We start from the raw sequence: 55,990 nt of genomic DNA on the forward strand, positions 1-55,990 counted from the left end.
ATGATAATTTCAGTCGCTTCACTTAAAGGTGGTGTCGGTAAAACTACTATTTCAACATTTCTAGCTCAAGCATTTGCAGCCCGCGGTTTTTCAGTTCAATTAATTGACCTTGATCATAACAATAATCTTACAGATTTTTTCCTAAGAGAAATCGATTCAAACGAATTGGAAAGCAGAAGCATTTTTAAAGTTTTACAAGGCTACTTGAGTATAGAAGCCGCAAATTTTACACTTCCTTCGGGAATCAAAATTGTTCCGGCCACTCCAACGCTTTCAAATTTAGATTCAACACTTGGAAGTGATCCTGGTTTAACTTTTAGGTTCAGAGAAGATTTAAGATCATTAGAATCTGATATTATTATTATTGATATCCACAATGCAAAACACTTGGGATTGTATTTAGCTCTCTATGCAAGCGACATTGTTCTTTCTCCATTCACTCTAAATCGATGGACATACCAAGGTTCCATCGACATCCAAACCGAAGTTGAAAAAGCTTCCAAAACAATAAAAGAAAAAATACAATTCATTGGTGTGAGATCAAATCTTACTGATAAAAAATCTCTTGAACTCGATAACGTTACAGATTTGAAAATTGCAAAAACAACAATCCATAGGTCCGAAGCCATCGAGACAGCTAGCTCTATCGCAGAATTTTTGAATCCAAATACAAAGGCTTTCAAGGAATTCCTTTCTCTGTCCGAGGAAATATTTTGAGTAAAAAAGATAAACGACTTCAAGCCTTATCCGGAATACGGCCAGGAGCTGAATCAGATATAAACAAAATTGTTGAGAAAGATATTGATCCAGATATCAGTAAGGCAATAGCTTTACATGAATCAATCGCCATCAATTTAAAAAATGCTGTGAGAACCGCGATTAGTTTAGGTGAACTTCTGGCCGGTAAAAAATCCAACTTACCTCATGGGCAATTCACAAATTGGGTTGAGACCAATCTTCCATTCACTATGCGAACAGCGCAGAGATACATGAGTCTCTATGATTTTCGTGAGAAGTTAAATACGACAGGATTGTCGCTTTTGGAAGATGCTTATAAATACATAGCTGACCAAAAAGAGCAAAAAGAGCTTCCAGGAGAAAGCCCAAAATTACTTTACCAGCGTTGGAAAATGGGTGGATCTATTTCAAAAAAGGAAAGAGAAATAGTTAAAGATTTACTTGAGACAAACTACCATAGCACGCAAAAGAAATTGGAAAAGATAAAATCCGAATTAGATTCATTGTGATTAAAAATTATTCAGAATAAATTAAAAAAGTCTTGTACTGAATTTCGAAAATCGTATATTGGAAAAAGATCATCTGATCTGACTCGTTTAGTCTTAAGCTCGAACCGTGGGGACTGCAAGCCTCACGGTTCAAATTCCCCCAAAGAGACATAATTAAAGATTGACTTTTTTTAAGCCATATTGATATGGTACGTACGTTCGTAAGGAGACATAACTCCTTAGGCCTCTTGCAGGGTTAAGAACAACGACTAAACGAGGAACAAAAATTCCTCATTAATACAAAATCTCTATCAGTAGGGTAGGGAACCTATGTTCGGACGGAAAAATTTGAGAATACTCCGCTCCCTGTTCGAACTATATCCGGAGTATGAGGGAATATGAGAACAGGAATTTGGATCCCTGAATGGGTGAACGAGTTAGGACTCACGGGAAATGCGAAGCAGCTTTATGCGGAAATTGTTTCGCTTCATTTTGCCAGTGGATGCTTTGCATCTAATGAACATTTTGCGAAAGTCCTTGGTCTCAAGGCAGATACAATATCTAGAATGATATCTTCGCTTAAGAAAAAGGGACTGGTAGTTCAGTCATCATTCGATGGGAGAAGAAGGACTTTGATGCCTCTGAGAATCGGAGCTTCATCCATTGCAGAACCGGAAGTCAATCAGACTCAGACACGGACAAACGTCCAAGAGAGGGTAGGGAAAGAACCCAAACCTGAATTGGAAATTCCGTCGTCTCCTGTACATATATTAAAGGTACAAAAAAAGGAAAACAAATTTAGACCAAGTAACTCGAATATTAGTGAATGGGAATCATTCCTTTTATTCGCCAAGAGACTTTCGAGTTCTACTGGGAGCAGGATTGGGAACTACACGAAACCTGAGGATCTTCCACCTGATCTGAGAGTCTACTACGATCGGTTCCAAATTGCAGCTTGACTAGGAAAATACAGAGGAGAATTGTCACAAGATGAAGATCGAATACAGCCCCGTTAAGAATATCCGAATTGATGACCTAGTAGTACACAAAGACAACTTTGTACGCGAAGTTGATAGAGAAAGTCAAAAGGTTTTTGAGGAAGCAATAGCAGAGCAGGGAGTCGAAGTTCCGATCCTATTGTCTAAGGAAAAAAATTCTCAAGGCAAATACGAAATTCTAAATGGATCCAGAAGATTCAGAGCCGCTAAAAAAGCAGGTCACAAAACTATAATCGCAAAGCATGTTATGTCCGAGATGGACGAAAAAACCAGAGCTCATGTGATGATCAAAGAGAACGGTTTTGCCAAGGACTACTCTCCAGAAAACAGAAAGCGAGTTATTCAAATTTGGTTTACGAAGGACGAAATTCTTTCAGTAGATAGAGGTGGAGCATACGGAAATCAATACACTTCTAGAAGAGAATTCAAGATCTCAGCCAGAAAGAAGATCATGGATCTATTCGGTTGGCCTCTTGCAACCGTGAACCGCGACCTAAAAGAACTCAGAGACGAGTTAAAAGCTCAAGACAAAAAACCGATCACCGAACTCCCTGAGCTCCTGGAAGGCGAAGTAATATACTTCAACAACAGAGTTCTCGAATGGTACGAATCAGAAAAGCAGATCGAGAAAATCAAAGCCGATGCAAGAAAAGCAATGGATGATTATAACGCGCGGATAACAAAAGTTAAATCAAAGCTAGGCACCTTTAAGCGAGATTTCACGAAGGTAGGTGGATTCGAGAATTATTTGGCTCTAGCAATCAAGAAAGATCCAGCAATCAAAGGCAACAAAGAGTTAAAGAAATATATTGAGACCAAGGTGCTAAAAGGAAAAGAGTAGAGAGGGTTCAATTAAACATTGAATCTTAGAGAAGATCGTAAATGAAGATGAATTTATTTGATAGTTTATCGGAAATAAACGATATTGGAAATAAACACTCTGATAAAATTGAAGTCCGACCAGGTCGCTATAGTCCAGCTTTTTGGATCAATCTTCTATGCATTAAAGACAAAACCAATAAAGACATTGTTTTAAATTCTTCTGCATTAAGAACTTTTGCAAATACGATCGGATTTACTGATATTGCAGATCCCTCGAAGTCAGTTAAGATTAATAGATGGAATCGGAATCGCACATATACCTTAATTCAAAAAATTGAATTCAAAATTGATAATGTTGATGAAGCCAACACAGGAATCATCTCCTGTCTGAAAAATTCAGCATCCAATTTGGATCGATTGATCAATGATATGAATGACTATAATATAAAAAAAACGATTGGTGAATTGCATGATAATGTAAAAAGCCACAGCCAATCTTTTGGATACTCAATGGCTCAGTTTTCGGAGAACCAATTTGAATTTTCAATTGCCGACACAGGTATCGGATTTCTAAATGAGCTTAAGTCAAGATCAATTGATGTAGTATCCCACAATGAAGCGATTGAATGGTGTTTGCAGAAAAACAATTCCACCAAAAAAGTCGAAGATGATTTTTCTCAGTCAATTCCAGAAGATGCAATACAAAATCCGTTCGGGAAAGTCCCGACCCATTTTAGGAGTAATGGGAATCATCATCAAGGCCTTGGTTTGCATATTTTAAAGGAATTCGCTAGAATTAATAACGGAACCCTAGAAATAAGCTCAGGTGGAGGATTTTATTGTCTTGACTCCGATGGAAAAGAGAATTATTCGAAAATTGACCAGAAAAACAGCGGTGTTTCAATAACGCTCAAGCTAAATTTGTCCGACATTCGTAGTAAAGTAAATGAATCGACAGAAAAACGAGAAATTTTAGAGTCTATAAATTGGGAGCTGGCAGACGATGAATCAGAAAATTATCAATTTTGACCATTCATATTTATCTTCTAGGAACGCTGCTTCCATTCTAAGGCGCAACGTGGAAGAAGAAATAGGTAGAGGAAATAGAGTACTTTTCGATCTATCTGGAGTTGAGTCAATTTCACCTTCTTACTGTGATGAACTGTTTGCAATTCTCGCTCAAAATATTGGAGAAAACTCTTTTGCACGTCATGTGGCTTTTGTAACTCCAAAAAGACATTTGATCGAATCTATTTCCGTAGCAATTGTAGAGCGATTGCCCGGAAAAAGTTTACAGACAGCTTAAATTTCTTTCATCTAATTTAATCCGCGGATATCGGGAAAAGAGTATCATTTGTTTTTCAGATTAACAGCCAAATGCCTTTAGACGGAACTTTTCAGAGTGTAATTAAAGACAGACTAAAACACCCATTCTTGGGACCGTTAACTGTTTCTTTTTTTACAATCAATTTTGATGTTTTCTATTTACTCTTCATGAACTCCATATCCAAAATGAATGCTTATGGAGCATTGAAATTATTTAAAGGTAGCTTGTTAATGAATTGTTACTATAGATTAACAATCCCATTGTCAATCGCTATTATATCACTTCTGCTCGCACCTGCTTTCAATGCAATTTACCTTATCTTCCTTCAGGGCGTTGACTCGTGGAAGACCAATAGGATTCACAAGGCAAAAAGAATCGATAAGGATTTTCTAATCGAGGACCTTGAAGGTGAAAACGGACAACTAAATAGCAGCAAAAAAAAGATTATTGAAAACTCAAAGAATTTGATAAATAAATTACTAGAGATAAAAAATGCTGAAATGGATTTAAAACTTGGATATTCCTCAAATTCTCTGGGAGTCGGTTCAATAGTAACAATTTCTAAAGCAGGTAAATTTGTATTAATAACTCAGGAAAATCTTACTCGCAAAGTAGCAGTCGTTTTATGGAGTCAAATGGGTTATTCACTAATAAATTTTAAAAATCTACAAGTAATTCTTCAGGAAGGCTCATCATATGATTCTTTTGATCCACACGATGGATCTAAGAGAGGTTATTTAGATCCGCAGAATGGTCAAATTTACATAATGGAAACTGGCGTACATGAATCGCTTGTGGATATAGGTTACTTTTCTTATAATCCAAATTCTGGAAAATATTTTTATAAGTCTCCGAGTTTAATAAATGAATTAGTAAAAGATCACTTATTGGAAGTTGAATTGGATAAAATGTTAAATACATAAACTTGTTTAATTGCCTCTCTAGACATTTAATTTATCCAAAGTAAAATAAGGAATTCTATATTTTACTTTGGATAGGGTAAAGTAACATAAGAATTCGGATCATCGGGGAAATGGCTCCTGTCTATCTCGATCCTCATTCGGTGGACTAAATGAACGGAAAGCGTGATTGTTGAGATCTCATAGGATAAAGCTCCCGATGACAACATCATCCAGAGACACGTCAACTTTTCCTTTTTCTATTCTCGTGAGAATTCTATGGTTATATGCCGATCGATTCTTATCGGTAATTCCTTTACGTGCTAGAATCCTTTCGAGACTCCAGACAAAGGATAGTCCTGTTGAGCCAGATAGGTTCATCTCCCACACCTGCATTGAACTTGAGTTGGATCTGGGCAACCGCAACATCCACCAGATAAATCAAATCTTAAACAACATGTTGGCTCAACAATCCAGCCTTGATCTCCGCATTCAGAGCATGTTTCCCAAAACTGTCCATCGGTTGCCATTAGATTCGAATCGAAGATTGCGTTTACTTTTGCTTTTAACGCAGGTGAATCATTTATATTTGGAGTTAGATCAATCTTTTCCATCTAATTAACTCTGGCTTCTGCTGAATGAATCCTTCTTTTTCTCAAAACCACTCTTAACTGGTATTCCTTTATCAGCTTCTCTATATAATCACTTTGAGAAAGCTCCCCTCGATCTTCTTGAAGAAAATCATAGGACTCACTATCAAGTCGAACTGTGAATTTGTGTATTTTCGTTTTGGGTCGGGACATGATTTATACTTCCAAGCCTAGATCATTAAATAATCGGCTTCTCGGTCTTTTAAGCGGACAACCCAATTCCATCCTACTTCTTCAGTGAAAGTTTCAGAAATATTATTTTCACCGATAATCTTTTTAATAGAGGGAAGGGCGTGATCATAGAACTCTTTATCTGATAGAGGATCTTTCATTCCCTGGAACCTAATCTCGAACCTCTCAAGATCCACGGTTATCTTGAAATTGGGAACGATTCTCCTGATGGATGTTATTCTTAGAACTCTTTTCATTGTCTCTATTTTGTGCATGATCTAATTTCCATACTTAAATTATTTATTCTCGCCATTCCTTTTTTCTCACGGAAAAACACTCTTCACCGAACCCCACAGATCCTATTACCACTTGCTCAAGTTCTTCAGGTTGACACCCGTACTTCGCAATGAACGCTGTCAAGATTTCCTCTCGCTGCTCTAAGACCTTTCGGAATTTTTCTTGGGCTAATTCCTGGATTGATTTTTGAATGTTTGGATTGGAGAGATCGTGAGTCATTCCAACTTCCCATTCTATTGCCTGGTGGGTCATCTTATAGATTGCATCTTGTTCTGTTTTATAGCTTGGTGACTCTAAATAGATCCCACCTTTGTTGTCGGAATGACGATAGTCCATTCTCCAATACCAAGTGCCATCGTTTGTTTCAATCAATTCAACCCCGTTCATAGAATTTCCTCGATAGAATCATAATTTAAAACTTTTATTTCTTCACCTGATTCTTTTTTAAATATCCAGCAATCGGTGGGCTGTTGTGGCTCATATTCAACCGTAAGATGATGCAATGCTCTTAAATTAAAATACACATTTACTTTAGATCCAACTTCAATCATGTCTTATTCCTTTTTCGTGAGTTTTGAATATGCGTTTTTATTAAAGGGGTCAACCCTGCCCAAATCTCGATAACATCGCCTTCAATTGGCAACATCACATAATCGCCGTCGATAATAAATCTCTTCGCTATCGCATCTTCCAACGTTTCCAGCTTGCGAGTTGTCTCTATGTGTGCGAGTCGTTCGGATTCTAGCTTTACTTTCAACCAATCAACATAAAAAGGATTATATATATCGCCTTGATTCGTTTTTTGCACTATATAAGTGTTTGGGTTTTCTTTATAGAATTCATTCATAAAGTTATTCATTCTACTAACTCCTTGAGACTTGCGGTAAAGTCGGATTGCACAATAAATGATTTATCCGATAATTCTACTGAATATAAATAGCCGTCCTCTTGCTCCCAAGCCCATCGATCCATCAACTCATCCAAAAATAATCTTTCGTTAGCTGTGCAGGTTTTTCTTTTACTTAAAATTCCACGCAATACCGCTTTAAATTCTTCTCCATTCCATACCTTAGTATCATGAATGATTGAATTAACTACTTGCAATATTTCTTCTTCAACTGAATTGTAACTCACTTCGGGAACTCCTTATGCTCTCGACCATCCACCAATGATCCAGCTGTCTTACTTTATAATTGCCTAAATCTCAGGTGAGACAAAGCCGTTTCACAATTGATACCATAACGCACCGTTTATGCAAGCAAAAAACTACTAATCCATACAAAAATCCGTAAACGGTGGATTCGCGATTGACTTGCAGATAATTCTAACCATTTCGTCCAGCTTTTGTATGGAAGATACCAAGCCAACGCAAGCTCCTAAAAAGAAAACTGCACCTAAGAAAAAGAAGGCACCGGCCAAGAAGAAGGTAAAGGTCGCAAGTGCACCTGCTTATCCACTTAATCCTCATACGAAACTATCTATTGATCAATGGCACTGCTTGTGGCTCACATTAGCCGGTCAGACTGTTAAGCAAATTGCGAGTACTTTAAATATTTCAGAACAAACGATATACAGTTGGCAAACGAGAAATGAACCTGCTGCAATAAGCTACCGAGAAGCTCTAGCAGAAGAGGTTAGGGTAAGGAACGATTTCGCACGAGAAAAAGCTCAGACTATAGTCGTAAAGTTCTACGATGTTCTTGATGCATGGGTTGATAAACTCAAGAAACAGAAGGGCTCTTTGGATCCCAAGCACGTAGCCAATATCGTAGCGATTCTCAATGCATCCAAGTGGATGTTCACAAACGAAAAGAAGACGAAGGATGATGATAAAAAGAAAGAAGCTCTGATCAGTGCATTTGAGCAATTCATAAAAGAAGAAATCACGAACCAACAAATCTCAATGGGTGAATGAGATGTTGGATATTCTTTCCAAGATCAAAGGAACACAATTCGAGAACTTAGATCCCGAGACAATAGCCCAAGTCTTGAATAAAGTCAAAGCTGAGTTATTCGACAAAGCTAAGGGTGAGAACAGAGAAAAGATAATTTGCAGGAAACGTGCAGTTGGAAGAAAAGGGCAGTTTCTCTTTTTTTGCCGTCACTATTTCCCACATTATTTCAACATTCCGTTTGGTGAGCAGCAAATGGAGCTCATTAACCTAATTCAGTCTTACCGAGCTCGTAGAAAACCCGATGGAACCAAATTTAGACCGCCTCTTAAGGCTCTGGTAGCGATTTCTAGAGGATTTGGTAAGTCAACTATACTAACACTATGCGGAGTGCTCTGGTTGCTTCTAACGGGCACCTGGAAGTTCCCGATTCTCATTTCATCAACTCTGAATCAGGCGAAAGAATTCTTGAGAAAGATTCAGGAAGAGATCGAGGACAATGCAATTCTCTATAAGGATTTTCCCGAGCTCATGCCCAAGAAAGATATCAAGGGGCAGAACGTAGCCTGGAATGACTACGACCTCGTGTTTGTCGGTGGGTTCCGGGTTATAGCAAAAGGTTGGGGAAATGCGATTCGAGGTAAGAGACACAAGAACATAAGACCCGATGCGCTTCTCTTAGATGATCCCGATGAAGAAAAGGATGTTGCTTCTGATACGACTATGACTCGTAAGTATCGGTGGTTAGAGAGAGCTGCTCTCAAGCTCGGACAAGTCTGGGGTATAGATGCTATTCTCTCTTATACAACTATTGCACCTAACTGTGTTGGAGAGTATGTTTATAATTCCGAGAGATATAGAGATTGGATAAAACATAAGTACAGGGCTATCATTACAGACGAGAATGGAGTAGAGCGTTCAGCGTGGCCTGCAGGAGCTCCTCTTGAGACTTTACAGAAGGAAAGGGAAGATGACCCGATCACATTCGCACAAGAACGTCAGAACGATCCTCTTGCCGAAATTGGACAGAAGTTTAAGGGATTCATCCAGACATGGGAATTTGAAAGACCTGTTGATTGGACTGGATGGACACTGGCTCTTGCAGTTGACTTGTCACTCGGAAAAACTGAGAGATCCGACTACTCAGCTATTGTTGGACTCGGACTTAGTCCTCAAGGAAAATTCTATGAACTGTTTTCTGATATTGAAAGAAGAAGACCAGACCAAATTCAAAAAGATCTTATCAAAGCAATCAAAGCCTTTCCATGGAATAAAGTAGGGATCGAGACCAATGGTGGACAGGAATACTTTCTCGATGGATTCAAGAAACACGTAGAAGAGCATAACGAATTGTGTGCGAACGGAGTTGATGGACTCACAAGAGCCGACATGATTTTGATTCCCATCGAAGGAATCAATAACTCAGGAGACAAGATCAAGAGAATTGAAGGTGCACTTCAAACTCTAATCGAATCTGGACTCATGTTGCTGAGAGCCGGAAAGACATTGCTCTTTGAAATGTTAAATGAATTCCCGTACAAGAAACTCGATGGACCTGATGCACTTGAGATGGCTCATAGGCTTATCACTGAAATGGCAGGGAATTTCGTTTCTGTTGGAGGAGGTAGTTCACTCTACATTCCAAAAGGTTCAGCTACTGGATCTTCTAACGAGTCTCCTCCTCAAGAAAAAGGATACACACTCCAGCAACTTCAAGCAATGAGAAGAAAGAAAAGAGGATTCTAGATTTTTATATTTTTGGTCGGTATATTAAATTGTTATTTTCTTTTGTTCTTTTCGTATATAGATTCGCATCCCTAAGAGTGCGATTCATGAGTCTCACTCCAGAGTGCGAATCACAAACTGCTAATATAGATTTGAGTCTCACTCTAGAGTGAGAATAACTTTCTTCCATAATCAGGGTTTGCTATAGCAGAGGACAAAAGTCCAAAAACACGAAATTTAAGCAATTTTCATGATTTTCATCGAAAAATCCTCGAGGGGGCAATTGTGCCCTGTCGAGCGGAACAGATATTTCATCCGTTATATTAGAATATATCTATAATTTGGAGTTAAAAAAATGCCCGAACGAATTCGGGCCAAATGATCTGATATACGATCGAACTTCTGTATTCTACATGCAAACACAGAAGGAGGGACCGATACTGAGAGTATCGGAATCACTTGACTGAGAATAAAATGTGAGAATAACTTGGATGCTTGAATGGGATTCGAAATCAAAATAAAGTATGCAATTCGATTTGGAAAAAGAACATCCAGAGTTTTTACTTTAATTAATACCCTTTTGATCGAATAATCCAAAACCTAACACAATTTTATAATTTCTCACTTGACTCATTGCTGAATTGAAGGAGAGTGTACTTGCGACAGAGACTCATGCTTCACAGCAAAGGTTTCGAGGGAGTTCTAGAGAAATCTAGGACTCCTTTCAATTCATAACCTCCTCCATAATTTCTACTCAATTCGGCTTTTCTTCTAATGCGACATAACGTGCATTATGGGAAGTTGAGTTTTTGGTAGCGACATTTATGTCGTGACCGTTTAAATTTACGGGAAAATTCCCGTATTCTTCAGTTGACGAATTCCCTGTAAAATCTTCCGCTTATTTATCAACTTAGGACAAAATCAGTGCCAAATAAAGCGCATGTTTTGTCATTGATAAGAAAATTCTTTTGTAAATCATTTGAAAACCCAAAATTGCTATTTTGCCGAGAATCGGCGTATAAAGGGGTTTGTAAACGTTTGCAAATTATTTGCAAATAATTTAAAAACTCCTTGAACAATAAATAGAGCATTGTCTTTGTCCGATTTCCATATGGGAAGACCACGCGGACCGAATTTCGAGAAAAACAATTACTACAGAATGCCTCGTCACATGAGGCAAGAGAAAGAAGTGAAAGGCAGGGTGATCGAAGAATCAAAAATCTTTGAGCCAACACCTGAGGGTATAGCTGAATTCAGAAAGTCCGCTATCTACCAACCTGCCAGAAAAGCAGTTGAGCAAGCTGTAAAGATCAATAACCAGATTCATGACATTCTCGCAAGTGCCAAAGATCGTAAGAATCCGATTTATTCAGATGAACAATTTGCGATGATTGATCGCGGTGTGAAAGTAAGACCGATTTACAGAGTTCCCACAGATGATCTGAGGAATATCTCGTACTCGAGTTCTCTCATCGGTGGTATTCACCAAATAGTCTCCGATGACGTTTCTATGTACTGCCAGTATCAAAAAGATCCAGGCTATAAATTCGAGCTCAAAGATCCGAACGAAAAGATCGATGGTAAGCTTCAGTTGGAAATGGATGAACTTGGGAAAATGCTTTTGATCATGGGAGACAAATCCTCTCACGACTGGCGTGAACGAAATAGAATGCATGAAGTATTGGAGATGGCTACTCGGGACACTCTGGCAGTCGATGAAGTGTGCTACCTTCGAACCTACAACGCGTTTGGAAAGCTGATAGACGTTCGATATCTTGATCCAGGCACCATGTTTAAAGTTGATCCACGGAAAGGCTACTCAGGGGACAAACGAATCACTCACGTTCAAATGATTCGAGGTCGTGTCATAGAGACTTTCGAAGCTGGTAGAATTGTACTCCGGAATAAGAACAATCTATCGGACGTGAGAATGAACGGTTTCGGATTTTCACCCATCGAGCAATGTTTAATAGAAATCATGTCCCTGCTCTTCACTATAAAGCACAACGCGGATCGATTCAATTCCAGGAATCCTCCTAAGGTATTGCTCACGGCCGAAAACAACATCTCGAAAGCCGACCAAGAAAGATTGGAATTGGAATGGGAAAATGCTTATTACGGAGGTCGCGATTCGTTCAAGGTTCCGATGCTCTTTGGTTCAGGAAAAATGCAGGTTCACAATCTAGATGTATCCGATGACTTCGAGTTCGATAAAGTCCTTCAGATGTCTAGCTCTTTGATCATAGCAGCTCATGGAATGGATGCTGCTCAATTAGGACTCAAACTCTATCAGTCAACAGCTCTCTCAGAACCTTCTACAGACGGAAGACAACATTTTGCTCGTGACCGTATGCACGGAGCGATCATGGGATTTCACCAAGATTGTCTCAACGAACTAATTGATCCACCGGACGACCTTCCCTTTCGTCTTGTGTTTACGGGAGTTAAAACAGAAGACCTTTCCAAGAAAGCTGATCTCTCTGACAAAGAGTTCAAGACTTTTAAGTCCTTGGATGAACTCAGAAAAGAGCGCGATCTTCCAACCATGAAGGAAGAAGCGGACGAATATCTGAGACTTGGTATTTTCTCTGAGGAAGAAGCGAAGGCTCATGCAAAACTTGGAGCACTTAGAGGAAACCAGTATTATGCTCAGGCTTTCACCAAGACAATCACTCCACCAGTTCAACAACAAATACCAGGTCAAGAAATGGGAGGTGGACAAGGACTTCCAGCTCCTGCAGGTGGTTCAATGAATAGTGACGGATTGGAGGATCTTCCATGGAATGAAGAAGACTTTGGGGAATTCGATAATGGAGCCTGAGAATAACAAATTTCACAAAGGGAATTCCACGGACGGGAAACACTATTGGAAAACACCTCCTCTGCTTATGGAATCTTTGAACAATGAATTTGCTTTTGATCACGATGCTTGTCCTTTTCCAAAACCCGATGGTTACGATGGACTTACATCCGAATGGGGAAAATCAACCTACGTGAATCCACCTTTTGGATCGATCATGCATCAAGGCAAAAAGAAAGGCCCTACAGCTTGGGCAAGAAAAGCGATAATCGAAAATAAGAAAGGTAAAAGAGTCGTAATGGTTTATCCAATTGATAAATGGGTGTTAATGTTATTGGAAGCAGGTGCAAAAGTTCGCAACCTTGGAGATGTTAAATGGCATTCCATAGAAGATGACACACCGGGTCCAGGAATTGGAAGACATGTAGCGTGTTTTATTCTTGATGCAAAAGCTGTATTAGAATAAAAACGTCTTATGGCAGAAGAAAATACAATAACCGAAACCCCGAACCAAAACGAAGTTACTCCAGAATCCAATGAATCTCAAAGTGAGACAAAGGCACCGGAGGAAAATCAAACAACCGAACCTCAAGCAGAAAGTAGTTTACCAGTAGAAGATCCAGTTCAAGGACCGATTGACGAAGTTGTGAGTGAACAGGCTTCAACATCTCCCGAAGATTCTCAAGCGGTGAACAATGTGAATTTACACGCCAATGAGAATCTAGCAAATCCTCATGATAGCACCAATGAAACAAAACCTCAAGATCCAGATCCAAATTTGGCTCTGTCTCAAAGTGAGACAAAGGCACCGGAGGAAGACAAAAGATCGTTTATCCAGTCTGTAATTGATGGACTAAGTGCACCTGAGAAAACTACTTTGCTTCAGGCAATCAAATCGCACCACTCTTCTCCGCACAAACAAGAAGTGAAGGTTAGTTTGATAATCGATTCATTGTTAAGTGCAGTAGGTAAAAGCGAAGAGTTTGGAACCGAAGAAAAGAAAACCATTTCCGAGATTCAAGCGAAGATCATCGAGAAGCAAGGTCAACAAGAGTTCATGAACCTAGCATCGGGATTTGATTCCTTTTTAGGAAATCCTTCCTATTCCGAAGAGCAACGCTTGTCCCTACTCTCTCAATCACTAGATACTTATCTAAGTGAGTTGGGATAAAGAATCTCCCTTTCTCTCTTATCGAGCAGGAAGGGAATTCCAATTACTTGTAGGAGATCGTCTCAAGTGGCTTGAGTTTTGCGTTCTGGGTTCAGAGAAACCGAAGCTCAAGGCCTCTAAAGTCTATTTCAGAAAAGGAATATTCTCTTGGGGAAAAAAGAATCTCTCTAAATACTTTCCTCAGATATTCGGAAAAAAGAAATTTTCGGGTGATCGACCGGTCATTGCCGTGGGTGTCGAAGATCCCGAAGACTTGGACGAAGACCAATATCGGGAGTTCGATGATTGGTTATTCGAGTTCTTAGAAACCGACTGGAATCCAACGTACAAAGAAATTGGCGAAACCGGTACCTTACTTGGATATCTTGCAGGGTACCTCACTGGAGAGCTTAAACTCCCGTCTGAGACCGTGAGAGAAATGAGCATCGAAGACTATGACCGAGCTCTTAAACATAAGCTTGGTTTTGGAATCGAGAATCGAGAGGAAATGGATAGAGTCTTTACTAAGAAACGAGAACAAGAACTGGCTGCTGAATATGCAAGGAATCACGGAGCTGAGTGGCTTGCCATCTACAAGCGAGACGACAAGGGTGCCATGATCTTGGACGAAAATGGAAAACCTGTTCGGGGTGGAAAGCCCTATGAATATCTAACGACTATGTGGCGAGATATGATAGTTCAGTCCATCTCTGAAGGTCGAACCATGGAAGAGCTGCAATCGGACATGGCTTATCCCGACCTAATGGACTTGGTTGAGAAAGGAACGATATCCATGGACGAATATCTCCAAGTTCTCAATGGAGATGAGTCTGGGTTGCTCACACTGAGATTGAATAGGAATTTTAGACGATTTGCTTGGACAGAAGCGAGTATGGCATTCAACAACGCACGTCTCGCTGCCTATGCAGAACAAGGACAAGAATACGCGGTTTTCCGCAAAGGACAGAGGATGATGTGATAATGGACTAGCAAAGCTTACATTGTAAAGGCAGCTCCAAATTGGGGCTCCCCTATGTCATTTTAAATGAGAGTATTGGAGTTACTTGATATGAAATTAGAGAAAATAGATCAAACCAAAACAATGTCCAGCTTCGAAATTGCTGAACTTACGAATAAGCGTCACGATAATGTGATGACAGATGTTCGTACAATGTTGGAAAAGTTAAGTTTGCACGCTCCTGATTTTTCAGGAACGCAAAAATATGGGAATAATAATACCAGGGAGGTGTTTAATCTTCCTTACCGTGAAACGATGATTCTTGTCTCAGGCTACTCGGTCGAACTAAGAGCCAAGGTTGTAGATCGATGGATTGAACTCGAAAGGCAAGTTAAGAGATCCAAAAAACAACTTTCTCCTGAAAGAGTAGAATCAATACGAACTCGAAACAGTTTCACTAAAACCTTGGAAGAGCACGGTTGTAATAAGCCAGCTCACTTTATAAACATAACATACATTCAAAAAGATGGATTAAATATCCCGAGAAAAAAGAAAAAAGCAGAGTATTCAAATACAGAACTTCTTCTCACTACAGCGACAGAAGCCCTATCAACTTTCCATTTAATTGCGCAAGATGTACATGGATATCATAACATAAAACCAATCGCGTCACATGTTGCGGATGTTGTCTATGATGGAAGTTACGGAATTATCGAAGAAAGAAAGAAACTAATCGGTAAGTTGGAGTCAACATCACTGATGGTATCCAAGAATGATTGAGACTCTCTTAATATATTCTTTCTATGCTTCAATGGGAATAGCAGTTGCGCTCATTATTGGATGGTTCAAGGGAATTGCTATTACAGCTGAAGACATATTCTGTCTTCTCTTCCCGTTCGTGCACATGGCTTTATTTTTCGGGTATTACATGGTCGTTCTATTTCTGAAGTATCGATCGTTCATAGTTATTAATGGGAGAGAGAAGAAATGAAACCAAGTGATAGAATAAAAAAGTGGCACAAAGATGGAAATCTGGATGACGGTCTCCCAATCGGATCTATAATTTTCGATGAACTCGATGAAAGGATTAGAATGCTGGAAAATAAGAATTCTCTAGCCAACCAATTATTTCAAAGAATTCGAATGATATTTAAACCGAGCCCTAAGCCAGCTGTCAATTTACACGAGTCAAAAAGAGACCAGTTCTGTACAAAATTAGAACGTAATTTATTGGATGAACTCAAAAGACAGGGACCGATTCCTAATTCAGGACTTGATCCCATGGAAAGAATAATTTTCAGCATTGAGCAACACATTCTAAAGTTAGAGTCAATATATGAAGATGTTATACGAAAGCATGATTATGACCAAGCCAAATTGTATTCTGCGAGAATTGAAACGAGTCAAAGCATTCTCAAAATGGTTGAGGCTGTAATGAAGTTAGGAGCTAGTCAATGGACAAAAATAAACTAATAACGGAATGGGTGAATTATAGAACCACAAAGTGTAAGATTAATTATGAGGATTGGCTCGAATTACAATTAACAGAGGAAAAACTTGCGCACGCTGAAACAAAGAAGCGATTGGATGAATTGCAAGTTTTGTATAATAATTCATTTAGATACACTGCATTTATTTTAAAATATGTAACTCTTTCGCCCTTTAAAGAAAGAAACAATCGAATAGATAAAGCTGTCATTAAATCGGTTTATTTACTGAAGGAACTATTCGAGAGGAAAACTAAGTGAAAGATAATTTCCCGGGTCAAATTGTAGTGATTGGACATTCACCAAAAAAACAAGAAGTTGAAGAGGCGTTGCAAAAACTCAATGAGCGAATATTGGATATGCACTTTCAAGCCCCTACTGCCTTTTTTCATCCAAATGAAATTGAAAGATTGTTAGCAAATCCAGAATACGCTGCCTGGATAAATTCTTATATAAGGAGACCACTGGATCAGTGGCCAAGAGAATATCAGTGGGATAAACCAGTTGATCAAACGGAGCCTAGGAAAGCATGAAACAGAAAAACCGAATTATAAAAAACCGTAAATTATCCAAAGAATTGATTCGCAGACTAATGTGGTTCGAAGTTTCACGATTCGATATTCGGGGAATGGTACAGATTTACTATTCTTTTAAAGTAAATGTAGTTAGACACGATGTCCGCTAAATACTATAAGGAAGCAATCTTTCATCTTCGGATGAACTTACAGAAGTTTTTCTCTGATCACAATAAGAGATACGAGACATGGCATGATATCGCACCGATCAAAGATCCGGTCGAGAAAATGCTTTGGACAAGACTCAAATGGACGCACGAGGATCTTCTAAAAGCAGAGAACGCGAAACCTCCAATGCATTATAAAGCGGAGGTGATAATCGATGCACTTGCAAGAGAACAAGTATCTTCTGAATACCAAGATGTCTATTCCCACTTGTCTCGAACACTGAGAGACTTAAGAGATGGGGACATGGAAATCTATGGACTGGTAATGGTGTCCTTTAAGTTTTTGCTTAGCGAACCTGTTCTTTCAATCGAATCTTCTGGATTAACCGTAGAACAACAAATTGCTGCACTGGAAGAAGCATTGAAGCAACTCAAGGGACGAGGAAGGAACTGAGTATGGATTTTAAACAATTAATTGAAAAGCAGTTTGAAGAACAAGGATTAGAGAAATATGAATTCCTTAGTTCTATTTTTGAAATAACTACCTATGATGATGAACTCGAAAAACTTTTGGTAGATGAAGTTTGCGAAGTCATTGAAGTTCTACTAGAGCAAAGAAATTTTGAATACATAAAAGATCCTGATAATTATCTCAAATTCATTCGAGCATTGAACAGCTTTTTCCTAAGGGATAAAATTCAATGGGGTACAAGTATCCGTGGTGCCTGGATTGAAGCGGAAGGATGTCAGATCGATTTTTTTCCTAAATTCACTACCACCGAGCACTTCCAAGAATTTCTAAAAGAGCTTATCGTATTCTGGAGATCCAAATAATGCCACGACAATTTATAAACTCAGGTTCAAACCCTTTTCAAACAGAATTAGGACCTTCAGCGTTCAACCCAAATCCACCAGACGACTTAATCAACAGACAAGGGGAAAGAGCTATCTGGCTCCGAGCTCTCCCTCCACCAAGCAAAATGCAAACGGGAAGAATGCTCGGTGAGGAAGACGAACCATGGATGTACCGTATTGACAGAGTTCGGAGAATGCCACAAGAAACAATTATCAACCAGCATATTGAAGGACTCGACTTGTTCACTAAGTTTGGACCGATATCTAAGGTTCGCGATCTGTATATGTTCAGGAACGAGGACTATGGTGGAAACGTTCATCTAGAAGTTGAGAAATTTTCAGACAACCGAATCACGATTAAACCGAACCCAGAGTTTGTTCCGGATTATGAATTTCAATGTGACTATGAAGTAGAGACATTCGAGAGAAGGTTCATCAAACCCTTCATCCAGACTAAGGCTGGTAGAAATTTATTTCTCGATACTGATGAACTCATTGTAAAGATCCATTCAGTCCATCGACATATAAGTGGAACAGAGCAATTTGAACTCCTAGCGGATGTGAAGACAGACTTGACCAAAATTATTCTTCCACAAGCATCTGAAGCTGGTAGAGAATTCATTTTAGACATAACGACCTTCTCTCCTATTTCGATTGGATACAGGACTATAGATGCAAGGGATAAAAGGCTTAGCGATAAATCAGGATTGAGTTTAGTCGCTGGAGACCTGGATCTTGTGGTTCCTACAAATATTAATTTGTCGAAAGATGATATACTCATTCCTCTTAATTCACTTAACACTGAAAAAGAATGGATTCAACGTGGCGAAGATGGAAGGTTTCCGATCAAGCTTTCTCCGGTACGTGAAGTATATGCAATTTACTCTGATACCGAAGAGTTCCATGATTTCGAGATCGAGGATTTTAGGTTTTTGAAGATCAACGAACAGACTCCAGACAATCTCATGATAGTCTACGGATACAATCCACGATTTAGAGTTCTTCCTGAATCAACGATATCGGCAATTGCCCGAAAGGTTCAACCACGGAAATACAACGCGCGCCTTGATCAGACTTCTTTGGATCTCGGAAACATATTCGAGGAAATTCTAAAGTGAAATCGTGAGAAGCATTTCAAAATAACTTGACGATTATTTGTAGCCTGTCCTTAGTCCCCAATCCATGGACAAAAGGATTACTGAGTTTGTTAAAGGGATCAAAGGATCTCAAAAGGCTGATGCGAAGTATTTAGATCGAAAACTGGTTAACGGAAAGTGGCAATACATTTACGCTACAGTCCAAAAAGTGAATGCGGAAGCCAAAGCAGCCCAGAACTCTTTCCTCTCTAAAATAGCATCCGTTTTCGGGATAAACACCGAGCAGGCCAAGAACAAAGCTGAGGATGAATACAAAGTCCACTCCATTGAATTAAAAGGTGTTTCTCTAACCGATTGGGTATCTCATTTTAATAGATACTTCCAAGAGAAAGAAAAGATAGATTCCAAGTTTAATAAAGATCGAATTCTTGACTCTGGAAAATCCAAAGAGCTTACCGAGAATACAAAATCGAATTCCAACGATCAAAGCCAGTCAACAGAGAAAAAATCCAATTACAAGGTATCGATCTTCAAGCTTTTATATGAGCTATACGGTGATAAAGGACTGTCCTCAAAAGTCGAGAATTCTGATTCCAAAGATAATTCTACTGATCTTGAGTCATTCGCTCGGGATACTATCAATTCCAAGTCCAATGAATTTAAAGTGCGAGAAATCTCTAAAGTCAATCCAATTGTTGCTGAAAAGATCAAGCAAATATTAGGTGAGAAGGTCGATAATTACACGCACACTATTTCAAGTTACGAAGTAAAACATATTATTAATAATCATGGTGGTGAAAAGGAGCGATTACGAGGGCAGCTACCAATTGGAGTCGAAGATTTTAATAAGATAAAAGAAGTTTTGGATAGTCCTGATCAAATCAAAGAATCCAGACTATCCCACCAAGGTCTTAGGACATTGGAATTTTCCAAGAAAATTGATGATGAATATTATGTTGTTGAAGAAGTGAGTCCTGCAAAAGGAGCCTTTGTCGCAAAGACTTTTTATAAAAAAAAGGTGGTTCAGGGTGGCGTGAACCGGATGCCTTTCGACCCCCAACACTTAACGTCCGAAACGTTTCCCCCGTCCCCAATTGAACAGAATACAGCTGTATCAGAATTAAGTCAAGTTCAAAATCAAGATCCAAATCTCTCCGATTCATGGACAAGTGAAAACTATCGGTTTAAAGATATCGGTTATGTGGCAGGTTCAAGAAAAGAATTAGCTTCGATGAATATTAGAAATTGGGCGAAAGAAGGAAAAAGAATCAGGTCAACGGATATTGATTGGGATGATCTTGAAAGCAATCCACGAGAAGCGGAAAAACTTATTACAAAATCTAATATTTTTGGAGAAGTGAATTGGGAGAGTCTCAAAGAATCTGGAATGTCGGCAGAGGCTGGTTACATTCTTTCTAAAGTATATAAGTCTATACCTACTCTACCTGCAGACAGCAATCCAGCGGGACGTAAGCATTATGTGGAGGGTGTCCAATTGGTTCGAGATCGATTGGAAAAACATAAAACACTGGACGGCCTTCTCTCGGAGATTGGTCAAATTCGAGATGAGTTTTATGGAGTCCTTTACGATGAAAAAGAAGCCGAGAGAGTAAAAATATTAGAAGCTGAAAGCAGAGATATCGCGATCAAGAATCTTGAATATAATAAAGAAATGTATCGCTTAGCAGATGAATCAAGTTCAATCCAGGCGAGAAAAACCGCTATTGAAAAAGCAAATAAAGTTGGAATCTATTCATTCAATAGGAATAAGAAAGGTCTGAAAGATCCATTGGTTCATTTGCCAGCCGAAGCCAAAAAGAAATATCAAGAACTCTTGACCGCAGAAAAAGAACTTACACAAAAGAGAATAAAACATAAAGAAAGTAATGCCTATTTTTCAGAGCAAACTTATGAATCGCATTCCGATGGAAATGGAGGCGTTGTCTCTAGGCTTAGAAGCGGATACTCATCAGACTTCAATAGAATCAGAACAGAGAAAGCAGCAATAGATAAAGTAGCTAGAATTCGGTATGCTGGAACCGACCAATTCAAAAACTTAATGGCTTTAGGTGAAGACTTTGTGAAGTCCGTTCATTGGAAATCTAGTAAGAATTCTTTTGCTCGTGATGTGGTCAGCGCACAACATGGAAGTATTCCGAAAGACTGGAATTGGGAGAATAAAGAAAAGAAGTCATCTATAACCAAGGAAACTACCAAAGGTGGTGTTTCATTCTATCTTAAGGTTGCAGATAAAATAGAAAGGAAAGGTGGAAGATCGATTACGATTGAATCGACCAAGGAACTCGTTGATACTTTTGGATTCGCAAACGTCCAATCAGGAAACTGGGTTCTTCGAGATTTAACCTCCGCTCAATTCCATACTCAGAAAAGTGCGGAAGCGTTCATGGATCTTGCGGACATCCTGGGAATCCAGGACAAGGATGTTTCTCTCGATGGGAATCTTTCTATGGCCTTTGGTGCCAGAGGGACAGGTGGATTTCAAGGAGGGGCAAGCGCACATTATGAACCTGTAAATCGAGTCATAAACATTACCAAGATGAAAGGTGGGGGCTCACTCGCTCATGAGTGGTTCCATGCAATTGATAACATCATCATGGCAAAATACGGAGACAGCTGGCAGAAATTCGGAACGTCTAGTCCCGATACAATTACCAATGAGAAACTGAAAACAGCGTTCAACAAAGTAACCAGATTACTTGAGGACGGAGATAATCCTGAGATCGTTGTCGTCCAATATCCTGAAACCACTTCCAAGTTGATAAAATCAAATATGGATCGATTGTTTAAGAACCAAAACTGGAAGGATTTTAGTAAAGAAGAAGGAATTCAGAAAATCAAAGATCGATTTAATTACAATATAACAGTAAGCAAACTTAAAGATTTGGATAAGGAAATCGATGCGATCAAGAAAAAAGATAAAAGTAAATATGCTGGATTCTATCTCGAAGGAAGCCGTAAGTCCTTAAAAAAGAGTCTTAAGGCAGCAAACAGCTGGTTGGATGTTTGGCATGCTTACTCTGGAAACAAGGAAGTGGTGGATCTTGCTGATGATTCACAACCTGTCAAGATTCAGAAAGGAGTAATAAAAGTTCCTTCCGGAAAGAAAATCTCAAATTTCAAAATGAGAGCTCAAGAACTTGACAATGCACAAAATAAGAAAACACCTTATTGGAGTTCGACAATCGAAATGGCAGCCAGAGGATTTCAGTCCTTTGTTGAAGACTCACTAGAAAAAGTAAATAGGAAGAATGATTACCTTTCTAGCTACGCGGACAATAAATACTACAATGATCCGATTTTTGGTAAGACTTTTCCATTCCCGGAAGGTGAAGAACGAACAAAACTGAACGAAGCGTATCTAGAGCTATTCAAAGCTCTAAAAGAAGAAAACGGCTTTCATGACCTTCGGGCATTTGCTAAGTCTTTCTTTTTCCAAAAACAATCCATCAATTTCGACCTATTTAAAGCGAAACTCGTGATCAAGAAATTTCTCAAAGGACAGCAGGTAGCATAATGACTCGCACATTTAAAGGATTTACATATAACAACCCCGATACGATAGCACATAGAGACTTATTACAGATTGTCTATTCTGGAAAAGAACTTCATACATTGGAGACCATGCCTGAAAGCATTGGATGGGGTTCTCTCGTGACCTCCGACGAGATTCGATATTCTCTCATGTCTGGAAACGGACGATTAACCACCGTTGATGGATCTCAGATCACGAATGAGAATCTGGATGGGTTTGTTGATCAAACAGTTCGAGCATTGTCCGAGGAATTAGAACACGATATCTACCCTACTCTCTATCGACATCGACCAACTGGAAACGGACATAGAATGATAGAGCCTCATGCAAAGTGGTATGACGCTCACGATTATCAACAAAGAGATCCAGAAAAGAATTTCTATATAAATTTAAGACACAGACCAATTATCAAAATACTCAAATGGGATTTCGTGAATCCCATTAACCGCGACCAAAACAGTAGCTCGGAAAGAGATCCGATCATTGATCTAATGCCAAGACTCAGGGTCACTTACGATACGGGAATCGTTCAATCAGTGGGAATTATAGGTGGTGGAGCTCAATTTAACCGGAATGCTGCGATGCGATCACACAGAATTTTGAGCTATGGTCCAACTAAAATGCCTAACTGCTACTATCTTGATTTTATTTCTGGATACGATCAAGCGTCTAGGGTTCCTGCAGAACTCAGAGAACTCGTTGGACTGATTGTCGCGATCAAGGTAATGTCCATCTATGGAGATGGTCGCGCGGCCGGTGTAGCTTCCTTCTCGATCAGTGCTGGTGTCCTCCATGAATCTGTGTCCACCACTCAGTCAGCTACAAGCGCAATGTACGGTGCACGTATCTTAGAACTCAAAGTTCAGGTTAAAGAATGGTATGAACGACATTTTAATAGATATAAACCAATACGTATGGCTATTCTATAAAAATTTCTTGTCCTCTATTTGGCTCTGTCTCAATGTGAGACAAAGGCAAATTACACATGAAAATCCTGTTCTTTATAATCTACGTTAGCCTAATTGCTATGGTTGGCGTTGCTATCTTCTTAATCGTTCTGACGTTTGCCACTCTTTCTTCTTTATTCGATTCTAAGGAAAAAGAAAAACTAGAAAACGAAATATTCTCTAAATGGATGGAATTCGAATGAACCAATATCTGAAACAGATCATAACCCAGATCATAACCCAGATCAAGAGACGTATTCTTATTTTGATTATCAAACACCTAAAGAGAAATTACAGAGAATATATCGTTGAGGATAAGGCTTTCGGATATAGCTCATGGACTTGGACGCATAAATTAGAAATTGAGATTAACGGACAGGAAATAGAATGAAAAGATTTCAGAACAAAAGAATGAAGGAGCTCGCGACCCTAGAACAAGCCGAACTGATGAAATTTCAGTACAAGTTCTATCGAGAGAACATGTGGTGGATCCATAGAAAATTAGTTACCTGGACTTTTTTCCTGAAATGGTATTGGCTATCCAGTTTCATTCAGTCGTTCGCTGCCTTTTCGATCACAAACGTTTCTACTATTCCTCCACAAGTTGATATCTATTCATTTGGAAGCTGGAGAAATGGTGTTGGTTGTTTTTACTGGAGAAGGGGAAATCTCATATTAGCTGATCTTCTTTGTCATCCTCAAACACCAATTGCAGTTGATAAAAACAAAAAGCTTATCGCATCAAACTATCGTGAAGTGTCTGAAAAAGCTCCTGATTCAGAGCCGATATCTGAGAAGCAATCTCCTTAAGACCTGGAGCTTTATCTTTTTTCTTTTTCTGGTTTGGAGTCATTATCGAATAGAGGTCTCGGTGTCTTAGTATGATAGCGTTGATCACTATCTCGATTCTCTTTTTCTGCGAGATAGTTAAGTAATCGGGTTTACGTCTAATATTTCTTAGTATCTTCAATTGAGAAGGTGTGATTATCACCTTCTTCTCTCCATACAATCCAATTAATCTATCGATTGCCCCATGAACCATCATGAACTCTGCGCGAGAAATATTATAGCCTTCCATCTCCAATCGACATTGTTCGAGCCATAAAAAAATATCAAGTTAAAACATTTTTTTGCTTGCAAAAAGCGTAGTACCAATCTTTTGTCCGATCCTTAGAAATTCGATCGGTGTTTGAGGGAAATAAATGACTGCAATGCTATCTAGGGATATTGAACAAGTTCAAGGTGACTTTGAAAAGCGTGAGCTTTACATAACTTCTACACTACGACAAGGGATCTCTCCTAAAGCTGGGACTAAGCCTTTTTTCGTTACTGAAACAGATACAGATCGAAGATACTTTTGGTCGGGTTTGAATTGGATTCTTCTTACTTCCGATCCCGGTGCATGCGATATCAATGTTCTTCGTCTAGCATCAAACGTTGCTGATGAACAAACAATTACCATTGGCCTTGATGTTTATGAACTCGATCGAGCTGATGATGGAGTTACAGAAGGTCGAATCCCTGTCAAAGGTCATGCAGGAGACACTCCAGCAGCTGTTTCCGTTGCGATCGTTGATACGGTGAATTCCAACGTTAATTCCCAAGTCCGTGCAATTAAGATCTCGGATAACGAAATACTTTTCCATACGCCTCAGGCTGGATCTAAGGCAATTCCTTGCTCAGAGACTCTTGCAGGTGCAAACAATGAATTCGCATCGGCCACAACATACGGTGGAAGAAAAGCCGGGACTCTTCAGTCTCCGAAATTTAACCGGGTTCCATTGGCTGTCGAAGTTGCTTTAGGGAATGTGCACTTTGTTTTTGATCTCGTTCCTGTGGTTGTGGACATTAAGTCCGTTACAACCGCGACTCCTGGAGTTACTCAAGCTTGGGATGGAGCAGTTGCAGTTTCTGGAAACAGAGTCACTGCTGGAAACGGTGGATCCACTGATTGGACTACTGCTCAAACTCTGAGACTTGAGGTTGGAGTCGCTTAATGCAAAAAGCTCCTAACGCACAGGATCTTGCATTTGCACCGATCCTAAACCAGATTACAGTTCCTCATACAGCTGGAGCTGTTTCACTGAATGAGGAAGATCGTTTCTATGCGATCACCGAAGTTCGTGCGGCCGGTGCCTGGACTTGTGCGTATAAAAACTCCGATCCAAATGCAGATGATCAAAATCGAAATGGAAGTGGAAACCAGTTGTTTCCCGTACCCTGGATTGTTGAGCGAGCTGTGTTCACGGATGTAACCGAAGTATCGGGTTATTTCATTCCGGCCATGAAGGTGGGAAGATAATCATGACTCCACGACTTAGAATTCATACCCAATTATCTCGGATCTCTGAGAATGGAACAAAATTCAGTCTACCGGATTACCAAAGAGAACTTCCGTTCAAGAGCGGAGTTTTTCGTGAGTTCGATATAATCGATAACTCTCAGGTAAATACCCAAATCACTCCGCTTGTGATTCCTGTTGATCCGTTAACAAAGGGAGTCTTTATCCAAGCGACTTACAGTGAAAATTATTTAACGGACAATATCGCAAAAGGTGATCCAGCTATTATCCAAGTTGAATTTGATGAGTCCGCTTTGTGGCTCGAAGCATCCGGTTTTAATTTAGAAAATTTCACACCAACGCATATTAAAATCAAAGCAGTGGGTGATAAAAAAATCCAAGTTGAGAGGACTATCTGTGCAGGGTGAATTTCTCTTTATTAAATCTGCGATCATCGATGATATCGAAGTCGAAAAGGACATGGTCAACCTATTGCTTCGTTTTTCTTCGGAAACACGAGACAAGCAAGGTGACTTGTTTTTAAAAAGTGCTTGGACTCATCCTGAAGATGTTCAGTTCTTCATGAAAAAAGGTGTCATCGACTGGAATCATCTTTCTCGAGCTGGACGGTTCTTGAAATCGAATGCTTCAGTCGAAGAACGTGCAGCAGCCGAAATGATCGCTACAGGTGCAATTCTTGGCTTACCTAAAGGGAAAGGAATTTATCAAGACGGTGATCGTCCGACTTGTGAAGCAAAAATCAACGCAAAGAATCCTTATATAGCATCTTACATTCCACTTTTAAAAGAAGGATATAAAGGACTTGAGGCATCAGCAGCTGGTGGAGCGTTTCAACCGTCTGGTGAAACCATATTAAAACATGGTGAGAACACTTGGGATCGAGCAGTTATTTCCCATATCGCTATATGTCCTTCCAATGAAGCGATAAACCAACACACTGAAATTGAACTTATTAAATCGGCAATGGCCGATCATCTTGGATTTAAGCCAGGGACTCCGACTAAAGTAGCTCCGACTTCTGTTCAAGATCCAGCTTTTGAATTTATTAAATCGCAACCAGGATACAAAGTATGGGTTGCAAATCAACTCATCGATAGAATCGAAAACGGAATCATTGCACAGAAGTTTGACGCTGTTTATGGATTCTTAAAATCACACGGGATTCCGGATCAGGACTCTCACGACCACGCAATACACCTATTGTCACTATTAAGGTAAGAAAGGAAAGGAAGATGGAAAAGGAAAAAACTTTTAAAGAAAAATTACAGGAATTCGTAAAATCCATGGCAGGAGGAGATCCTACACCACCTCCTCCAGCGCCGGAAGGTGGAAAAGGAGAATCGGAAATTACTGAAGAAGTTTTGACCAATCTTCAAAAAGCTCTTGAAGCTGGGGAGATCATTCCTGTGGAAGAAGCTAGTGTCCGCACTTGGTGTGAGACTCAGAAACTTAGTCCAGAGGCTTGTACAGTTGTCTGGGAAAATCTCAGTCAGTCTCTCGGTGATCAAGGAGCTCAACCTCCGGCTGATACTCCACCTGCAGAACCCACTCAACCAATTCAAAAAGGTGGGGACAAGGGAGAGGAATTTCCGGAGCTAAAGGAATTCGCAAAATCACTTAGTGCTTATCAAGCTGATCAAGCAACTATAGAGAAAGCTCTCGCTGGAATCTTGGATCAAAACTCTGCGATGAAGAAACAATTGGAAGTAATTCCACAGCTTACAGCGCAAGTTGAGTTCCTAAAATCGCAAATGGGTATTCTTGCAAAGACTCCAGTGGGTCCTAAGACTCCGGCCATCGGTGCAGGAGACATTCCGAACGAACCTGGAAAAGCGGAGATCAAGAAAGTTCTGTATAAAGCTGTTGAAGACAAACAGATTGCTTTGGCAGATTTCATGACCTTCAACTCCAAAGGCGTTCAAACAGATGCAGTGAAATTGTTTTTAAAATCTCAGGGAGGAAACATCTAGATGAGACAATTTAGTTTAAAAAATATCTTCGGGCTGATCCTTTCCGTTCTCGTCGTATCCGTTTTTCTCTTTTACGGAGATTTAATGGCTACTGGTGGTGGGCTTGTGACTGTTGCGCTTGTCGCGCCGACATTCACAAACTTCAAAGAACTGAAAGAATTCGCAAAATCCTTTAACGCAAACTCAGAGGGAATTACCGATCTGACTGCATTAACAAACGGTGAAGCACTGACCATGCACTCGCTCGACGAGACCATGGTGTTAATGGCTCAAGATACTCACGACTATAAGTTCATGAACACAATGTTCATGAAAGATACCAAGAGTACTCTGAATATTTTCGGAAGAATCGTGGACTGGGGTGACAATGGAGATCCTTCGTTCGTTGGTGAAACCGATGATGCAGAATTCAAAGACGTGGTTATCGATCGTATCGCAAGATCCGTGTCCTTTTTGGCTGAGGGTTATGCAATTTCGAAAGTCTTAGATGTATCAAATACTGGTAATTACGATCCAGAAGCGATTTCTGTTCAAGGTGCAATCAACCGTGTAATGAGAACAATTGCTTACTCCACTTGGTATGGAAATAAGGCTATTAATAGTCTGGAATTCCCTGGATTCGTTCAAGAACTAGTTGATGCTTCACAAGTTCTTGATGCTCGAGGTGACGTTCCTAAAATTTCTGCTCTCAAAGAACTGACTGTTGAAGTTCGAACAGCATGGGGTTTAACCAACGAGTTTTGGATGCATCCTCACGTAAAATCTGTGATCGACAACTACTATGTTGGTGCAAAAGAATTCGTAGTTCCACCTGGTGGAAACCCGACAGTTGGTTACAATATTCCAGGCCTAATTGGTGCTGATATTAAGAACGAACGTCTAGAATTCAAAACAGACATGTGGTTGAATCGTCACCAAATCGGTTTACCAAAGTATAGAGATGCGAATAACGTTCTTGTTGAAGGAAAAACCAATCCCAAGGCTCCTGATGCTCCGGCTGCAACTGCGATTGTGTCCGGTGGTCCGATTGCTGGATCTAAATGGAAAACTCAAGACTCCAAGAACTTGGCGAACGTTAATGCGCAAATCAAGTATCATATCATTGCATGCAATAGATATGGTAGATCTGCTAAGTCAACGGTAGTAACTTCGGACGCAGCTATGGAAAGTGGAAAGTCGATCACATTGACAATCACTCCTGCAGGAACTGGAGAAGTTGCAACGTATTTCCAAATCTTTAGAGAAAATTACCCAGGTTCTGGAAAGTTTTACTTAACAGAGAGAATTGCTAAAGCTTCTTCACCGACTACTGTTCATGCAGATTTGAATGAATGGATTCCAGGTTGCTCTGAAGCGATCATCGGAGATTTCAACAGCACTTCAGCTTTGGATCAATCTAGAACATACCAGTTCCTAAGAATGTTACCTATGGTACAAACTAAGTTCGCACCGAGCGCAGTTTATCAAAGGAAGCTAGCTGGAATGGTTGAGTTCTACGGAGCACTAGCTCTTTTGCAACCCAAAAGATTCTGGTTGCTCAAGAACATGCCAACCTCTTTAGGCAGATAAGAAAGGAGTTTAGGGGACATCTAAGTCCCCTTATTCTATGCTTGTTGCTAATACAGAAGGAAACACAGATGTAGCGACATTGACTGGAGGAAGTGCTTTGCAAAAAGATCCTTGGTCATTGTCGCTTGCTAGTTTAATAGAGCTTTTTCGAAAAAAGAAAAAGAAGAAACTCGATTTCTCTAAATCCTCATTTAAAATCAATCTTTCGGATGTGAATACTTCACCTACCGAAGCTCAAAAAGAACATGGCAATTATAAGATGGCTCACGTCACGGTTCATGGACTCGATATCACAATCGAGAATCCTAAAGGATCTTACAGATCGGGAACTGACAAATCAGGCAAAGAATGGAAATGTAAAATACATTCCCATTATGGATATTTTAAACGAACTGAAGGGAAAGACGGTGATCATGTTGATGTTTTTATCGGTCCCAATGTTCTTTCCGAAATTGTTTTTATAGTAAATCAAAATAATGCAGATGGAAAATTCGATGAACACAAAGTTATGTTGGGATTCGATACTGAAGCCGAGGCCAAGGAAGGATATCTAAAGAATTATTCTCCAGGTTGGAAAGGTCTGGGATCCATCATATCAATGACTATCGATCAGTTTAAAAACTGGATCACTTCCGGAGACACAAAGAAGCCAGCTAAGGAATTCACGAAATCCGAATTATACACTGATCTGGAATGGGCTACCTATTTCGAAAAAGGAAAAACAGCACAAGTAGGTGAAACCAGAACTTGGACAGATGGAACAATTCACAAGAAGACAGCTGATGGAAAATGGGTAGAAGTCTCCAAAGGGAAAAAACCTAATTCCCCACAACCAAATCGTAATCAAACTCCTGGATCTCAAGCAGCTTCCCAAGGAAAGACACATGATCAGCGAGCAATTGAAATCGTTGATCGATGGAAACGTTTAGAACAAAAAGCGAAGGAAAAGAATCGCGAGAGGATGGCCAAAAGCAACCCACAGAATAGACAATCTCTATGGGATGTGAATAATGCTCGTCCAGGTGATGTTATTCGAATTGAAAGAGCAAGTTCTGGAAGAATCAACCGAGGTCACATTGGTGAGGTTCTGGACAAAGTGGATGGATATCTGAAAGTCGCTTTGGCTTCTGGAGGTGTTTATCTTTTTCCTCCAAGTGAATTATCATTTGCAAAAGGTGGATCCAAAGATTCTCCGTTTTCGAAGTTGAAAGAATTCTTTAAAGGTAAGTCGGCTCAATTGGGTGAAATCCGTGAGTGGTCGGACGGCAATAGATACCAGAAAGTAGAACTTGGTTGGAAGTTAGTTGGTAAAGGTGACAAGAAAGCACACCAAGTAGAGTCCAAGGAATTCGCTGAAGCAACCGGAGAAGATGCTGAAAAACATCGAGATCTTGTGGAAAAAGCGATGCAAAATTCCACAAAGATTCCTGTAAAAATACTCCGAGAGTATCCCGATCTTCTTGAGAAATATCCAGAGTACAAAAATCGAGTTCTGGCAATTGACGCGATCAATAAAATGAAAAGCGGTAAGAAACCAGCGTCCGACCTTGTTGATAAAACAGTAAACTCGATGAAAGCTGGATCTCAGTCAGGTGATAAGCTAGAAAATGCAGTGAACTCCGCACGAGCTGGAAAGCTTCCGGATCCAAAAAACAATGTAGGAAAGGCAACCAAGACTTTAATGGACCCTCTTGGTTCAAGTTCTTCGGGGGCAGACGCTTCTTTCGAAGTTGGCGTTTTAGAAGAAAACCTTGTTTCCAATAATAAAACCATCGAGGGAAAAAGTCAAGTTCAAAATAAAGAAGATCGAGCTTCCAAGACACTGGTGGACCCTCTTGGACTAGGTGAGTCGAGGACGGATCTGGATAAACCAGAAACTGCGATTTTAGACTCAGGCTCTAAGTCATCAAGCTCCTCCGAGGAGAAAAAAAGTAAAGTACAAAAGGGAGATCCTGATCTTAAAGCTCCGAAGTCCAAGAAAAAAGATGATGAGCCCCCTTCTCCTTCTTCCAGTGGAAAGACTTCCGATAAACTGAAGACTGTTCCAGCTTCTGATATCACGACCATTGAACAATACACTGATAAAAAGCATTACAATAAAAAGGTTATCGACGGAATCAAAGATTCTATTATGGAACGAGGTTTTGATCCTAGTACTCCATTAAAAGTAGATCGAGACGAGAAAGGAAAACTCCGAGTAGTTGACGGTCATCATAGATTTACAGCCGTTCAAGAATTGATAGAGGAAGGAAAACTTCCTAAAGACACTCCAATCTATGTGATAGAAGAGAAATTCAATACAGAAGCTGATAGACTTTTGTCACAAGTCTCCGCGAACAAGAACAAAAGGAAAGTTGAGAGACTTGATGATGCGAAGGCTTACTCAAAGCTCATAGAACAAGGGAAAACAGTTCAAGAGATTTCTAAGGTAACTGGAGAAACTCCAGATTTCATTAAAGGGACTCTTGCGTTAAATAATTTATCAGATGATTTTAAAAAGCTGCTGAGATCAGATTCCAAGCAAGAACGAACTAAATCACAGGGCGATGGATCCGAACAGAAATACGAGTCCATGGGAGAATCACTTGCAATTGTACTCGGAAAACACGGGATCAATGATGATGGAACTCCAAACGATACTCTTCAGAGAAAAGCATTCGCCTGGTATGTTTCGAACAAAGGGAAAGGAGTGACTGTTCCACAAGTTAAGGGTTATATCGAAACACTCAAATCTCAACAGTCTTTAGGTATGAAAGGATTTGATGATTCCGGACGATCGGACGTTGAAAAAGAAGCTCTTAGGAGTATTGGTTCCGAAGATGTTGCAAAGGGAAATACTGCGAGTTTCGATAATTTCTTGAGCCAAATACAAAAACCAATTCAAAAGTTTTTAGGTGATACCGTAACTGATCTAGACGAGAAGAAAGCTCAAGCACTTGCAGCTTCAATCATAGCAACCAGAGGAGCTGGAGCTCTACAGAATGAATTGAATAAGATATCAGAAGCGCTGAATAACCTTTCCCTTTTCAAAGAATCATTGGCGAAGAAATTTGCACAGATCCAAGCAGATGCACAAACTCCGATGATGTTTGGTACGTAAAATGAGAATTGAAGAAATATTCAAACGAATCCCTACAGAACCAAATAATTTTCCAAGGTTTTATGCCATTCTTGGATTCACTGCTAATCAAGTTAAATTGAAATGGGAATGGCAAGTTGACCGCAGATCTGCAGTCAGCGTTAAGGAAGGCGGACTTGGTTGGTGGGGATCTCAATACAGAGCCCATGGAAAGATCCAAGTTGAGAGAAGGGGTTTGGGCTATCGCATTTATTATGACAAAGGTGAATCAACGATTAATTTTGAAGATGTTGTTGAAAATGGACGATCGTCTTACGACATAGCAAAAAATCTTTTAGCAAATTCCAAGAAAGTTAGAATATCTAGCAAGGGTAAAAAGTATCTAATAATCCCTATGGGTTCGGATGATAAAAAAGCGGATACAGCTCTTACCATAATGGCAACAACAAAAGAACCTGCACTCACAGGTGGAACCGTAAGACGGAATCAATACGCTACAAGAAAAGTTACCGATAAAATTCTAGGTAAATCTAAATCAGTTGCATTCGGTCAAAAAAATGAAAAGGGTGGAAGCTCAACAACAGTTAAGAATCTTGTCATACTTACTGAAGACAGCAATTGGAAAGACTACCCAGCAATCAAAGCACATAATTTTCCAAAGATTATACAGAGAGAAGTGGATCGACTTATAGGTTCGCAACAATTCAAAAAAGAATTAATGGAAGCTTTAGTTTACGATATCAGAGCTTATGTTAGAGACCATCCAGAGGAAAGGAAAAACGAATTATGATTATATCAATGTGGCAAATAGATCCAGAGTTCAGGGTCATTGAAGAATTACAAAGTCATCTGGAAGAAACAGCTCTTTCCGATAGAAAAATAAATGTCAAAAACATCGTAGAATACGGGCATCCCCTTTACACACTAGCTTCCAAGGGCGATGATTCCAAAGTAAACCATGATTCCTTTTTCCCGAGAATCGGCGTGGAATGGTCGAGTGATGATATCGAAGACGATCTTGGAAAGAATCATGCTCAACGAGCAATGGACTCAAGAACGATCGCGCAGATCAAACATTATATGAACCGAGATGATGTGAAACTCGATGGAAAAAGAGGAGATGGAGATTACGAGCACTATTCCTATCCGAGATTTGCTAAAGTCTTAGACGGAGATTTTAAATCTTATCAGAGTTTTACCACTCATGTGGTATCAGAAGTTTTAATAAGTGGTTGGGGTGGAAGTGGATCAGTTGGAAGGAAGCGAGCCCAAACAATGTACAAAGCGACTATAGATATTCTTCCGTTCATTGCATTCAAATTGAGTAGGAAATTCAGAGTGAACGTGGAATATGGGAACTCGAAGCCTTCACCAAACGTCGAGTCCCCGACTATTGGGAATGGTGTCTGGGGTTTTGAGGTTTTACTTTCAATCAGACAAATCAAAAGATGTTACAAGTTTTCCAAAGAGCCTCTTATCTCTAAGGCTGATGTCGCACTCATGGATTCTGCTAGCACTGGAATTATTTTTCAACCGCTAAAAGTAGAGAACTTCTCTCCGAATATAGATTGATCACAAAAAAAAGCTTGCAAGATTCTTAGAGTAGTTTCCTTGTCCGTTTTTCAATGGCAACGGCAGCGGATAAAGATAAATCTAACCAACCTCCACCTCCTACTGGCGAAGGGAATCCACCTAAAGATCCTGATCCTATTAATACAGGAGATGGGAATAACCAAGCGGATTCAAATCAAGCACCTGAGACTTCTACAAAGAAGGAAGAATTCAAGGAGAAGGAAAAGAAAAAGGTTTCCGAGTTGGATAAATTTATCGCAAACACTCCTGAACTTGCCAAACGCACTATGACAGTCGCATTCAAGATATTCTGTTCGAAGAACTTCAAGCCGTATAATGGTTTCAAAACCGCAGAAGACTGTAAGAAAGCATTCAACAAATTCTATGGCAGAGAGGATAAAAAATAATGGGAGTTAGTGGAAAGTTATTCGGCGGTCGTTCTCACGTTACTCCCGGTGCAAAAGTTTTATTCAATGCACCTGATGGTCCTCCTGGAGTTGGTGAAGAATTATTTACTCAATTGATTATCGGGACTTGCAAAAATGGTCCTAACTGCCTTGATAGCACTCTTCCTTTTGATGAAAGGTATATAGCTGTTTCCAATTTTGAAAAAGCAAAGAAGATTATGAGAGACGGTGAACTTCTAGAAGCTGTTTCGCTTGCTGGTAATCCTTCTAACACAATTGGATTTACCCAAGGTCCCCAAAAATTCATATTACTTAACGTAAATCAAACTACAAAAGCCTACAGGGATTTCGACACGAATTCGGCAAACGCCTTAGTTATTCACAGACTTTCCTATCCTATTGCTGGACCATGGGGCAAAAAAGTAAGAATAAAGAAGAATTCCGATAAAACTATTGAAATTGGTGATTCAGACGGAGTAATAACTTCTCCGGTACTAGAAAATCTTTTGGCTACTGTTTCATATATTGGTGACGGAACGGCTGCCACAATGCAACTTACAAGTGCTTCACTTGTCACTACGTTGACTTCTCCGGAAGATGGCTCTGCAAATCTAAACATCGATCTTACGGAATTCAAAACAGTTGGTGAAATAGTTGATTATATCAATTCTCAAACAGGATATGTAGCTGAACTCATTGGAGATCCGGGATTCCTGTCCTCGAAATTAGATGCAATTGAATCGACTGCTGCAGTTGATATTAAGACTGCTCCCAAAAACATTTCAGCTGATCTCGAATCCGAAATCCTATGGATTGAATCAACTGGATACGCTGAATTCACAACTGTGCATGGAACACGGAAACCTCTTGAGGTAACTACCGTTCCTCTGTTCTTGACCGAAGGTGGTGCCTCCGCTGCTCCTGGAGCTGGTGCTCTGAAAGATGCAACGGATTTCGCAAAGAAATTCAAGGCTTTTTACAGAAATATGCTCGGTGGAAACTTCTCGGATAAGCTCTACTTCAAATCGGTTGGAGCTGAACTAATTTCCACTTCGGGTGATACCGAAACATTCTGTGGAGTCGGTGGAGACCTCGTGCTCACGCTGTTAGAAAGACGTGAGGAAGCTCGATCACTTGGAGCCTATTGGACTAATTACGGAGTCGAGAAATTTTATGGCTTCGGACTCGATGGGAAAGAGAAAATCTTTCCTGGCTACATGCTTTCTGTTATTGATAACGCAATTTCCGCAAGTGGAATGCCTAGACAATCTCCAACTTGGAAAGGTTTGGCGACTGTTTTGCGTTCCGCTGAAATGCTGGATGATGAAAGAAATGCAATCATCCGAGATGGTGGACTTGCGCTGATGGTGAACCCGTCTTCGGGAGCATGGGTAATTGCTCGGTCAGTAACAACCGAGAGAAAAGACAACATCATCTTGAACGAGAAATCATCAGTGACCAGCGCAATGTATATGGTTAAGCGACTTCGTGAAGGTTTTAACTCTCAATTTATCGGTCAAGTTCCGGTTGATGAACGAGCAACTGCCGAGGGCGTTACGATCATGGATGTAATTGGTTACGTCGAAAGACAACTTGAGGAATTTGTTCAAGATGGATTCTTGATCGGATCTTCCGTGTTAGCAGTGGAAGCTTTCAAAAGAAATTTCGGAATCAAAATCGATGGAGATACCTGGTCGTTTACTGATCTTGAAGGGAATGTAGTTCTCCCAATTAACTTTATCTTCGGATTACTGACTCTTAAACCCCTACAAGGAAGTGGAATAAATGGCTAATGATCCAACACTACCACCAGTCCCAGATACTTCAATCCTCGTAGGATCGAATGTTGATGTATTCATCGACGGTAAAAGACGAGCTTTCATCGAGAACGTTGACGTAGATAATAACTACAATACAGAAGAGTTTTACGGACTTGGTAAATACTTTCCTCTTGATGCAAAGTCCATGTTCTATAAAGGAAATTTGACCGGAAAGATGCATGTTGTTACCGATCCCGAAGAACCTGGGGCTATGAACCTAGTTGATATTTCGGGCATTCTTACCCACAAAGGACATGAGTTTGAATTCCGCGAGGCTTCAACCGGTAGACGTATTGGAAGAATGATCTGTAAATTGAATACAGATCGACATAACATCTCAAATAAATCTGCGACTTCCAGAGACGTGTCCTTTGTCATTATTAGAATTCAAATGATGGAAGGTTTCAACTAGTATGGGTTTGTTTCCGGGCGTTGAAAGACAATTTGTCATTACTCTTGACGGGCTTAAATTTGCTGGAGAGTATCCACTTCCACGTGATACGAGACAGATTGATGTCGAAGTAGCACAGAATCTAGGAGGAGTTCCCCTTCACTCTGTTCCACAAGATACTTATTTCTATGAGCGGACTTGTGCAGAATTACAGCATGTTATAAAAGACTATCCAGAAGAACTGCGAGATACTCAGTTCATTGATTATCCAGATCCTGAGTTCATAGTAAACTTGTTTAACGAATATCGGAAAAAAAGAGACTCTTGGATTAAAGGGTTAAAAAAAAATCAACAACCCAGTTCACCTAAACGAGCTCCTAGCAAGAACGAACCTTCACCAGAGCCTGTATCTAATGCAGATGTACAAGATACTGCCTCAAGGGTATCTTAATCTAGAAGACTTTCACCCACTCGAAATGTCGGCGATTCTCCTTGCCGACTCGTTAATCAATCATGAGGGCTACAAAATGCGACTTGGAATTGAATCAAGAATCAAAGTCCTCAAAGAACAACCAATGCTCGAGTTTATATCCGATCTTAATCTCAATCATTTAACTGATAGTGAACGACTTGCAATTGCTAAATCTAGGAAAATTTCAGCGATTAATGACTTGGAGGCATTGCTTAAATAATGGCTAGTGAAGTTAAATTCGAAATCGGAAAGTTCTTCAAAAACTTACTTCCTGCTATTCGAAAAGAATTTCGTGATAATCAAAAAGGTACAAAGAATCCAGGCAAGCCAAAGTCGGATAGCGGTCTCTCTCCAGGATATGGAACGGGTGCTCATGCTGGATCACAAGTTGATAAAGATATGTCTGAGCTCAAGTCAGGCAGATTCTCAGGGATATTTGAAGGAAAGGCAGAGAGTTTAAAGAAATTCAAAGATCTTTATAAGAAAGTTTTCTCCAAAAATAAAAAATCAGGAGAAGATCCTGAGAATCCAGGAGCTGGCCTCGGTGGATTACTCGGAGGTAAAGAACTTAAAGAACTAAAGGTTCGTGAGCTTCGAGTAGAGAAGTTACTTGGTAATGGACCTCTCGGTGTTCCTGGAAGTCCCGGTGATAAACCATCGTTACCCGATGCAGGTGGTGAATCCGCATCTAAACTCCAAATTCTTGGTGTTTCCGTAGGTGCATTAACAGGACTTGCTCTAAAACTAGGATCTTCACTTGCTGGAATGTACCAGGGCGTTATGCAAGGTCAAGACAGAACACTGGACGCGACTGGTGGGTACATGGGAGGTGGAGGAAATCTTGTTTCCAATGCTGAACTTGCTTCAATAGCGGTAGCAAGGGCTCAATTGTTAGGTGGATCTGCGAGAGATCAATCTCCCATCAGAAGCATTACAGATACTTATTCATGGCGAGATAAGGACGGTGCTTATAATGAAAATAAAAATACCAGATATGTCGAAACTCCAGCAGCTCTTGGATTGCGGTTCGGTCAATCTCAAGGAATTGGTGCGAGCGCAGGTTCGGAACTCTTTGCCAAGTTAGAAAAATATGGTGGGTTCGGTGGTGATAAGAACGAGTTAAAGAAGATTTTTGCCGATGGCGTAGCTGCTGGGTTTGGTGGACTCAAGATGCAACAATTCGTTCGAGAGATTGCGAATGTCTCCGAAAACGCTTATAAGTCTGGCTTAGGAATTCAATCTGGATCATCGGTAGCAAATGCTTTCTCTGCTCTGTCATCCATGGGTGTGAGAGATGAACGAGTCGGTTCTGTTTATAACAGTGTAAACAGTAAATTTTCTGAACAAGGAAATCTCTTAAATTCTGTAGCTATGATTGGAGCCTTGGAAAATGGAGGCAGTATACTGGATGGATATGTTGAAGGAGAAAAAGGTCTTTCTTCATCGCAAAACCGCAGCACTGCGAAAAGTCTTTTTTCGTCTTTGGGTCCAGAAATGGAAGCTCTGCTAGGCTACAAACAAGGTTGGCATACTGCTACTGAAGGTAAAAGTATTTCTAAATCAGGAAAATCTATATTCGATTTATCCGTTCCTACTGACTTATCGAAAGGTCAAGAAACTCTCACGGCAATGGGTCGGTCAGGACAAGACTACAGAGGTAAAGACAACGCACTTAATGAGATGATAGCGTTTTCAGCGGTCGCCAAAGAAGCATATAATGCTCAGCTAAAGATAACAGAGGCTATGATAAAAACATTTAAAGTCGTTGATGAATTCAGTAGTGGAATGTTGAAACTAGTGGAGAGGATGCCAAGATAATGAATTTTGAAATTTTTTCGAGAAAACCAAAGTTAGAAGAAGCCGTTCCTTCAAAAGTGATGGCAGGTTCATCACAGAAAATAGCGCCTGCAATCGGCAATATTTCAAAACTTTATAAAATCCCATTGCGATATCGAGCTGACGTTACATTGCAATCAGGAGAAGAATTGAAAAAAGTTCGTCTCCCCGGTCCGTGGATATCAGCACAAGGATTTTTGGGGGGAGATAAAATACCGTTCAAGGTTGGACTAGGAGTTCTAATCACATATCTGGATGATAAGAAAAGCACTCCGATTGTTTCTCAAGTATTTCCATTTGCATTCTCCAAAAAAGAAAAAACAAACTTAGACAAAAATACTCTATATGATCCAGAGGAGAACTCACGAGGTCATGAGTCTGGACACCGAACAGTCTGGGAAGATGGAAAATTAATTCACAAGGATAAGACAAATATATCAAGATTCGAGATCGATGTTTCAACTCCTCCAACGGTGAACTCTATGGAGAAAGCGGTTCAAGGCGATACTCTTAAAGAGAAATTAGAGGGGATAATTGATAAAATCAATGATATGAACGATGCGCTTCAAGTGATGACAGTACCTACTGCATTAGGACCAAGTGGACCTCCGATCAATTCTTCGTCTTTCTCTACTGCGAAAGCAGCCTTAGAAGAAATTAAATCAGAATTAAGTAAAATATTGTCCGAGGTTCTGAAACATTTTTAATGGATCAATCGGGGGCCACCGACATCTATCGTGAGTATAACGATAAGGATTATACTGGATTTAAATATTTTCTTTCTGCCAATGAATTGGCTATTGATGCATGGGAAGAAATTCTCGATACTCTCGTAACACCATTAATTCCAGCATCCACAACCAAGAATGCAGCCCTTCTCGCTTTTCGCGGAGCTGCACTCGGAATGAATTTAGACGCTTCGTTCTTGGTCGCTGCTCTCAATGCTTTTAAAAATGCTCTTGGTTCTGGAATGGCTGGGTACACTCACGTGAAATCTGATTTTATTTTGACTGATATCGGAGATCCATCGTTAGCGATTCCCAGTATCTCCGGCGAGGTCGCGGCCAATGTGGTTATAGGAAAAATATTTTATCGCATGACACAACAGAAAGCTGTTTTAATATCACCACCAAACACCGAAGTATCTTGGAGTTAATTATGCTGTTTTACGAACATTTTGCAAAAGAAGAATCCTGCGATCATCATGATCATGCACACGAATTTGTGAAGGCAAAGAAATCATCTTCCGAACCTGAAGTCTCAAAGGCTCAAAAATCCTCATCCAGACCCGAAGTCTCATGTGAATTTTGTTCAAGCCATTGGGGTACTACTGTTCGAATATTTGGGAGCCTTGAGGATTTTGAGAAATCTCCGTTGTTTGGAGGTGACGATAAGGTGATCAATGATCCGGAAGGTGTGACAATCGCTGTCTGGCCAGGAAAGAACAATGTTGGTCGAGCTCAAGCAGATTGGTGGTTATGCGCCAGTGTTCACCCTTTTTGTGGCTGCGAGTTCGATAATCATCGATTCAAGAGTCAAACATCAGAAGAACTAGAAGACTGGTATTCAAAATTGGAATGGGATTAATTTAGTAAGCGATCAATAAATATTTCATGACAGAACAATTATTCCCCAATCAACGTTTTTTTTCTGGCCAGTAAAATTTCCACATCACTTATCAGATTATCATATTCATAGAATTTTGCTTGAATTGACTCTGGATAATCCCAATTCCGAACGAAATACACGACCCCATTTTTGTGTTCTTTGAAATAAACTTCCTTAGCCGTTACAACCGCTTTAATTTTTCTATCTCCCATGACTTCGTCTTCATCAAAAGGAAATGATATTTTGATATTATCAAGAACTTTCAATTCAATATAGTTGAAGTTTTTGTCCTCTGGAATAGCTCTTCCATAAATGAATTTACCTCGCAATTCTCCGTAAATGCTATAAGTCTTTTTTCTATGCTTTTTGATTACAGGTAAAAGGGTTTTATGTTTAGCTTCAAGTTGACTAAGTTTAATATCGATCTCATCTATTTCTTTCTGTTCCTCGGCTGTTGGAACCCTAGGACTTTTCGGAACCCGCATAGCTTTTGATGGAGCAAAGTCACGTTCATCGGATAAGGTTATTTTTTCTCCGCATGTGTCTAAATATTTTTGTATAAAAATTTCTCCTCCCCAAGAAGATCGATCGAACGTTAAACCTTTTTGTAAATGCAGAACTTCCCATTCAACGAGTTCACCATTCACACCAGCTATTTGAAAAATAGAATATTCAGGTATTCCCATACCTAACTTCGTTGGCTTCTTCTCAGGCACTTCACCGAAATAAGTGAAAAAATCATTATTCCCCATTCGACCAATTTTATCACAGAGATCGTTATATACTGGAGTCCTGGGGGCAACTGATTGACAGTGAAATAATGTTAGTAGAAGTAATAAAATAATTCTCACGGTAAAAAACCTCGGAGTTCTATTGTTCTTTTCCTGAAAAATCCGTCAACTGTAAAGGTTAGTCTTATTGCATTTAAGTAGCTGTAGTTTCATTTCTAGAAAGGCGATTTTTTAATAAATTTCTCCAACCTCGATCTGCCCATTTGAATTCTAAAGTCATGTCGCATCGACCTTCTCCCGGAGCACAATCAACAGTTACTCCTGTAATATAAAATCTAGGCATGACAGAGCTTTCACCTCGGTTTGAGTAATAACGTTTAAGGACTGGATGGTTAGCACCCGATAGCTGTTCATCATCGTGGGATAAAACGTCACAATATTTGCCTTTGGTAGCTCCTCTATAATAATTACAATCGAGCGATCCTGTAATTGTAAAGTCACCTTCCCCAAAAAATTTCACAAAATCTGCTTGAATTCGCTCCAAAACAGTTTTCACTCTTGCTTCATTTTGGGTAATTGTGTTTTCGGGAGGAACGCCAACTCCATCGAGGGTCAGTGAAAAAACACGAGATCCGAACCTAGCCACTAATTCAGGATTCCAAGTTACAGGTACCCAGCTACTGGATGTGAGTTGATCCATAATCCCTAGACTCACATGGAAGCCAGAGAAATAATTATCTCTCGATTCCTTTGTTCTAATTCGTTTAACTGTTGTTTCTGAAATCTGAAAGTGAGTTCCTTCTTCGTAGTTTGTCCGATCAAGTCCGCGGAAAGGAGTTTGTCTAAATACCAAATGCCCGATTTTATTTCCTGGCTCGACGGATTCATCTTCGATATACCCGCGATTAATTGATCTACTGTCTAAAATTTTACCATCTTCAATTTTGAGAATTGTAGAATCGTCGTAGTGAATAAATAGTTCGTAGAGAGGAGCAGTTGAAATCGATTCAAGTAGTGTCCAATAATTTATGTAGGAGTTAAAATTAAAGGCACTATTTATCCAACTGATTACATGAATGAAATTGTCTGTATATGTTTTCGTGCCCACTCCATCTGCAATAAGCAAAGAATTGAAACTATATCCACCGTAGGCCCCTTCATTTAAAAGTATGTCTATGGATTGTTCCAATATCGATTTGATTAATCTGGTCGGTGATTTAGCTTCTTGAATAATCTTTGCCAAAGAATTGATGGCAGCAACAATCGCAATTTTCTTATCAGATACAATTTCCTTAACAGTTTTATCGACAGGAGTTTTTTCTTTTAAAGGTGCATCGATATAAAGGTTCATGCCTCTTATCAATTCATCTAATCCACCACCACTTAGGATCAATTGAGATTGTCCTTCTGAGTTAGATTCTTCGAAAACATCGGTTGTATAACCCGCAAATTTATTGCATTCATTTTCTCTAAATAGAAAAATTGTTCCTACTTCTAATAGCTCCGAAACGAAATGTTTGGTGCCTTTATTCTCGTCGATGAAACTTGCATAGGCTCCATTATTAATTGTAATTTTAAACATTCCCCTTTCCAGCGTGTCCGTGTATGAAAATCGTGAGATAAGATCAGATGATAATTCAAAGGGCGAATCCAATAATTTTAAATCGTCTTCGGATATTCTCAGCAAATTTGTCGCATCGGGAGAATCACGGTTTAAATATGTTCGATTAGATACAAATCCATAGACCCATATTTTCCAATTGGGTGTGATGTGATGAACTTCTGGGTTAGGTAACTTCATAAGCTTGATAGTCCTCGTTTTTTTCTTGATAGTTTAAAGGACTTGAGTCCTCCTGTTGGTTGCACTTCTAGAAGATATTGAAATGCATCAGCGTTAAGTGAGAATTCTTTGATATAAGCGGTCTCTACTCCGAGATCGGTTTTTATATCCTCTAGGATTTTTCTTGGAATTACAAGATTCAGGAAATCATCGGGTACTCCACCGGGATTAGGCATGGCTCCTAGTCCTGGGTGTGCTGGGATCGCGCCCTTAGGAAGTAGCATACGATCAATTAGGTTTTCTGCTAGGCAATCGACTCCGACTACTGTTCCAAGGTCTCCATTGGCTACTGTAAAATCTCGTGTTTCGTCGAGATCCAAATCCTCTCCCAAAAACCACCGTTCAATAATTTGTTCTGATTGATCCACTTTGCTACCATCAATAGGAAACTTCGCGTCAATTATCCCAGTGTTTCTGTAGGAGTAAGATGAAGAACTTGGAACTCGAATTCTTAGTCCTTGCGCATCATCAATATTTTTGCCTATTAATAGAAGTCCGTTATCTGTTATAAGTTTTTGAACATTCAATGGTGAGCCATAATAAGTATTGGCAATTGATTCGAAAGTCATTCCAGGTTTTATTTCGATGTAGGAATAAAGATTAGAGATACCTTGGTTGTTTGCCTCGATCAAAGCCAAAGTCAATTGTCCCATCAACATTTGGAGCTCGTACATATCCAACATGGTTTGATCGGTTGCCAGAGAGATTTCGGTCATGGTCGGTGGACCATTATTGTAAATATTATCAATGAACTGCTCTGGAATTGTGGGAGTTATTTTTTCCGAAACCGGTGTTTCAGTTGTTATTGGATTTGAAGGTGCATCGTAACTTGCAAAATTTGGTAGCACCTGGTTTGGAAAACTAAGTTGATTTACTAATTCTATAAACTGATTCGATTTCTTGTTTAGTGGTCCACCTGCTTTAGAAATCTTTTTCAAATATCCTTTATTCAGATCTTCGAATGCCGATAAATCCGCTTTCAAGTCTTCAGCTAAATTTGCAATATCCTGATATAGTTCGGTGACACCTGCGAGAAAAGCAAGTGGAGCTGAGAGCGCATTAAGAATATTGTTCAGTCCATTCCGTATATCCCTCAGCATTTTCTTAGGATCGGGAATCATGGCTCGCCTAATTTTCGCTACTTCGGAAACGTCTTTGACCCCAATGAAATTCAACGACCAGAACCAAGACATTGGATCTTTTGCATCCTGGTGGATTTTGAATCCGTCCTTAGCGAAAGTCACTTCCCAATGCGCATCGCGATCGTAATCATGGAAAACCATCTTAACATTTTCAGAATGGAATGAGCTTTGGGTTTGCATGAAAGTAGAAGCTATGTCAAAAGCATTTTTGTAAAAAGATGATACGGACGGTAATCGACTTTTTCCTTTCTCTGGGTTTCTCACCTCCTGCATTAAATAAACGAGGTCAATGAAATCTAGGTAGCCTGATTTCTTTACAGGGTTCATGCCTTGCAGTTCGTTGATAAATCCATCTCCAACGGCCGATGCAATTCCCCCTGCTGTTTCTCCAAAAGATCCACCTAATGCACTTGAAGCAGGCCTGGATATAGGAGTGCCTTCATAGAAAGGCCATATCATTCCTTGCAGTGAAATCGGAGATTGACCGACTCCGAAATCCACGACCGAAGTTCCACCGAAGGTTGCTTCCGTAGACATTCGATATGTGTAAGTTTGATCCAAAGACGTGAGACCCATGAGGAAAAAGTATTCACCCATCGAGGTTTCCGTTTTATCACCTTTTTCTATAAATTCGATGGAATAATTACCTGTTGGAGCGTAACCACCGGAAGACCTGGTTGCGGATGCCTGAATACTCATATGAGAAGAGGACTAATTGCAGGAGAAAAGACTTGTGACAACTCTTTTTATCTTGACGATTTTTTCGAATCTGCACTTTGTCCCTGTCCATGGATTTAAAGCCTTACGCTCCAAGGACGTTTGATGCACTGTTATCGCAGTTCATTTCATATGTAGCTGCTAAAGGTGTGAGGCTTACCAATTGGAAACCAGGATCTAGAATCCGGACATTGTCCGAAGCCATAATATTTATCTTGGTCAAGATCTCAGGTGATTTTCAGGCTGCCTATGAACACGCAATAAGAGAAGCATGTTTCGAAACTTTCGGTTTCGGGAAACTCCCAGGATTCAAATCCGTGGGTTTCGTTCGTTATGTTAAAGCCGATGTAGTTGGTAGTTTTTCTATTCCTCAATTCCGTATTGATCTGTTTGGAGTTCGGTACCGAACTGTGTCCACTGCGACCATTGTTGAACCTGCGACTTTCGTAGATATCGATATCATTGCCGATAACTTCGGACCCGAAGGAAATATTCAAGGTCTCGAGATCGACACTGTTCAAGGACGAGGCGATATCACAGATTCGTTGACCGGTGAAGAACTGGTATTTGACAGGATATTCAATCCCTTCCCTATATCTGGAGGCGAAGGCGAAGAATCAGATGAAAAGCGAGAAATTAGATTTCAGGGTTATATTCAAAATTTAGCAAGATCCACTTTAGATGGAATCCGAAATGCAGTTCTCAGTATTCCCGGAGTGGTCGAGGCGTTTGTCGACGAGAACAAAAACCCTTATACAGGAGCTCCTGAAACTGGTTGGGTTTTGGTTTACATAAGTGATGGAACAGCCTTAGTCAGCTCCGAGTTAATCGACACGGTCTTCGATATTATCAACGGAGTAGTGAATTCCTCGGATGTTGGGTACAAAGGTGGTGGAGTTCAATTATTTGTCGGAACAATAGAAATTGAACCGATCAACGTCGACTACGAACTCGATGTTCTGGACACAAGTGCTTTGACCGATGAACAAGTTGAAAGTATTTCGACTATAGCAATTTCAAATTACGTTAACAGACTGAAAAACGGAAACAACGTTGTCTATGATTTGTTATGGGCTGCCGGTCTTTCTTCACATCCAGATTTTCAAAGAATAAGATTCAATACACCGACCGCCGATGTTTCGGTTCCGACCGGAAAGATTCCTAAAATAGGTGGAACAGGTGGTGGAACTATTGCTTGCACCACAATTGTGAGGATTCCGAAACCATGATCAAGGACAGAACAAACATATCCCAATACTTAACGATATTTAGTCGTAAGGGAAAGATCTATAAGGCACTGGTCCACGATCCAAAAGCGGATCAACCTCAATTGATAGAAAAACCTAACGACCTAGCCCGTGGTGCTATTCACAACCAATTGGAGTGGACTGCGAGATTCGCTATAAGGCTGTCCGATGAATTTCCTCTTATCAGAAGTTCGGGTCACCTGCTAGCTGCTTGGGGAAAATTCTTAGGAATACCAAACTCTTTAGGTCAAGCGGACAACGAATATAGACAACGGATTCTGGGAATCATCTTGGCTATCATCGGGACTATGCCTGTCATCAAACGGCTTATTCCTCAAGGCTCTCCGACTATAATCAAAGAAGCGCATGAAATTGGATTCTACTTAGATAATGCATACATGGATACTTCTATCGACCGAAACAATCAGGTGTCCGCGGTCTTCACTCATCCACGTTGTGCGATATACGTTTTCTTCGAAGATATTTTCGCAATTGATAAACCACTTCTTGGATTCATTTCCAAACTGAAAATCGCAGGAGTTGGTCTCTATGCTGGAGTCATAGCCGATGATCCAGAACTCGGAACCATGTACTTAGATTCATCATTCATAAACAGAGATTACATAGGATAACACAATATGCCCACATCCACAGCCCTCGTATTACCCAACTCCCAACGAAAACGTCCGAGATATAATGCCAACCAAAGGGTTAACGCAAAGACTATCGGGCAAGTTCCCGGATTAGAAGACGATATCGTTCTTTATCCTGAGTCCATTGCAGAGTTCTTAGGAAAACTCTTTGATCTTGGATCAACTGAACCACAATTAGTGGGTGGAGACCTCGCATCTTTCACGATTTCACAGATCAATGTTGAAAGTGGAATGTTCTTGGTTGGGAGCAAAATCTATTTCCTTGAGCCACTGACTCTCATTCCAACTGATGCTGCTTATTGGGGTTTCTATGAATTCCAATTCGAAGAAGTTGCAAGCGATGAAGTGAGTCTACAATTCTGGGATGCGGTAACCAAAATTCCGTTTAACGACTTGGCTGATGTCCGAACGGCTTATAAAGTTAATGTGCGCGAGAATTACAACACGACCGCTGCCTTCCCTACGGTTTCTGCAGGATGGACAAAGCTCATTGAATACAAGAAGGATGCTGCCTTCGGTGATATAATTGAAGCAAATAAACTTCTTAATTCGATCAAACTTCCGAAATCTAAGTCCGGGACTCTGGCGACCAACGAAGATCTTCTCGCGTTACAAGCACAACTCGATGCAGCGGTGAATAAGCAGATCCCATTGGGTTGTAGTACGATCACCGATGATCTCGATGAACTCACGGAACAAAATGGTTTTGTCTTATCTGATGGAGATGATCACTTGCGATCTCTGTTAGCTCCGAGTCTTCTAGCTAAATTAATTAAAACCGTTGTTTCTGTTACACCAGGAACTGATCGAGTTAATTCCGTAGCTCATGGAAGAACTGAAGGAAAATTAGTAAAATTTGGATTCACTGGTGGAGGTATCACAGCACTCACTCGATACTACGTCAGGAATCCGACTGCGAATGATTTCCAAATTTCTCTAACACCAAGTGGCTCGATAATCGATCTCACATCCGACCAAACTGGAGAGATGTTAACTCATGTTGGATGGGGATTTGGCAACGGATCAACAACAATAAACGTGCCAGATCGTAGAGGTATAATCTCAAGAGGAGCAGGAGTTCATGGATCGCGGGCGAAGGCTGCTGGAGGGAATTACGATGGAGGAGCTCCTGGATTCGAAGGTCAAGATATGTTCCAGAATATGACATTCGCAGATAGATACAGTGATGTAGTATCAAATCTAGGTGGTGGAGGTTCAGGAAATCAGGCGTATCCTACTACTGGAACGACTGGATCGCCTTTAGCTAACGGTGCAGGAACTCCGCGAACAGGTAACGAAACAACAGGTGCATGGACTGGTGACACACTTAAAACGAGGATATTCTAATGAATTACATTTTAGAAAAATCAACCAATATAGTTCTATTCTACAATAGCTCAAAAAAGCAATTGTCGGGCAAAGACGCATGGGCTTTATTCAAACCCGATTTACACAAAGTGGTATTCTCACTTGACTACAATTCGGATGTGGGTAAAGTTTTTAAAGCTTCGATCTCTAATGGAATTGCTCATGAATTTATTAAAAAAACAGTTTATTTGAAAGTCAACCATCTGGGATCTAGAGAATTAATTTCTTGGGAAGATGAAATTGATGAATCAACTGAAACAACAGACATACCTTTAACAGACGAACCATTCCAAAAGCACGTTCAAGGACAAGGCTGGCAGGTTGATTTGGTCAAGAAGAAGGAGTTTTTACATAACAAAGTAAATTTTATCTGTTCGCAGAAAATCGTTAGCGGTTTTACATCAAGTGCATTGGGTTCCGTTCACACATATGACTCAGATCGAGACGATCAACTCAATTTGATTGGTTCGGTGTCGCAAGGAACGGACGTATATTATATGTGCAAGAACTCTGAGAATCCTCCTGTCCCGGATTACAGACAGCACACAGCACAGCAAATCAAACAAGTACTTGCTGATGGAGCACAAAGAAAACTGTTTCTTCTTCAAAGAGCAAACACTTTGAAGCTAGAGATCGCTAGTGCTCAGACCAATACTCAATTAATTGCAATAAACATTGACGGAGGATGGCAATGAAAAGATTTCTTTTAGTTTTAGTACTCCTGTTTATTCCTTTTTGCTCACAGCGAAACGAAAAACAAGATCGAGAATTGCTACTAGCATTGTTCTTGGCTCAAAACACTTCGGTCTATGACCAAGCTAATTGCCAATTGTATTACACACTGAATCCCGTGTACGTGGCTGGTGGATATGCTGAAAGATACATGAGGGATCTCGTTCAATATCAAGGTGCATCGTTAACAGATTCGACTTGGGACATTGCGCGGACATTCGATGGATTTTATGATCCTTTGGTCCACCAAATCAATAGTGTATCAGGAGATACTCTATGCGACTATGTTTCTCGATTCAGGAAATCGGTTCGAACACTTGATCCTAGATATTTGATTTTTACCACAGTCGGGGGAAACGATCTATTAAGGAAAATTCCTAATGCGCGGATATCAGAGACTTTTGGAGAACTTGCGTCCGCTGTTAAGAATCATTTTCCTCGTGCTCAAAGAATCTATATTCACGTTCATCCAACGTTCAACGAATACGCAAATCAGAATAGAAAACAGATCGCAAATGAAATAGAGAAAGCAGATCCCGAAGGATGTTTCGTAAATCCCGATCCTTGCTTCTCGAACCCTTTGAAAGAAAGTGAGATGCTCGATGAAATTCACTACGGACGTTTACCAGCTCTATGTATAAAGAAGTTAATTAAAGATCAATGCAAGGTGGAAATAGGTGGAATTTACAATTGATTTTACGGACGTGGTGAAGGAGAACATTCACTTTCTAATCTTCTTTGGCATTCCTTGGTCGCTGACCTGGGTCGGAATCTTGCTTTTTGCATCGTTCAAAGGATTTATCTATGTACTGAATCGATTCAAATACAAATTTTCATTTGGGAAATTGAATATCTCTGAACGAGTTGTTTCTCCTAGACTAGAAGTAAAAAAATCATGGGTCGTGTACTCAGAACTTGCCCTAGCCTCTCAAGCTTTAGGTTCGGATCTTGTTTGCGTGTTTCAACTTCATAACGGAGGAAAGTACAATAACGGAAACTCAGTTCTCAAGTTCACTCAATCTCATAACTACGCAAGTCGTGGTCATAGAAATTTTTACAATGCCTCAATAAAATTCTCAAACATTCTTATCTCAATGGCTCCTGATTGGATTGCTCCTGCAATCGAAAAAGGAAGATCTTGGAATAATATTTCCGATATGTCACTGGAATCTGCCTGGAGAAGAGAATTCGATAGAAACAATTTTAAATCATACATGCAAGTATGTGTAAAATCTGAAGGAATTGAAGAGATTATTGTATCGGCATTTTTTAATCACACATTAAAGAGTAGCGATGTGGAAAAGATGTTCGATTCATTAAGCAGCTATAGTCATCACATAGCTGCCATCTTGAAAGATAAAGATGAGGATAAAGACAATGAACGCTAAACAAATTCTTAAAGACCTGGCAACTGACTTATATGGATTCCACTTCAACGAGATGCTGTTCATCTGTGTCCGTGGAGTGACAATCGAGAACAACACATTCTTGTACAACGATAATCGGATAGATGATTGGAATGATACAATTGCGTTATTCGACAAGAATGATTATTTCAAGCCTTATAAAGGGACAGTTGATTCAGGACAATTTTTTATAGATAACCCTTTGCACAAAGATGGAGCTGGCTACGTTTTGCCTGGAATCACGACTCTCCAATTAGGATTACACAAGAAGAAAAAGGCGTTCGTGCAAACTGGAGAAGTTCTCTGTTATCGTGATTCAACTGGAAACGGAACTTGGGAAGAAAAGGTTTTAGGAAAAGCGACAGGTGCAAATCTTCACGCTGCATGGAATCTTATCAAAGTCGGTACCGACTCGGCACTCTGCTCCGTTCCTCGTTTGTTATGGAGCGATCAAATGTGGAAGAACGATTTCATTCTCCGGGCAGAGAAGTCCGGACAAAAAAGATTCCTCAGACTCTATGTTGAAGCACGGGAACTTGCATTGTATATTGGTGAAAAATATAATGATCAAAGCACCAAGGACTTCGCTCACGTTCTGTACGAAAACAGGCAGAACGTTTTTTCTTTGAATGGAAAATAGTGTTGGAGGACTGGAAATAACAGATGAGGATATTCAGCGACTTTTCTCCGGGATCTCTGTTCTTAAATCGAGTGATTCACACATATGTCCTCTTTGCAAAGTTCCGACCAAGCGAATCTTTTTTAAGTCAAAGAACCTGGGGAAAATTCTAATGCAGGTAGTTGATCAGAGCGATACCGTGATGTTCAACGCTGTTCTTGCTGACGGACTTGGGTTCTGCTTTTCATGTAATTCTAAATTCAATTTTAAGGACCTAGTCGATGGAAAATGATACAAAAAACACTGAAACACAAGAGAGAAGATTCTTAAGGGGATCAAATATCTGGCGAGCTATCGGAGGGGTTTTGACCTTTGTAGGAATCATTCTGATGATTCTTTTTCCGAGCGAAACCTATAAAGACATTGTTCTATATAGATCTTACGACAGCGATGGAAATATTTCCAAACAGATAACGGTTTGGCACATAGTTATCATCACGGGACTTCTAGCGTTTTTTCCAACGATCAAAGAACTTATTCACGGATTCTTCAGAAAAGGAGGTGGAGAATGAAATTTTCACCAATAGGAATTGCATGGGAAACGATTCCCAAAAAATGGATAATTATATTTATCTCAGTGATCATCGTCTTGGTGGTCGCGTTGGTAAATATTTTTTACAACAAACTAACTAAATCAAAAGAGGATCTACCAATTGTCAAAGAAACAAAAACTTCACCCATTGATGATTATCGGAATCTTAAGCTTCCTGATAGCGAACTGCCAAACAAATCAAACCGTCCTGGCAATTGAAAAAGCGAATCTCGTATGCACTGGGAGTTTTGAGTCTACTGGTTATACTCTGGAAATTCCACCTGAAGCTGTCTCCCATAGCAGCGAGGTCATTAAGCATAGAGGGTTAGAATACGTTCGAACTTCTCGGTACAACGCGTTCGTCGTGCATGCCAAGGATCTTGCTGGTTGTGTCGAGGCTCAAAACTGTGTTTCAAGAAAGCTTGCCTGGGAATACCAGTGTCTAGTGGAAGCGGAGAGAAATATTCATCCGTGGTGGCCGTATGCTTTCCAGAGAGCACATAAATGTTCCGCAAAAGAGCCTGTTTGTAAATTTTAGAACAAGAGAGGTTGAGGATCTTCCTTGACCCACTCCTGTACCGGTACGCCTGATTTCAGGGAAAGCCATTCACCAACCAGATGTCTATGACAAGTGAGTGGATCTTTCTCATAACAACATAAAGCAATATCCTTTCCTTTCCCTAGATCTTCGAGTTCCATAAAAATCAATTGTTGATCAAGCGGAGTTAATACTCGCAATCTAAATTCGTCCCAGCTGTATCCTCGTTCATGCATATCCCTATTCGGAGCTAGCTTGTCGCAATATGCCATTCCCTTAAGATATTTTGGAACGGTCTGAGAGATACAAATAGGAATTATGTTTTCCTCTTCGAGATTCCGGAGATTGCCATAATAAGAAGTATAGATCTTCATTGTCTGTATGAGAAAAAGTTGAGTTGACCTTTGTAAGGTAGGAAGTCCAATCTTTCGCTTTTCGAGGTATCCAGCTCAAATCCATACTTTCCAAAAAAGAATTTTGAGTTCGAAGACGAAACACAATCGATGATCGATGACTTTCCGACAATTCCACCAGTTTCAAAATCAGATTTGGTCATTCCCTCGAGAATTCCCCACTCTTCTTGAATGTAAAGAAGAGAGTCTTTATCAAAAGTTTTTCCAGCGTGAACTAAGAACTCTCCTCGATAATTTGTTCTCCAATTCCTGTTCTCTATGTCTTTATATCCTAGAACGATCAACAAAGCCCAAGGTTGTTGGACTGATAGAATCTTTGGATAGAATGATGTATCCTTAAACTTAATTAAATATTCGTTAATTGTCATTAATTGGGTCTCCTAAATTTCCATACTATTTTCTGCAAAGTCGCTGAGTGATTTCTTAATTAATTTCACATTAAGTTTAGTCATGTAGCGAATATTGAATTTCCATTTCTGCTTTCCACCTCTCCAAATTATGCAAGCAACTGCGAAGGGTTTCCTCCCAACAATCTCTACTTGGTGATTTGACATTGTTGGATTTGTGTACATTGAATCTACTTTCATAAGAAAAAAAATCCGTTCAGCATATGGAGATCGCCTTTGGACGACACCTTTTAATTGTAAATTGAAGCATCGGCAATTTATCACGGTTTTTTCTCGATTCCTGCTACTCACATTCACTCCAACATAAGTCTTGGAACTCTACCTTGATTATAGCCCTCTTCTATTTGTGGAATGATAGTTTCGCCAACTGTCTTTCCACTGGCGGTAACAATGTAAGAAAGGAACTCTTCTTCAAATGTTGAAATCTGGCATTCGACCATTTCCAATTTGGCTTTTATCGCTAAGTTCAGAGCTCTCCATCGCTGTCTGCATGCTTGTTCCCATGCTGCCTCAATATCTGAATTGTTTTTTCTTTGCCTTCCGGATTCAGTGAGTCGAAATTTATCTACTGAAGGAAGTGGTAATACAAACTTAATCCTTCGACCTTGCATTTCGAACTGTATCATTGCCATACATTGATCGTCGTCCCAACCAGACATGAATTTTCCAGCTCCATATTTTCGGAGCGTCTTTTCGATCTCAGCTTTTGATCGGTCTGTTGAAACATCTGTGTTTTGTGCGAATTTACCCATTGTTTTGGTTTTCCCTTTTTAGTTTATAAACATTGCTTAATAGCGGAGTGTAGTGTTTCTCATCTATTTTCACTAGAACCCGGTCGCCTCTTCTTGAGATATCCATAGTCGATGATTTTAGTTGAAGATCATGCTGACGTAATATCTGTGAAGCTGAAGCTCCTTTAGGTATAATATCAACCACCTGACCTTTAAAATTTATTGATGATTGCATCCATGTAACGAAGTCACCTTTATTGATTGTAGTAAACGCTGAATGAGTCATTATTCGATACCTGCTTTACGGATAATTTGTTTAACTCGGAATACTAGTTTAAAGATTCTCGATTCTCTGACTTTGAACTGGAAATAGTAGATCATGATCAAACAAAACACTAGGAAATTGAATGAAAGACTGTAGTATAAGTCCGCACCAATCATATGACCTCCCTGAACAATGAAGGATGCAATCTTTCAGAAACACTAGGGCTTAGATAAAGAGCTTCCGTTCTAAGTTTCTCTTTTCTTCCTGATCCTTTAGCAAATGAGTTGCTCATTGTGTCCTTAGTCACAACTTCCCAGTTATTCAAAATAGAATCATAGAGAGGGTGTATGTAGTGAGAGACTATCACCATGCCTTTTGCTTGTGCGCAGGCGTTCAATATCCTGGTATGGCTTTCAATGTCTAGTAGTTCAAGATTATAGAGTTTCTTTGTGTTCCTTGATTCTCCTAAGTAAGGGAGATCAACGTAGAAAAGCGTATCAAGAGAATCAAAATATTTAAGAACTTCTTCCGCATCCATCATCGTTGTGGTAACTCCACGAAGTCGTTTTGAAACTTGATAAAGATGCCGGATCTCTGCAAATAACCTTGCAGGATTATGACCTCCTCCGTTCAGTAAGTTCCCTTTAAGACGAAATTCTATGTTGGACTTTCTAATATCATTTGCTTTTAGTGAAGTCCAACATATTGTATAGAAAGCCCATGCCCGTTCTATGGAGTCTTGAGATTTAATTCTGGAGAAAGCTAGTTTTAGAGAGCTCTCCGAGTAAGGAGTAAATTCAATTTTTCTAATTAATTCTTTAGGTCGATCTCTCAGAGATTGGAAAAAATTATCAATATTAGGATCGAGGTCGTTTGCAATTTCAACAGTTGACCGCTCTTTGCTCAAGAGAACAGATCCGGCTCCGAAGCATGTTTCCACATAAGTCTTATGCTCAGGGAAGTGAGAAATTATCCACTCTCTCAGCCGGAATTTTCCACCGTTGTATTTTAAAGCAGGTCTAGAGATCATGACTCTCCTCTGAGATATGCTTCGAGAGCTCGAGATTTAATTTCTTGAGGAAATTTACTGAACTCAAATTGAATTTCGGGACGATATTTCTTTATCTTCTTAATCAGCTCTACGACCTTTTCCCTGGGATTCCTGTTTGTGAATTCAGCTATTCTTCGAGCATGAAAAGATACAAATTCTTCCGGAAGATCTTGAACAGATACACTCCATGTTTTACTTTTATCGAATTGATCTTCAATAATTTCTGCCACGCTCATCGATTAACAACTCCTTCTAATGTTTCTTTGCTCAGATATTTGTATTCCCATTCCTCTATCTTGTCTGGAACCCATTCATCTACTTGTGCTTCCCCTAAACTTTGAATTGTGATTCGGGTTTCAGATAATTTGGATATCTTCCCTTGGGGAATGGCCGGGATCTCTGGTTGTTCGTTGTAGTTAGGAACGAATAGTAGATCAGGTGGAAAAGTGCATTGGTATTTATTTGATCGACCGAAACCTCGTCGGATAATAATCAACCATCCTTCCCTTTTTAACTCGTTGGTGATTTGAGAAATTCTCTTTGGTTTAATTTTCCCACCCATCCGATCGGAGATAGCCTGTAAAGTAGGCCACGCATATTCATTAGCTCCTTGGAAGGTAAGTAAAGTCGTATAGACCAGAGCCTTTTGACCTGAGAGATTAAGTAAGGCGGTAAGTGGCGCGAAAGTGAATTTTTTCTTTTTCATATATTTGCCTCTGTCTCATTGTGAGATATAGCCAAAGCCCTATCGTCTGGAGTCGTGAGCCAAATCAATCGTTCTGCTAAATTGTGAAGACCGTATCCTCTTAGCCATTCGATTCGCTTGGGAACAGACGTGTGCTCATCATAGCTATCTTTTCCAGTATGAAGAGCAGGAGTAATGCAAAACATATTTCTCGGATCAGTCGGATCATAACGCTTGTACCTTGTACGTCGTCCTAATAAATGAGCGACAACGATATTCCGAGATCCAGTA

At 39.9% G+C, this 55,990-nt stretch carries 70 protein-coding genes (1 of these 70 cut by a window edge); 51 read left to right on the top strand and 19 right to left on the bottom strand.

Annotated features, from left to right (window positions below; genetic code table 11):
- The 7 genes from O4O04_RS19890 to O4O04_RS19920 all read left to right on the top strand — a co-directional run bounded on the left by O4O04_RS19890 (position 1) and on the right by O4O04_RS19920 (position 5,296).
- Positions 1-717 carry a ParA family protein gene (locus O4O04_RS19890; protein ID WP_272536209.1) on the top strand — a complete coding sequence of 239 codons (717 nt, stop codon included), beginning with the start codon at positions 1-3 and terminating at the stop codon, positions 715-717.
- Positions 714-1,247, top strand: coding sequence for a DUF3102 domain-containing protein (locus tag O4O04_RS19895; RefSeq protein ID WP_272536210.1), 534 nt, complete (start codon positions 714-716; stop codon positions 1,245-1,247). The genes O4O04_RS19890 and O4O04_RS19895 overlap by 4 nt, the downstream gene beginning before the upstream one ends.
- A gap of 377 nt (positions 1,248-1,624) precedes the next feature.
- Positions 1,625-2,185: a helix-turn-helix domain-containing protein gene (locus tag O4O04_RS19900; protein WP_272536211.1), complete on the top strand. Its 561-nt coding sequence runs from the start codon at positions 1,625-1,627 to the stop codon at positions 2,183-2,185.
- Positions 2,186-2,216: 31 nt separating this feature from the next.
- Positions 2,217-3,065 (top strand): ParB N-terminal domain-containing protein, encoded by an 849-nt coding sequence (locus O4O04_RS19905; RefSeq protein ID WP_272536212.1) that lies wholly within the window; start codon positions 2,217-2,219, stop codon positions 3,063-3,065.
- 41 nt (positions 3,066-3,106) lie between these two features.
- Positions 3,107-4,075: a hypothetical protein gene (locus O4O04_RS19910; protein ID WP_272536213.1), complete on the top strand. Its 969-nt coding sequence runs from the start codon at positions 3,107-3,109 to the stop codon at positions 4,073-4,075.
- Positions 4,050-4,352, top strand: coding sequence for an STAS-like domain-containing protein (locus O4O04_RS19915; protein WP_272536214.1), 303 nt, complete (start codon positions 4,050-4,052; stop codon positions 4,350-4,352). The genes O4O04_RS19910 and O4O04_RS19915 overlap by 26 nt, the downstream gene beginning before the upstream one ends.
- 224 nt (positions 4,353-4,576) lie before the next feature.
- Positions 4,577-5,296, top strand: coding sequence for a hypothetical protein (locus O4O04_RS19920; protein WP_272536215.1), 720 nt, complete (start codon positions 4,577-4,579; stop codon positions 5,294-5,296).
- Between the two features lie 177 nt (positions 5,297-5,473).
- Here O4O04_RS19920 and O4O04_RS19925 read toward each other — a convergent pair whose 3' ends face one another.
- From O4O04_RS19925 to O4O04_RS19955, 7 genes are all read right to left on the bottom strand, one after another.
- Positions 5,474-5,653 (bottom strand): hypothetical protein, encoded by a 180-nt coding sequence (locus O4O04_RS19925; protein WP_272536216.1) that lies wholly within the window; start codon positions 5,651-5,653, stop codon positions 5,474-5,476.
- Positions 5,650-5,886, bottom strand: coding sequence for a hypothetical protein (locus O4O04_RS19930; RefSeq protein WP_272536217.1), 237 nt, complete (start codon positions 5,884-5,886; stop codon positions 5,650-5,652). The genes O4O04_RS19925 and O4O04_RS19930 overlap by 4 nt, the downstream gene beginning before the upstream one ends.
- A 206-nt stretch (positions 5,887-6,092) precedes the next feature.
- A complete protein-coding gene (locus O4O04_RS19935; protein WP_272536218.1) occupies positions 6,093-6,368 on the bottom strand; it encodes a hypothetical protein in 276 nt (91 codons plus the stop codon).
- A gap of 25 nt (positions 6,369-6,393) precedes the next feature.
- Entirely contained in the window at positions 6,394-6,777 is a 384-nt protein-coding gene (locus tag O4O04_RS19940) for a hypothetical protein (protein ID WP_272536219.1), read from the bottom strand.
- Positions 6,774-6,941 (bottom strand): hypothetical protein, encoded by a 168-nt coding sequence (locus tag O4O04_RS19945; protein WP_272536220.1) that lies wholly within the window; start codon positions 6,939-6,941, stop codon positions 6,774-6,776. Before O4O04_RS19945 ends, O4O04_RS19940 begins: the two co-directional genes overlap by 4 nt.
- Positions 6,938-7,249: a hypothetical protein gene (locus tag O4O04_RS19950; RefSeq protein ID WP_272536221.1), complete on the bottom strand. Its 312-nt coding sequence runs from the start codon at positions 7,247-7,249 to the stop codon at positions 6,938-6,940. Before O4O04_RS19950 ends, O4O04_RS19945 begins: the two co-directional genes overlap by 4 nt.
- Positions 7,246-7,524 (bottom strand): hypothetical protein, encoded by a 279-nt coding sequence (locus tag O4O04_RS19955; protein ID WP_272536222.1) that lies wholly within the window; start codon positions 7,522-7,524, stop codon positions 7,246-7,248. Before O4O04_RS19955 ends, O4O04_RS19950 begins: the two co-directional genes overlap by 4 nt.
- Positions 7,525-7,702: 178 nt before the next feature.
- Here O4O04_RS19955 and O4O04_RS19960 point away from each other — a divergent pair, with 178 nt between their 5' ends.
- From O4O04_RS19960 to O4O04_RS20130, 35 genes are all read left to right on the top strand, one after another.
- A complete protein-coding gene (locus tag O4O04_RS19960) occupies positions 7,703-8,305 on the top strand; it encodes a helix-turn-helix transcriptional regulator (RefSeq protein WP_272536223.1) in 603 nt (200 codons plus the stop codon).
- A 1-nt stretch (position 8,306) separates the two neighbouring features.
- Positions 8,307-10,028 (top strand): hypothetical protein, encoded by a 1,722-nt coding sequence (locus tag O4O04_RS19965; protein WP_272536224.1) that lies wholly within the window; start codon positions 8,307-8,309, stop codon positions 10,026-10,028.
- Between the two features lie 1,150 nt (positions 10,029-11,178).
- The gene (locus tag O4O04_RS19970; RefSeq protein ID WP_272536225.1) at positions 11,179-12,828 is read left to right on the top strand and encodes a phage portal family protein; all 1,650 of its coding nucleotides are present in this window, start codon (positions 11,179-11,181) and stop codon (positions 12,826-12,828) included.
- Complete coding sequence (locus O4O04_RS19975; RefSeq protein WP_272536226.1) at positions 12,791-13,273, top strand: methyltransferase domain-containing protein; 483 nt, start codon at positions 12,791-12,793, stop codon at positions 13,271-13,273. Before O4O04_RS19970 ends, O4O04_RS19975 begins: the two co-directional genes overlap by 38 nt.
- 9 nt (positions 13,274-13,282) lie before the next feature.
- Positions 13,283-13,978: a hypothetical protein gene (locus O4O04_RS19980; RefSeq protein ID WP_272536227.1), complete on the top strand. Its 696-nt coding sequence runs from the start codon at positions 13,283-13,285 to the stop codon at positions 13,976-13,978.
- A complete protein-coding gene (locus O4O04_RS19985) occupies positions 13,965-14,936 on the top strand; it encodes a hypothetical protein (RefSeq protein WP_272536228.1) in 972 nt (323 codons plus the stop codon). Before O4O04_RS19980 ends, O4O04_RS19985 begins: the two co-directional genes overlap by 14 nt.
- Positions 14,937-15,026: 90 nt before the next feature.
- Positions 15,027-15,695, top strand: coding sequence for a Rha family transcriptional regulator (locus O4O04_RS19990; RefSeq protein WP_272536229.1), 669 nt, complete (start codon positions 15,027-15,029; stop codon positions 15,693-15,695).
- Between the two features lie 207 nt (positions 15,696-15,902).
- The gene (locus O4O04_RS19995) at positions 15,903-16,388 is read left to right on the top strand and encodes a hypothetical protein (protein WP_272536230.1); all 486 of its coding nucleotides are present in this window, start codon (positions 15,903-15,905) and stop codon (positions 16,386-16,388) included.
- The gene (locus O4O04_RS20000) at positions 16,370-16,663 is read left to right on the top strand and encodes a hypothetical protein (RefSeq protein WP_272536231.1); all 294 of its coding nucleotides are present in this window, start codon (positions 16,370-16,372) and stop codon (positions 16,661-16,663) included. Before O4O04_RS19995 ends, O4O04_RS20000 begins: the two co-directional genes overlap by 19 nt.
- Positions 16,660-16,935, top strand: a complete 276-nt coding sequence (locus O4O04_RS20005; protein ID WP_272536232.1) for a hypothetical protein — start codon at positions 16,660-16,662, stop codon at positions 16,933-16,935. Before O4O04_RS20000 ends, O4O04_RS20005 begins: the two co-directional genes overlap by 4 nt.
- 141 nt (positions 16,936-17,076) lie before the next feature.
- Positions 17,077-17,538 (top strand): hypothetical protein, encoded by a 462-nt coding sequence (locus tag O4O04_RS20010; RefSeq protein ID WP_272536233.1) that lies wholly within the window; start codon positions 17,077-17,079, stop codon positions 17,536-17,538.
- A 2-nt stretch (positions 17,539-17,540) separates the two neighbouring features.
- Entirely contained in the window at positions 17,541-17,918 is a 378-nt protein-coding gene (locus tag O4O04_RS20015) for a hypothetical protein (RefSeq protein ID WP_272536234.1), read from the top strand.
- A complete protein-coding gene (locus tag O4O04_RS20020) occupies positions 17,918-19,057 on the top strand; it encodes a hypothetical protein (RefSeq protein WP_272536235.1) in 1,140 nt (379 codons plus the stop codon). The genes O4O04_RS20015 and O4O04_RS20020 overlap by 1 nt, the downstream gene beginning before the upstream one ends.
- Before the next feature lie 64 nt (positions 19,058-19,121).
- On the top strand, positions 19,122-22,571 hold the full coding sequence (locus O4O04_RS20025; protein ID WP_272536236.1) for a PBECR3 domain-containing polyvalent protein: 3,450 nt from the start codon (positions 19,122-19,124) through the stop codon (positions 22,569-22,571).
- Positions 22,571-23,518 (top strand): hypothetical protein, encoded by a 948-nt coding sequence (locus O4O04_RS20030; protein ID WP_272536237.1) that lies wholly within the window; start codon positions 22,571-22,573, stop codon positions 23,516-23,518. Before O4O04_RS20025 ends, O4O04_RS20030 begins: the two co-directional genes overlap by 1 nt.
- Positions 23,519-23,735: 217 nt before the next feature.
- Entirely contained in the window at positions 23,736-23,927 is a 192-nt protein-coding gene (locus tag O4O04_RS20035; protein WP_272536238.1) for a hypothetical protein, read from the top strand.
- Complete coding sequence (locus O4O04_RS20040; protein ID WP_272536239.1) at positions 23,924-24,346, top strand: hypothetical protein; 423 nt, start codon at positions 23,924-23,926, stop codon at positions 24,344-24,346. The genes O4O04_RS20035 and O4O04_RS20040 overlap by 4 nt, the downstream gene beginning before the upstream one ends.
- A 392-nt stretch (positions 24,347-24,738) precedes the next feature.
- Positions 24,739-25,533, top strand: a complete 795-nt coding sequence (locus O4O04_RS20045) for a hypothetical protein (RefSeq protein ID WP_272536240.1) — start codon at positions 24,739-24,741, stop codon at positions 25,531-25,533.
- Entirely contained in the window at positions 25,533-25,838 is a 306-nt protein-coding gene (locus tag O4O04_RS20050; protein ID WP_272536241.1) for a hypothetical protein, read from the top strand. Before O4O04_RS20045 ends, O4O04_RS20050 begins: the two co-directional genes overlap by 1 nt.
- Before the next feature lie 2 nt (positions 25,839-25,840).
- Positions 25,841-26,245 carry a hypothetical protein gene (locus O4O04_RS20055; RefSeq protein ID WP_272536242.1) on the top strand — a complete coding sequence of 135 codons (405 nt, stop codon included), beginning with the start codon at positions 25,841-25,843 and terminating at the stop codon, positions 26,243-26,245.
- On the top strand, positions 26,202-27,056 hold the full coding sequence (locus tag O4O04_RS20060; protein ID WP_272536243.1) for a hypothetical protein: 855 nt from the start codon (positions 26,202-26,204) through the stop codon (positions 27,054-27,056). The genes O4O04_RS20055 and O4O04_RS20060 overlap by 44 nt, the downstream gene beginning before the upstream one ends.
- Positions 27,057-27,070: 14 nt before the next feature.
- Entirely contained in the window at positions 27,071-27,808 is a 738-nt protein-coding gene (locus O4O04_RS20065) for a hypothetical protein (RefSeq protein WP_272536244.1), read from the top strand.
- A complete protein-coding gene (locus O4O04_RS20070; RefSeq protein ID WP_272536245.1) occupies positions 27,809-29,377 on the top strand; it encodes a hypothetical protein in 1,569 nt (522 codons plus the stop codon). It abuts the gene before it with no gap.
- Between the two features lie 37 nt (positions 29,378-29,414).
- Complete coding sequence (locus tag O4O04_RS20075) at positions 29,415-32,477, top strand: ParB N-terminal domain-containing protein (protein WP_272536246.1); 3,063 nt, start codon at positions 29,415-29,417, stop codon at positions 32,475-32,477.
- Between the two features lies 1 nt (position 32,478).
- On the top strand, positions 32,479-33,246 hold the full coding sequence (locus O4O04_RS20080) for a hypothetical protein (protein WP_272536247.1): 768 nt from the start codon (positions 32,479-32,481) through the stop codon (positions 33,244-33,246).
- A complete protein-coding gene (locus O4O04_RS20085; RefSeq protein WP_272536248.1) occupies positions 33,243-34,028 on the top strand; it encodes a hypothetical protein in 786 nt (261 codons plus the stop codon). The genes O4O04_RS20080 and O4O04_RS20085 overlap by 4 nt, the downstream gene beginning before the upstream one ends.
- Before the next feature lie 53 nt (positions 34,029-34,081).
- The gene (locus O4O04_RS20090) at positions 34,082-34,435 is read left to right on the top strand and encodes a hypothetical protein (RefSeq protein ID WP_272536249.1); all 354 of its coding nucleotides are present in this window, start codon (positions 34,082-34,084) and stop codon (positions 34,433-34,435) included.
- Positions 34,435-36,228, top strand: coding sequence for a hypothetical protein (locus O4O04_RS20095; protein ID WP_272536250.1), 1,794 nt, complete (start codon positions 34,435-34,437; stop codon positions 36,226-36,228). Before O4O04_RS20090 ends, O4O04_RS20095 begins: the two co-directional genes overlap by 1 nt.
- Entirely contained in the window at positions 36,221-36,667 is a 447-nt protein-coding gene (locus O4O04_RS20100) for a hypothetical protein (protein WP_272536251.1), read from the top strand. The genes O4O04_RS20095 and O4O04_RS20100 overlap by 8 nt, the downstream gene beginning before the upstream one ends.
- Before the next feature lies 1 nt (position 36,668).
- Entirely contained in the window at positions 36,669-37,097 is a 429-nt protein-coding gene (locus tag O4O04_RS20105) for a hypothetical protein (protein ID WP_272536252.1), read from the top strand.
- 25 nt (positions 37,098-37,122) lie between these two features.
- Positions 37,123-37,338: a hypothetical protein gene (locus O4O04_RS20110; RefSeq protein ID WP_272536253.1), complete on the top strand. Its 216-nt coding sequence runs from the start codon at positions 37,123-37,125 to the stop codon at positions 37,336-37,338.
- Positions 37,338-38,936: a hypothetical protein gene (locus O4O04_RS20115; protein ID WP_272536254.1), complete on the top strand. Its 1,599-nt coding sequence runs from the start codon at positions 37,338-37,340 to the stop codon at positions 38,934-38,936. Before O4O04_RS20110 ends, O4O04_RS20115 begins: the two co-directional genes overlap by 1 nt.
- Positions 38,936-39,661 carry a hypothetical protein gene (locus tag O4O04_RS20120; protein ID WP_272536255.1) on the top strand — a complete coding sequence of 242 codons (726 nt, stop codon included), beginning with the start codon at positions 38,936-38,938 and terminating at the stop codon, positions 39,659-39,661. The genes O4O04_RS20115 and O4O04_RS20120 overlap by 1 nt, the downstream gene beginning before the upstream one ends.
- Positions 39,661-40,110 (top strand): hypothetical protein, encoded by a 450-nt coding sequence (locus tag O4O04_RS20125; RefSeq protein WP_272536256.1) that lies wholly within the window; start codon positions 39,661-39,663, stop codon positions 40,108-40,110. The genes O4O04_RS20120 and O4O04_RS20125 overlap by 1 nt, the downstream gene beginning before the upstream one ends.
- A gap of 2 nt (positions 40,111-40,112) precedes the next feature.
- Positions 40,113-40,541, top strand: coding sequence for a hypothetical protein (locus O4O04_RS20130; RefSeq protein WP_272536257.1), 429 nt, complete (start codon positions 40,113-40,115; stop codon positions 40,539-40,541).
- Positions 40,542-40,579: 38 nt separating this feature from the next.
- Here O4O04_RS20130 and O4O04_RS20135 read toward each other — a convergent pair whose 3' ends face one another.
- From O4O04_RS20135 to O4O04_RS20145, 3 genes are all read right to left on the bottom strand, one after another.
- Entirely contained in the window at positions 40,580-41,314 is a 735-nt protein-coding gene (locus O4O04_RS20135; RefSeq protein ID WP_272536258.1) for a hypothetical protein, read from the bottom strand.
- 172 nt (positions 41,315-41,486) lie between these two features.
- Complete coding sequence (locus tag O4O04_RS20140) at positions 41,487-43,094, bottom strand: hypothetical protein (RefSeq protein ID WP_272536259.1); 1,608 nt, start codon at positions 43,092-43,094, stop codon at positions 41,487-41,489.
- Entirely contained in the window at positions 43,091-44,974 is a 1,884-nt protein-coding gene (locus tag O4O04_RS20145; RefSeq protein WP_272536160.1) for a hypothetical protein, read from the bottom strand. The genes O4O04_RS20140 and O4O04_RS20145 overlap by 4 nt, the downstream gene beginning before the upstream one ends.
- 89 nt (positions 44,975-45,063) lie before the next feature.
- Here O4O04_RS20145 and O4O04_RS20150 point away from each other — a divergent pair, with 89 nt between their 5' ends.
- The 9 genes from O4O04_RS20150 (at position 45,064) to O4O04_RS20190 (ending at position 51,828) form a co-directional block, all read left to right on the top strand.
- Positions 45,064-46,221: a baseplate J/gp47 family protein gene (locus O4O04_RS20150; protein ID WP_272536161.1), complete on the top strand. Its 1,158-nt coding sequence runs from the start codon at positions 45,064-45,066 to the stop codon at positions 46,219-46,221.
- Positions 46,218-46,871, top strand: a complete 654-nt coding sequence (locus O4O04_RS20155) for a hypothetical protein (protein WP_272536162.1) — start codon at positions 46,218-46,220, stop codon at positions 46,869-46,871. The genes O4O04_RS20150 and O4O04_RS20155 overlap by 4 nt, the downstream gene beginning before the upstream one ends.
- A gap of 6 nt (positions 46,872-46,877) precedes the next feature.
- Positions 46,878-48,239 (top strand): phage tail protein, encoded by a 1,362-nt coding sequence (locus O4O04_RS20160; RefSeq protein WP_272536163.1) that lies wholly within the window; start codon positions 46,878-46,880, stop codon positions 48,237-48,239.
- The gene (locus tag O4O04_RS20165) at positions 48,239-48,955 is read left to right on the top strand and encodes a DUF4376 domain-containing protein (RefSeq protein ID WP_272536164.1); all 717 of its coding nucleotides are present in this window, start codon (positions 48,239-48,241) and stop codon (positions 48,953-48,955) included. Before O4O04_RS20160 ends, O4O04_RS20165 begins: the two co-directional genes overlap by 1 nt.
- The gene (locus O4O04_RS20170) at positions 48,952-49,686 is read left to right on the top strand and encodes an SGNH/GDSL hydrolase family protein (RefSeq protein ID WP_272536165.1); all 735 of its coding nucleotides are present in this window, start codon (positions 48,952-48,954) and stop codon (positions 49,684-49,686) included. Before O4O04_RS20165 ends, O4O04_RS20170 begins: the two co-directional genes overlap by 4 nt.
- Positions 49,670-50,380, top strand: a complete 711-nt coding sequence (locus O4O04_RS20175) for a hypothetical protein (protein WP_272536166.1) — start codon at positions 49,670-49,672, stop codon at positions 50,378-50,380. The genes O4O04_RS20170 and O4O04_RS20175 overlap by 17 nt, the downstream gene beginning before the upstream one ends.
- Positions 50,370-51,038: a hypothetical protein gene (locus tag O4O04_RS20180; RefSeq protein WP_272536167.1), complete on the top strand. Its 669-nt coding sequence runs from the start codon at positions 50,370-50,372 to the stop codon at positions 51,036-51,038. The genes O4O04_RS20175 and O4O04_RS20180 overlap by 11 nt, the downstream gene beginning before the upstream one ends.
- A gap of 260 nt (positions 51,039-51,298) precedes the next feature.
- Positions 51,299-51,589 carry a hypothetical protein gene (locus O4O04_RS20185; protein WP_272536168.1) on the top strand — a complete coding sequence of 97 codons (291 nt, stop codon included), beginning with the start codon at positions 51,299-51,301 and terminating at the stop codon, positions 51,587-51,589.
- The gene (locus O4O04_RS20190) at positions 51,586-51,828 is read left to right on the top strand and encodes a hypothetical protein (protein ID WP_272536169.1); all 243 of its coding nucleotides are present in this window, start codon (positions 51,586-51,588) and stop codon (positions 51,826-51,828) included. The genes O4O04_RS20185 and O4O04_RS20190 overlap by 4 nt, the downstream gene beginning before the upstream one ends.
- A 315-nt stretch (positions 51,829-52,143) precedes the next feature.
- On the opposite strand, the gene O4O04_RS20195 is transcribed toward O4O04_RS20190, so the two are convergent.
- From O4O04_RS20195 to O4O04_RS20235, 9 genes are all read right to left on the bottom strand, one after another.
- Positions 52,144-52,521: a DUF488 family protein, N3 subclade gene (locus O4O04_RS20195; protein WP_272536170.1), complete on the bottom strand. Its 378-nt coding sequence runs from the start codon at positions 52,519-52,521 to the stop codon at positions 52,144-52,146.
- A complete protein-coding gene (locus tag O4O04_RS20200; protein WP_272536171.1) occupies positions 52,518-52,928 on the bottom strand; it encodes an ASCH domain-containing protein in 411 nt (136 codons plus the stop codon). Before O4O04_RS20200 ends, O4O04_RS20195 begins: the two co-directional genes overlap by 4 nt.
- Before the next feature lie 12 nt (positions 52,929-52,940).
- On the bottom strand, positions 52,941-53,147 hold the full coding sequence (locus O4O04_RS20205; protein ID WP_272536172.1) for a hypothetical protein: 207 nt from the start codon (positions 53,145-53,147) through the stop codon (positions 52,941-52,943).
- 113 nt (positions 53,148-53,260) lie between these two features.
- Positions 53,261-53,719 (bottom strand): hypothetical protein, encoded by a 459-nt coding sequence (locus O4O04_RS20210; RefSeq protein WP_272536173.1) that lies wholly within the window; start codon positions 53,717-53,719, stop codon positions 53,261-53,263.
- Complete coding sequence (locus O4O04_RS20215) at positions 53,712-53,984, bottom strand: hypothetical protein (protein WP_272536174.1); 273 nt, start codon at positions 53,982-53,984, stop codon at positions 53,712-53,714. Before O4O04_RS20215 ends, O4O04_RS20210 begins: the two co-directional genes overlap by 8 nt.
- A gap of 151 nt (positions 53,985-54,135) precedes the next feature.
- On the bottom strand, positions 54,136-54,993 hold the full coding sequence (locus tag O4O04_RS20220) for a DNA adenine methylase (RefSeq protein WP_272536175.1): 858 nt from the start codon (positions 54,991-54,993) through the stop codon (positions 54,136-54,138).
- Positions 54,990-55,250 (bottom strand): hypothetical protein, encoded by a 261-nt coding sequence (locus O4O04_RS20225; RefSeq protein WP_272536176.1) that lies wholly within the window; start codon positions 55,248-55,250, stop codon positions 54,990-54,992. Before O4O04_RS20225 ends, O4O04_RS20220 begins: the two co-directional genes overlap by 4 nt.
- Positions 55,247-55,720 (bottom strand): helix-turn-helix domain-containing protein, encoded by a 474-nt coding sequence (locus O4O04_RS20230; RefSeq protein ID WP_272536177.1) that lies wholly within the window; start codon positions 55,718-55,720, stop codon positions 55,247-55,249. Before O4O04_RS20230 ends, O4O04_RS20225 begins: the two co-directional genes overlap by 4 nt.
- Positions 55,717-55,990 carry the 3' portion of a hypothetical protein gene (locus O4O04_RS20235; protein ID WP_272536178.1) on the bottom strand. Its footprint extends 167 nt past the window's final position, so the window shows 274 of its 441 coding nt (coding positions 168-441); its start codon lies beyond the right edge, outside the window; it ends in the stop codon at positions 55,717-55,719. The genes O4O04_RS20230 and O4O04_RS20235 overlap by 4 nt, the downstream gene beginning before the upstream one ends.

It is taken from the genome of Leptospira sp. GIMC2001, from assembly GCF_028462125.1.
Taxonomy (GTDB): domain Bacteria; phylum Spirochaetota; class Leptospiria; order Leptospirales; family Leptospiraceae.

Bases quoted from the DNA above. Each gene is read 5' to 3' on its own strand.
- O4O04_RS19890 (WP_272536209.1), top strand. From the start codon at position 1: ATGATAATTTCAGTCGCTTCACTTAAAGGTGGTGTCGGTAAAACTACT.
- O4O04_RS19900 (WP_272536211.1), top strand. From the start codon at position 1,625: ATGAGAACAGGAATTTGGATCCCTGAATGGGTGAACGAGTTAGGACTC.
- O4O04_RS19905 (WP_272536212.1), top strand. From the start codon at position 2,217: ATGAAGATCGAATACAGCCCCGTTAAGAATATCCGAATTGATGACCTA.
- O4O04_RS19910 (WP_272536213.1), top strand. From the start codon at position 3,107: ATGAAGATGAATTTATTTGATAGTTTATCGGAAATAAACGATATTGGA.
- O4O04_RS19915 (WP_272536214.1), top strand. From the start codon at position 4,050: ATGAATCAGAAAATTATCAATTTTGACCATTCATATTTATCTTCTAGG.
- O4O04_RS19925 (WP_272536216.1), bottom strand. From the start codon at position 5,653: ATGAACCTATCTGGCTCAACAGGACTATCCTTTGTCTGGAGTCTCGAA.
- O4O04_RS19930 (WP_272536217.1), bottom strand. From the start codon at position 5,886: ATGGAAAAGATTGATCTAACTCCAAATATAAATGATTCACCTGCGTTA.
- O4O04_RS19935 (WP_272536218.1), bottom strand. From the start codon at position 6,368: ATGCACAAAATAGAGACAATGAAAAGAGTTCTAAGAATAACATCCATC.
- O4O04_RS19940 (WP_272536219.1), bottom strand. From the start codon at position 6,777: ATGAACGGGGTTGAATTGATTGAAACAAACGATGGCACTTGGTATTGG.
- O4O04_RS19945 (WP_272536220.1), bottom strand. From the start codon at position 6,941: ATGATTGAAGTTGGATCTAAAGTAAATGTGTATTTTAATTTAAGAGCA.
- O4O04_RS19950 (WP_272536221.1), bottom strand. From the start codon at position 7,249: ATGAATAACTTTATGAATGAATTCTATAAAGAAAACCCAAACACTTAT.
- O4O04_RS19965 (WP_272536224.1), top strand. From the start codon at position 8,307: ATGTTGGATATTCTTTCCAAGATCAAAGGAACACAATTCGAGAACTTA.
- O4O04_RS19970 (WP_272536225.1), top strand. From the start codon at position 11,179: ATGAGGCAAGAGAAAGAAGTGAAAGGCAGGGTGATCGAAGAATCAAAA.
- O4O04_RS19975 (WP_272536226.1), top strand. From the start codon at position 12,791: ATGAAGAAGACTTTGGGGAATTCGATAATGGAGCCTGAGAATAACAAA.
- O4O04_RS19980 (WP_272536227.1), top strand. From the start codon at position 13,283: ATGGCAGAAGAAAATACAATAACCGAAACCCCGAACCAAAACGAAGTT.
- O4O04_RS19990 (WP_272536229.1), top strand. From the start codon at position 15,027: ATGAAATTAGAGAAAATAGATCAAACCAAAACAATGTCCAGCTTCGAA.
- O4O04_RS19995 (WP_272536230.1), top strand. From the start codon at position 15,903: ATGAAACCAAGTGATAGAATAAAAAAGTGGCACAAAGATGGAAATCTG.
- O4O04_RS20000 (WP_272536231.1), top strand. From the start codon at position 16,370: ATGGACAAAAATAAACTAATAACGGAATGGGTGAATTATAGAACCACA.
- O4O04_RS20010 (WP_272536233.1), top strand. From the start codon at position 17,077: ATGTCCGCTAAATACTATAAGGAAGCAATCTTTCATCTTCGGATGAAC.
- O4O04_RS20015 (WP_272536234.1), top strand. From the start codon at position 17,541: ATGGATTTTAAACAATTAATTGAAAAGCAGTTTGAAGAACAAGGATTA.
- O4O04_RS20020 (WP_272536235.1), top strand. From the start codon at position 17,918: ATGCCACGACAATTTATAAACTCAGGTTCAAACCCTTTTCAAACAGAA.
- O4O04_RS20025 (WP_272536236.1), top strand. From the start codon at position 19,122: ATGGACAAAAGGATTACTGAGTTTGTTAAAGGGATCAAAGGATCTCAA.
- O4O04_RS20030 (WP_272536237.1), top strand. From the start codon at position 22,571: ATGACTCGCACATTTAAAGGATTTACATATAACAACCCCGATACGATA.
- O4O04_RS20035 (WP_272536238.1), top strand. From the start codon at position 23,736: ATGAACCAATATCTGAAACAGATCATAACCCAGATCATAACCCAGATC.
- O4O04_RS20040 (WP_272536239.1), top strand. From the start codon at position 23,924: ATGAAAAGATTTCAGAACAAAAGAATGAAGGAGCTCGCGACCCTAGAA.
- O4O04_RS20045 (WP_272536240.1), top strand. From the start codon at position 24,739: ATGACTGCAATGCTATCTAGGGATATTGAACAAGTTCAAGGTGACTTT.
- O4O04_RS20050 (WP_272536241.1), top strand. From the start codon at position 25,533: ATGCAAAAAGCTCCTAACGCACAGGATCTTGCATTTGCACCGATCCTA.
- O4O04_RS20055 (WP_272536242.1), top strand. From the start codon at position 25,841: ATGACTCCACGACTTAGAATTCATACCCAATTATCTCGGATCTCTGAG.
- O4O04_RS20065 (WP_272536244.1), top strand. From the start codon at position 27,071: ATGGAAAAGGAAAAAACTTTTAAAGAAAAATTACAGGAATTCGTAAAA.
- O4O04_RS20070 (WP_272536245.1), top strand. From the start codon at position 27,809: ATGAGACAATTTAGTTTAAAAAATATCTTCGGGCTGATCCTTTCCGTT.
- O4O04_RS20075 (WP_272536246.1), top strand. From the start codon at position 29,415: ATGCTTGTTGCTAATACAGAAGGAAACACAGATGTAGCGACATTGACT.
- O4O04_RS20080 (WP_272536247.1), top strand. From the start codon at position 32,479: ATGAGAATTGAAGAAATATTCAAACGAATCCCTACAGAACCAAATAAT.
- O4O04_RS20085 (WP_272536248.1), top strand. From the start codon at position 33,243: ATGATTATATCAATGTGGCAAATAGATCCAGAGTTCAGGGTCATTGAA.
- O4O04_RS20090 (WP_272536249.1), top strand. From the start codon at position 34,082: ATGGCAACGGCAGCGGATAAAGATAAATCTAACCAACCTCCACCTCCT.
- O4O04_RS20095 (WP_272536250.1), top strand. From the start codon at position 34,435: ATGGGAGTTAGTGGAAAGTTATTCGGCGGTCGTTCTCACGTTACTCCC.
- O4O04_RS20100 (WP_272536251.1), top strand. From the start codon at position 36,221: ATGGCTAATGATCCAACACTACCACCAGTCCCAGATACTTCAATCCTC.
- O4O04_RS20105 (WP_272536252.1), top strand. From the start codon at position 36,669: ATGGGTTTGTTTCCGGGCGTTGAAAGACAATTTGTCATTACTCTTGAC.
- O4O04_RS20110 (WP_272536253.1), top strand. From the start codon at position 37,123: ATGTCGGCGATTCTCCTTGCCGACTCGTTAATCAATCATGAGGGCTAC.
- O4O04_RS20115 (WP_272536254.1), top strand. From the start codon at position 37,338: ATGGCTAGTGAAGTTAAATTCGAAATCGGAAAGTTCTTCAAAAACTTA.
- O4O04_RS20120 (WP_272536255.1), top strand. From the start codon at position 38,936: ATGAATTTTGAAATTTTTTCGAGAAAACCAAAGTTAGAAGAAGCCGTT.
- O4O04_RS20125 (WP_272536256.1), top strand. From the start codon at position 39,661: ATGGATCAATCGGGGGCCACCGACATCTATCGTGAGTATAACGATAAG.
- O4O04_RS20130 (WP_272536257.1), top strand. From the start codon at position 40,113: ATGCTGTTTTACGAACATTTTGCAAAAGAAGAATCCTGCGATCATCAT.
- O4O04_RS20135 (WP_272536258.1), bottom strand. From the start codon at position 41,314: ATGGGGAATAATGATTTTTTCACTTATTTCGGTGAAGTGCCTGAGAAG.
- O4O04_RS20140 (WP_272536259.1), bottom strand. From the start codon at position 43,094: ATGAAGTTACCTAACCCAGAAGTTCATCACATCACACCCAATTGGAAA.
- O4O04_RS20145 (WP_272536160.1), bottom strand. From the start codon at position 44,974: ATGAGTATTCAGGCATCCGCAACCAGGTCTTCCGGTGGTTACGCTCCA.
- O4O04_RS20150 (WP_272536161.1), top strand. From the start codon at position 45,064: ATGGATTTAAAGCCTTACGCTCCAAGGACGTTTGATGCACTGTTATCG.
- O4O04_RS20155 (WP_272536162.1), top strand. From the start codon at position 46,218: ATGATCAAGGACAGAACAAACATATCCCAATACTTAACGATATTTAGT.
- O4O04_RS20160 (WP_272536163.1), top strand. From the start codon at position 46,878: ATGCCCACATCCACAGCCCTCGTATTACCCAACTCCCAACGAAAACGT.
- O4O04_RS20165 (WP_272536164.1), top strand. From the start codon at position 48,239: ATGAATTACATTTTAGAAAAATCAACCAATATAGTTCTATTCTACAAT.
- O4O04_RS20170 (WP_272536165.1), top strand. From the start codon at position 48,952: ATGAAAAGATTTCTTTTAGTTTTAGTACTCCTGTTTATTCCTTTTTGC.
- O4O04_RS20180 (WP_272536167.1), top strand. From the start codon at position 50,370: ATGAACGCTAAACAAATTCTTAAAGACCTGGCAACTGACTTATATGGA.
- O4O04_RS20185 (WP_272536168.1), top strand. From the start codon at position 51,299: ATGGAAAATGATACAAAAAACACTGAAACACAAGAGAGAAGATTCTTA.
- O4O04_RS20190 (WP_272536169.1), top strand. From the start codon at position 51,586: ATGAAATTTTCACCAATAGGAATTGCATGGGAAACGATTCCCAAAAAA.
- O4O04_RS20195 (WP_272536170.1), bottom strand. From the start codon at position 52,521: ATGAAGATCTATACTTCTTATTATGGCAATCTCCGGAATCTCGAAGAG.
- O4O04_RS20200 (WP_272536171.1), bottom strand. From the start codon at position 52,928: ATGACAATTAACGAATATTTAATTAAGTTTAAGGATACATCATTCTAT.
- O4O04_RS20205 (WP_272536172.1), bottom strand. From the start codon at position 53,147: ATGAAAGTAGATTCAATGTACACAAATCCAACAATGTCAAATCACCAA.
- O4O04_RS20210 (WP_272536173.1), bottom strand. From the start codon at position 53,719: ATGGGTAAATTCGCACAAAACACAGATGTTTCAACAGACCGATCAAAA.
- O4O04_RS20215 (WP_272536174.1), bottom strand. From the start codon at position 53,984: ATGACTCATTCAGCGTTTACTACAATCAATAAAGGTGACTTCGTTACA.
- O4O04_RS20220 (WP_272536175.1), bottom strand. From the start codon at position 54,993: ATGATCTCTAGACCTGCTTTAAAATACAACGGTGGAAAATTCCGGCTG.
- O4O04_RS20225 (WP_272536176.1), bottom strand. From the start codon at position 55,250: ATGAGCGTGGCAGAAATTATTGAAGATCAATTCGATAAAAGTAAAACA.
- O4O04_RS20230 (WP_272536177.1), bottom strand. From the start codon at position 55,720: ATGAAAAAGAAAAAATTCACTTTCGCGCCACTTACCGCCTTACTTAAT.